Source organism: Kitasatospora sp. NPDC051853 (assembly GCF_044452665.1).
Taxonomy (GTDB): Bacteria; Actinomycetota; Actinomycetes; order Streptomycetales; family Streptomycetaceae; genus Kitasatospora.
Genome location: NZ_JBITBY010000001.1, coordinates 862560 through 917733, shown reverse-complemented (window position 1 = coordinate 917733; position 55174 = coordinate 862560). Strand labels below are relative to the sequence as shown.

The following is a 55174-nucleotide window of genomic DNA, read 5'->3' as shown; positions in this document are numbered from 1 at the left end:
CAACCCGTGGGGCGCCACCGCCGACAACACCCGGATGGTGCTGTGGTCCTGCGGTTCGGGCAGCCCGAACCAGCAGTGGCGCCTGCAGGCCAACAAGTCGCTGGTCAACGGCCAGTCCGGCAAGTGCCTCGACGCCAACCTCGGCGGCACCATCTGGACCTGCTGGGGCGGCTCCTGGCAGATCTGGGACCTCCAGACCAACGGCACCAGCTACACCCTGACCGACATCGACGGCAGCGCCACCACCTTCGCCCGGCAGGCCGGCACCGCGAACTACCAGGTGTCCGGCGAGCTCGGCCCGGACGGCGCCTCCACCACCCGCTACCTCTACGACAGCACCGACGGCCGCGCACTCCCCACCCGCGTCATCCCGCCGGTGGAGCCCGGGGTCGACGACCTCAACCACTGCACCGTCGCCCCGCTGCCGCGCGGCTGCGAGGTCATGGAGTACGACTACGCGACCACCACCACGGCCGTCGCCGGCACCGCCGGTGACTTCACCGACCGGGTCCGCTCGGTGAAGGTCTGGTCCTGGAACCCGGCCACCTCCAAGCAGGAGGCCGTCGAGGTCGTGCACTACCTGTACGACGAGCAGGGCCGCCTCGCCCAGACCTGGGACCCGCGGCAGACCACCCCGCTGAAGGCGGCGTACACCTACGACGCCAACGGCCGGGCCACCCGGATCGCTCCCCCGGGCCAGCTGGCCTGGGACCTGGACTACGGTCAGGCCGGCGCCGACCAGGACCCGGGCCACCTGCTCCGGGTGCGCCGCGGCGCACTGGTCGCCGGCACCAAGAACCAGGTGAGCGGCGAGACCACCAGCCGCGTGGTGTACGGCGTTCCGCTGACCCGTGCCGCGGGCGGTCCGTACGACATGGCCGGTGCCGACGTCGCCCAGTGGGCGCAGACCGACGCACCGACCGACGCCACCGCCGTGTTCGGCCCCGAGGACGACCCGGGCACGCACACCGCCTCGGCCGCCGGCCCGGGCCCCGACGGCTACAAGCCCGCCGGGGTGCACTACCTCAACGCCTCCGGCAACGAGGTCAACACCGCCCTGCCCTCGGTCACGGCCAAGGGCGACATCTCCACCAAGGAGTACGACCGCTTCGGCCACGTGGTGCGGGCACTCGACGCCGCCAACCGGGCCGTGGCGCTGGGCACCCACCCGGACGCCACCCGTTTCACGGCCGAGCTCGGCCTGCCCACCGCCTCGGCGGACCGGGCGCGGCTGCTCGACACCCGCACCACCTACACCGCTGACGGCCAGGACGTCGCCGAGACGCTCGGCCCGCTCTACCGGGCGACCCTCGCCGAGACCATGGCGGGCCAGACCAACCCGGTCGCCGTCACCTCGGAGGCGGAGACGCTGCCCCAGCTGGGCGCCAACTACCCGCTGAAGATGGACGCCAACTGCTGCGGCCTGACCTGGTCGGGCGGCGCGCAGCTGAGCCTGCGCGGCACGGCCGTCGGTGCCGAGGACACGGTGCGGGTGAGCGTTCCCGAGGAGGGCGACTACGTCCTCAGCGGGCAGCTCACCAAGTACAACGACCACGGCATCGTGCAGCTGTCGATCGACGGCACCAACCTCGGTTCCCCGATCGACGAGTACGCCGCCACCCCGGCGGTGGCCCCCTTCACCACCGGGACGCCGATCCACCTGGCCCGCGGTGACCACTCGCTCAAGATGCTGGTGACCGGCACCAACGCCGCCTCCACCGGCGAGCGGTTCCACGCCGGGTTCGACACCTTCACCCTGACCAAGACCACCGTCAACCCGACGCTCCCGATGGGTACTTCGGTGCTCGCCCGGGACCACACGGCCAACACCTTCGACGAGGGCAAGCCCGACGGGCGCGCCTACCACCTGCCCACCACCATCGCCGACGGCGCCCGGATCGAGGGCTACGCCACCGACGCCGAGCTCCGCGTCACCAAGAACGGCTACGACGCCCCGATCGGCGGCACCGCCGGCTGGACGCTCAAGCGCCCGACCTCGGTGACCACCGACGCGGCGGGGACGGCGCTGACCACCTCCACCAAGTACGACGCCCAGGGCCGGACGGAGGAGGTCCGCTCGCCGGGCTCCGCCACCGCCGACGCGAGCACCGTGCGGAACGTCTTCTACACCGCCGGTGCCAACGCGGCCGACGCGGCCTGCGGCGGTCGCCCCGAGTGGGCCGGCCTCCAGTGCACCAGCGGCCCCGGCGCCGCGGTGACCGGTGCGGACCCGGCACGGATGCCGACCACGCTCCCGGTCAAGCGGATCACCGGCTACTCGCGGCTGGCCGACGCGGAGGTCGTCACCGAGACCAACGCGGGCAAGACCCGCTCCACCACGACCGTGCACGACGCGGTCGGGCGGATCACCTCGGTCGAGGTGACCGGCGGCGAGGGTCAGGCGGTGCCGAAGAAGACCACCGAGTACGACCCGGCCAACGGCGTCGCGTTCCGGACCACCACCGGCAGCACCTCGGTCACCAAGCAGATCGACGCGCTGGGCCGGGTGTACTCCTACACCGACGGAGCCGGCGGCACCACCACGACCGACTTCGACAAGTACGGCAAGCCGGTCAAGGTCACCGACCCCACCGGCTCCACCACCTACACCTACGACCGGGCCAAGGAGCCCCGGGGCATGGTCACCTCGGTGACCGACAGCGTGGCCGGCGAGTTCACCGCCACGTACGGTCCGGACGGCCAGCCGGCCGAGCAGACCTACCCCGGCGGCATCGTCCGCAAGGACACCCGCAACGCCTCCGGCCGGACGGTCGCCCGCAGCTACACCCGGGCCTCCGACGGCGCGGTGGTCTGGTCCCAGTCCCAGGAGCTCTCGACCCAGGCGCAGGTGGCCAGGAACACCACCTCCACCTCCACCCGCTCCTACACCTACGACCGGCTGGGCCGCCTGACCAAGGCCGAGCAGAGCACCGCCGCCGCCGGCTGCACGACCCGCACCTACACCTACGACAACCACTTCAACCGGACCACCCGGTCCACCTCGGCCCCCGCCGCCGGCGGAGCCTGCTCCAGCGCCGCCCCGGTCACCGAGACCCACACCTACGACAGCGCGGACCGGATCACCGACGCCGGTTTCCAGTACGACGCCTTCGGCCGGACCACCCGGACCGCGAGCGGGACGGTCATCGGGTACACCGCGACCGACCTGGTCGCCTCGCAGGAGACCGCCGACTCCCGGCAGACCTGGACCATCGACCCGGCGGGCCGCCTGTCCGGCTCGGTGACGTCCAAGAAGCAGGGTGACGGTTCCTGGGCGCAGACCGGCTCGAAGCTCAACCACTTCGGCGACGACACCGACTCCCCGCGTTGGACGGTGGAGGACACCACCGCCGGCACCTGGAGCCGCAACGTCTCCGGCCCCGACGGCGGCCTCGCGGCGCTCGTCACCAACACCGGCGCCGGCTCGACCCGACTGCAGCTGACCGACCTGTTCGGCAGCGTGGTGGTCACCACCGACACCGCCCTGACCGCCCCGGTCGCGCTCGAGTTCGACGAGTTCGGCATCCCGGCCGCGGGCCAGACCCAGTCCCGCTACGGCTGGCTCGGCGGCAAGCAGCGCTCCGCCGAGGCGCTCGACGGCGTCGTCCTGATGGGCGTGCGTCTGTACAGCACGGTGCTCGGCCGCTTCCTGTCCACCGACCCGGTGGCCGGGGGCAACGCCAACGCGTACGAGTACGTCAACGGCGACCCGCTCGGCAACTACGACCTCGACGGCCGGGTCTGCTGGAGCTGCAAGTGGAACTCGGCCAAGTCCGCCGTCAGCAAGAAGGCGAACGACATGATCGAGGACTGGGGCGCCAACTGGAAGCACAAGCTGGTGAACATGGGCGTCACGGCCGTCACGGCCACGGCGGTCGCCTTCTGCGTGGCCAGTGTGGTCTGCGGCGGTGCGGCGGTCGTGGTCGGCGGAGCGGCCATCTTCGCCGGTGGCCTGGCCGCGCACTACGCCGTCTCCACCCCGGAGGAGCGGCACGAGGGCATGGGCAAGTGGATCCCGTCCACCGCCGCCGCGATGGGCAAGGGCGCGATCTGCGGCCGTCTCTTCGGCCGGGGCTGCGGCACCGGTTTCGCCTTCGGCCCCTCGAAGGGCGCGGCCGCCCGGGCCGACTTCCGAGGTGGCAGGCCGCCCGTCCTGAGCGGTACGGCGTCGAGGTCGGAATGGGCCGGTGCGATCATCGAGTACGTCAACCAGACCATCTCCCGCATCCTGCGGTTCCTCTTCTAGTGCCCGGAAGGCAGGTCACGTGTCGGACAAGGAGAAGTGCGGAACGCGCGCGCACGTGTTCCTCGGCAACGGTGAGGAGGAAGGACCGGCCGGCTGGCCGGCCGTGCTGCGGGAGGCGTCCATCGGGATGCTCGTGATGGCGGGGCTGGCCGTGGTGCTCGCCCTGCTCGTCCGCCCCGGACCGGGGATCGCGGTGGTCGCGATCACCGTCGGCATCGTCCTCCTGGTGTCCGCCGGCTTCCTGGCGGCCGGGCACCGGGTGTCGTGCGCCGCGAAGAAGGGGTTGGTCGCCGTGTTCCGTTCCTGGGAGTTCGTCTTCTAGCAGCGGGGCCGGGGAGCCGACCTGACGGCCCGTGGGGTCCGTGATTCGTCACGGACCCCACGGGTCTTTTCGCTGCCCGCTCACGCCCCCTGAGCGATGATCCGCTCCGTCAGCTGCCGCAGGCCGGGCAGCGCCGCGAGGGTGGCCTTGCGGCGGGCCAGCAGCTCGCCGGTGGTGTTGATGCCGAGGTCGGCGACGGCGGCGGTGAAGTGCGGGGTGAGGCGTTCGTGGGTGTCCGGGGCGTCGACGGCCAGGACGGTGTGGCAGCGGGCGAAGGTGGCCACCGTCCAGAACATCGCCTCGCGGTGGTCGCCGCGCGCGACCAGGTGGTGGGCGGCGTCGATGGCGATCGGGCGGGCCTGCGGGGAGATGTCGGTGCTGAACGGGAACGGCGTGCGGGCCACCGCCACCGTCTCGTCGAAGGTGACGGCCAGGGTGTCGAGGTGGTGACGGACCTGACCCGGGGTCAGCTCCTCGGCGCCGAGCAGGCGCAGCAGCTCCGGGTAGTGCACGGAGAGGCCGTGCTCGGCGAGCACCTCGCGGGCGCGCAGGTAGCGCAGCCGCACGGTCGGGTTCCGCAGCGCGGCGACCAGCACCAGGTGGGTGGTGGCGCCGGTGGGGAAGAGCCAGCCGGTCACCTGCCGGTGCCAGGGCAGCTCCGGGTCGTGCTGCTCCAACCCTCCGGTGATCCTCTCGTGGACGCTGCGGCAGCGGGCCCGCACCAGGTCCGGTTCGGCGAACCGTGCCACCACCTCGGCCTGGAGCCCCGCCAGGGCGCCGCCCGGGTCGTCCACCACGGTGCCGTGCCGCAGGCCGGGGGCGAGGTGGTGGTCCGTCAGCACCCGTTCGGCGGGGTGCAGCAGGTCCCAGGGCAGGTGCGTCACCTCCAGCAGCACGCCCTGGTGGTCGAACTTGCCGGGCTTGAACCCCTCCGGTTCCTCCCGCGTGACGAGCACGACGTCCAGGTCCGAGCCCACCGGGAGTTCCGCCCCGTCCGGCAGGGTGGTGGTCGAACCGGTCAGGTACGCACCGAGGTAGCCGGGGTGGGCACGGCCCTCGGTGGAGATCCAGTGGCGGGCGGCGGCCCGTGCGGTGTCGAGTCTCACGAGCGCCATTCTGGCCGGACGCCCGGCCCGGGACGCCCTGCCGCCGCCGCACGGCGTGGCGCCCGCGGGGCCCGGCGGTCCGTCCGCGCGGAGCGGCGCTGCGCTGCGGGTCCGGCGGTCCGTCCGCGCGGAGCGATGATCCACTAGCCGCTCCGGCGGCCCGCCCGCAAGCGGATCGGCGAATTCCCTCGCCCCGGGCCCCGGTTCCGTCGACTCCGCCCCGGGGCCGGTCGCCGCCCGCCTAGGGTGCGTACCCATGGAACACGACCTGATACGGGAGTCGGCGCGGGCGGGGCGGGTGGTGCTCTGGGAGGAGTCGGCCCGGGACGGCGCGCAGGCCAAAACACTGATGTCGGCCGGCTTCAGGGTCCGGCTGGCGCGGGAGCAGGGCCGGATGTTCGGCGCCGACGGCCCCCGGCACGTGGTGTTCGCGGCCGGGTTCCCGGCCGTCTGCGGCGAGGAGTACGAGGCGGTGCGCCGGGTCGCGGCGGAGGCCGAGGGGGCGGTGAGCGTCGCGGCCGTCTGCCGCGGCCGGGCGGCGGACGTGCGGCAGGCGGTCGCCTCGGTGCGGGGCAGCGCGCACGCCCGGGTGATGGTGGTGGTGCCGGCCTCCGAGGCGATGGCGCACGCGATGGCCCGTCAACCCGCCCGCACCGCCCTGGAGTCGGCGGTCTCCCTGGTCAAGGAGGCCCGTGACCTGGACGCGTCGGTCGCCGTCGACCTCTGCTTCGCGGACGCCTCCCGGGCCGACCACGCACTGATGGCCGCGTACGCGGGCGAGTCGACCTCGGCGGGCGCGGGCACGGTGATCCTGGCCGACACCGTCGGATGCCAACTGCCCACCGAGGCCTCGGAGATGTTCACCCGGGTCACCGCCGCGGCGGGCGATGACGTGGTGCTCGCCACCCACCTGCACAACGACCTCGGCCTCGGCCTGGCCAACACCGTCGAAGCCCTGCGCACCGGCGTCCGGGTGGTCTCCGCCTCCTGGCTGGGCCTCGCCGAACGCAGCGGCCTGCCCGCCACCGAGCAGCTGCTCCTGCTGCTGGCCCACGACCCGGACCGCGCCGCCACCCTGCTGGGCACCGACGCCCCCGTCTGGTGGACCGCCCCCGACCTCACCGCCCTCCCCCGCCTCGCCGGGGCGGTCGCCGGGCACACCGGCCACCCCCTCACCGTCACCATGCCGGTGGTCGGCACCGGGGTGGGCACCATCTCCACCGGCACGCCGTTCGTCGATCCGCAGCTCTTCCAGCCGTACGACCACGAGCGGGTGCTCGGCACCGCCCCGCACGTCGTGCTCACCCACCTCGCCAACGCCCGCGTCGTCCGGGCCGTCGCCGCCCGCCTCGGCCACCACCTCGACGAACCCCGGGCCCGGACGGCGATGGCCTGGGCCAAGGCCAGGGTGTACCGTACCGGCCGCGCCGTGGTGGAGGACGAGGCCTTCGCCGCCTACCTCGACGGCCTCCAGGAGGCAGCGAAGTGACCACCCCTCAGACTCCCGAGGCGGTCCGCGCGGCCCTGCACCGGGGCACCGCCGTGGTCCTCCCCAACCCCGCCCCGCTCACCCACGTGGTGGCCGGCACCGACCCCCGGGCCGTCAACTCCGCCAAGGGCCGCCCCGCCGACCAGGCCGTCGCCCTCTGGGCCCACCACCCCCGGACCCTCACCGCCCTGGACGGTGTGCTCCCCCTCACCCCCGGCGTCCGCCGGCTGCTCGCCGAGGAGCGCGTCACCCTCCTCCTCCCCGTCCTCGCCGCGGCCCCCGCCTGGCTGGTCCCGGCCACCCGGGACGGCTGGACCATGCTCTTCGGCGCCCGCTGGGAGCCCGTCCTCCCCCTGCTCGACGACCACCCCGTCCTCTACGTCAGCAGCGCCAACCGCACCGGCCACCTCCCGGCCGCCACCACCGCCGAGGCCGTGGCGATGTTCCCGCCCGAGGTCCCCGTCCTCGCCTCCACCCCCACCCCCGGCCCCCGCGCGGCCACCACCACCCTGCGCCTCCACCCCGACGGCCGCCTCGACCTGCACCGCCACGGCGCCCAGGACCACCCCTTCCCGGACGCCGCCGCCTACCTCTCCCACGTCCGCACCACCTACCTGGACGGCGGCCCCGCCTGACGGCCGGGGCCGCCACCGCAGGTGCTCAGAACGCGGGCCCGTCGTTCAGCTCGAAGATCCGAAGGTCCGTCAGACGCACCGTGTACCAGACGTCCTGGTCCGACTGCTCGCCCCAGACCTCGGTCAGCCGCACCGAGGCGTACCCGTACTCCTGCTTCTCCTCGTGCACCCGCCACTCCCCCGGCACGTTCTGCGCCCGGAACACCGGATCCGCCTCGTTCTGCGCCGCCCAGGCGTCCAGCCGGACGTTCAGGTGCGGCGACAGGTACCGCTCCCGCACCGCCCCCGGGTCCTCCCCGCTCTCCCCCAGCACCGCCGCCCGGTACTCCTCGAAGAACGTCAGCACCCGCTGCGCCGCCGGCGTCCCCGCCCGCACCTCACTCCCGACCCCGACGGTCGCCACCGCCACGGCCTGCACCGGCACCGCCGCCAGACACCCGCCCACCACCAGGGCAGCCGCCAGCACTCTTCGCATCGCACTCGAACGGTTCATGCCCGAAGTCCACCACCGCCCCCACCCCGAACCCAGCACCGACAAGGGTGAATTCCCGGTCGTACAAACCGACTCCAACCCTTCCGCCGCCCGATGGCCAACAGGTGCACGCGGACCACGACCGGCCCCGGCCACGCGTCGGCGGACCGTGCGGCCGCCGGCGCCGCCACACCACCTCGCACGGGCCGATGGTCCTCCGTCCGGCCCAGCGTCCCGGGTACCGGAGGGGACCTTGGTCCCGTCCGTGGACCGCCCCGGGCTTGTCATCGTGGAGGTGGAGGCGTCGTCGCGTGACGGGACCGCGGCCCTGCTGCTCGGAGAGCGGCAGCCTTCCCCACCAGGGGCGCCCGGACAGGATCACTCCCGTGACCAGCCGCACCACCGCTCCCGGCCACGACACCACCACCCCCGGGGCCCGCCGGGCCGTGCCCCGCCGCACCCGTCCGAAGGCCGCGCTCTGGTCCTGCCTGGGCCTGGCCGCCGTCCTGGCCGCCTCCGGTTCCCTGCTGGCCGTGGCCCACCGTGAGGACGCCTCCACCGCCTCGGAGCAGCTCGACTCCCGGCTGCTGCCCACCCGCCGCCTGCTCAACGACTTCGTCGTCACGGTCCACCTCGGCGAGGCCGCGCACCGCGACCACCGGATCACCGGGGAGCCCGTGCTGCTGCGGCACCGCACCGTCCAGGCCGAACAGGCCCGCCGCCTGGCCGGCACCCTGGTCCGCCTCAACGAGGGGACGGCGCTGGCGGCCCGGGCCGCCCGGCTGGCCGAGGAGACCGACCGGTGGCGCGGCGCGGCACCCGCGTCCGGCGCGGACCGGGTGCTGGACGAGGCCCGGCTCCTCTCCGGGGACCTCCGCCGGGACAGCGACCGGGCCCATTCCGAGGCCGCCGTCGGCCGCGACCGGATACTGCTCGGCCTGTCCGCCTGTGCCGCCGCCCTCTTCGTCCTGCTGGGCTCCGTCCTGACCCTGGTCTGGCGTCGGATGCTGGTGCCGCTCGGCGAGTTGGAGCGCTACCTGCACCGCTCGGCGAGCGACGGCGGCGGCGGCAGCAACGGCGGCAACAGCGGCGGCGAACAGCTCCACCGGACGCCGCGGCGGCACACCGGCTGGATCGCCGACGCCTGGCTCGGCGCCGAGGGGGTCCGGCAGCGGCAGCGCGAGTCCGACCGGGCCGTCCGCCGGGTCCGCGAGGCCCTGGAGCGGGACGCGGTCACCTCCCTGGGGCTGCGTCAGATCCTGGTCTCCACCGAACGGCCGGGGCCCGGTGTGCGGGCGCACGGCGACATCGTGGCCGCCGAGGGTCTGATCGCCGGTGACTGGCTCGGTGTGCTCCCGCTGCCGGGCGGGGCCACCGCCGTCTTCCTCGGCGACGTCTCCGGCCACGGCATCGAGGCCGGCCTGCTGGCCGTCCGGCTCAAGACCGTGGTCGAGGTGGGCCTTCGGCTGGGCCGGGACCTGGACAGCACGGTACGGGCGGCCTGGCAGGCGCTCAGCGGCGAGGACGAGCGCTTCTCCACCCTCGCGCTGGCCGTGCTCGACCCCGCCTCCTCCACCCTGAGCTGGGTGAACGCGGGCCACGAGGAACCCTTCCTGCTCCGCGCCGACGGCACCGTGGAACGGCTGGCCGCCACGGGCCCGCTGATCCACCCGCTGCTGGAACCCGCCCCGGGGACCTGGGAGACCGCCACCACCGAGCTGCGCCCGGGCGATCTGCTCGCCCTGTGCACCGACGGCCTCACCGAGGGCCGCCGAGCGGACGGCGAGGAGTTCGGCGAGGCCCGGGTGGCCGCCCTCCTCACGGACCTCCCCGTCCACGGGCGCGAGCCCGTCGCCGTCACCCGGGCCCTCCACCGAGCGGCGGAGAGCTTCGGCGTCGACTGGGAGCGGGACGACATCAGCCTCCTGATCGCCACCCGCGCCACCACTCCCACCGCTCGTACCGCCTGACGACGGCTCAGCGGCGCGGCCGCTCCCACCTCAGGGCCGGGGCCGGCCCCGGCGCGCTCAGTCCCCGACCCGGCCCGCCTCGATCCGGCGGCCCTCGGTGGTGGTGACGACCACCGGGACGCCGTCCGGCACCTCGCCCTCCAGGGCCGCGAGCAGGCGGTCCAGCGGCGGGAGCGGGGCGGGGGTGCGGACGGTGACGTAGAGCGTGCGCCAGTGGGCCTGGGTGTCCACCACCTGCGCCTGCGGGGTGTCCGCGAGCCAGTCGGCCGCGGCGTCCGCGGTACGGGCGGTCCACAGGTGCACCAGGACCGTCCCGGCGGTGCTGGCCGCCAGCAGCAGTCCGACCGCCGCGAACAGCGCACCCACCGTCAGGTAGCCGCGTCGGCGCGGCCCTTCGCCCGCCTCCGCCCTGCCCAGGGCGGCGAAGACCACCATCCCGGCGAAGACCAGGGCCAGCAGGTTGGAGAGGAAGAGCACCAGCGCACCGAGCGAGAGCCACCAGGCCCCCTGCCCGGCGCACACCCCGACCACCACCAGCGGCGGCACCAGGGAGATCGCAATGGCGACCCCTGGCAGCACGGCGGCCACGTCCTTGCGGGCCAGTGCGACCGCCCCGGCGAAGCCGGTGGCCAGGGCCGCCATCAGGTCCAGCAGCCCGGGCGAGGTGCGGCCGGCCACCTGACTGTCCGACAGCAGGTCGTAGGAGGCGGGCACCACCAGCGAGGCCAGCGCCCCGACCGCCACCACCAGCACCACCCCGCCGAGCACGAACCTCCCGGCCGCCCCGCCCCGTCGGCGCACCGCGCCGAGCGCGATGCCCATGATCGGGGTGGAGAGCGGGGCGATGATCATCGCCCCGATCACGGTGGCCGTCGAGTCGGTGAGTACCCCTCCGGCGGCGATCACGGCCGAGAGCAGCAGCATGGTCCAGAACGCCGAGCGCTTGGCCGCCACGTCGCCGAAGGAGAGGTCGAGGTCGTCCGCCAGGTCGTCCAGCGACCGGCGTTGGTGCGTGGGCAGCACCAGGCTGCGCAGTCCGTCGAGCATCCGTCATACATGCGCCGCCACGCGCCCCTCCCAGCCCGTTTCGCGCGAACGCCACCCGTCCGGAGCCGCTCCCCCACGCCGACCCGTCCCGCCCTCGACGCCGGTTCGCCGAACGCGAAACCGTGCACGTCCGCAGCCGGCACGGGCAGGCTCCGGGCATGACGCGCATCGAGGTCGTCCTCGGAGACATCACCGTGCAGGACACGGAGGCCGTGGTCACGGCCGCCAACGAGTCGCTGATGGGCGGTGGCGGGGTGGACGGGGCGATCCACCGGGCGGCCGGGCCGCGGTTGGCGGAGGCGGGGGCGGCGATCGGGCCGTGCGATCCGGGGGACGCGATGGCGACGCCGGGGTTCGAACTGCCGCCGCCCGTGCGGTACGTGATCCACACGGTGGGGCCGGTCTGGGAGGGCGGGGAGGAGGGCGAGGCCGAGGTGCTGGCCTCCTGCTACCGCCGGTGCCTGGAGGTCGCGGACGCCCTCGGTGTCACCAGCGTCGCCTTCCCGGCCATCGCCACCGGCGTCTACGGCTACCCGGCCGAGGACGCGGCGCGGATCGCCGTGGCGGTGCTCGGCTCGGCGGCGACCTCGGTGGAGCTGGTCCGGCTGGTCGCGTTCGACGAGGAGGCGGCGGAGCACCTGCTGGCCGCCCTGGCTGCGGGCACGCGCTGACGCACCGCCCGACGCACCGCCCGACGCGCTGACGCGCCGCCCCCCGACGGACCGTCAGGAGCGCAGCGGCACCGGCGGTTCGACCGCCTCGACGGCGGCGACCAGGGGGGCCAGCTCGGGATTGCGGGCCGCCTCCTCCAGGACCTCGCGGAGGGCGCGCTCATTGGTCGGCCGGGCCTCCTCCAGGAGCTTGAGGCCCTCCTCGCTGACGTTGGTGTAGATGCCCCGGCGGTCGGTGGGGCAGAGGTAGCGGGCGAGCAGGCCGCGGTCCTCCAGCCTGGTCACCAGGCGGGTGGTGGCGCTCTGGCTGAGGACGACCGCGTCGGCCACCTGCTTCATCTGGAGGTGCCCGCCCTCCCCGTCGTGCTGGCGGCTGAGCACGTCGAGCAGGGAGTACTCGCGCACGCTCAGCTCGTGCTCGGCCTGGAGGGCGCGCTCGACGTGCGCCTCGATCCGGCCGTAGAGCACGTAGAGGGCGCCCCACCCGTTGGCGAGGGCGGTCAGCGCGGGGTCGGTGGCGGTCATCGGCCGCTCTCCTTCCGTCGGTGGCGGCGACGGCCTCCAGGATACGGCCCGGAGGGGACTACCGGCCCGAGCCGGTAGGAAGCCCCCGCAAGCACTTGCCCACCCCCAGCGCGATGCCCGCATTTGCCGATAGCCCGCGTCTGCAACTATTGTCGAAGCACGTAAGGCGCACACGCAACAACCGTACGGAGGGCAGCCATGCCTCTCGCGCTCCTCGCCCTGGCCATCGGGGCATTCGGCATCGGGACCACCGAGTTCGTGATCATGGGCCTGCTGCCCCGGATCGCCGCCGACTACGGCGTCACCATCCCCAGTGCCGGCCTGCTCGTCACCGGCTACGCGCTCGGCGTCGTGATCGGCGCCCCGCTGATGACCGCGCTCGGCACCCGGATCAGCCGCAAGACCATGCTGATGCTGCTGATGGGCCTGTTCGTGGTGGGCAACCTGCTCTCCGCCGCCGCCCCGTCCTTCCCGCTGATGCTGGCCGGACGGATCGTCACCTCGCTCGCCCACGGCGCGTTCTTCGGCATCGGCTCGGTGGTCGCCGCCGAACTGGTCGCCCCCGAGAAGAAGGCCGGGGCCATCGCCACCATGTTCACCGGCCTGACGGTGGCCAACATCGTCGGCGTCCCGCTCGGCACCTTCGTCGGCCAGGCCGTCGGCTGGCGGGCCACCTTCGCCGGGGTCGCGGTGCTCGGCGCGGTCGGACTGCTCGGCATCGCCCGCCTGGTCCCCGCCCTGCCCCGCCCCGAGGGCGCCCACCTGCGGCGCGAGCTGACCGCCTTCCGCAACCCCCAGGTGCTGCTGGCGATGGCGATGACCGTGCTCGGTTTCGGCGGCGTCTTCGCCGCGATCACCTACATCGCCCCCATGATGACCAACGTGGCCGGGTACTCCGAGGGCGCCGTCACCTGGCTGCTGGTCCTGTTCGGCGTCGGCATGTTCCTCGGGAACCTGCTCGGCGGCCGGTACGCCGACCGCAGGCTGATGCCCCTGCTGTACGCCACCCTCGGCGGCCTCGCCGTGGTGCTCGCCCTCTTCACCCTCACCGCGCACAGCAAGGTCCTGGCCGCCGTCACCGTCCTGCTGGTCGGCGCCCTCGGCTTCGCCACCGTCCCCCCGCTGCAGAAGCGCGTCCTGGACCAGGCCCACGGTGCCCCCACCCTGGCCTCCGCCGTCAACATCGGCGCCTTCAACCTCGGCAACGCCCTGGCCGCCTGGCTCGGCGGCACGGTGATCTCGGCCGGCCTCGGCTACACCGCCCCCAACTGGGTCGGCGCCGTGCTCGCCGCCGCCGCGCTGGTGCTGGCCCTCTGGTCGGCCGCCCTGGAGCGCCGCGCCCCGAGCGCACCGGCCACCGTGCCCGCCCGCGTCCCCGTCCACCACTGACGAACCGCCGCACGAACCGCTGAACGAACCGCCGCGCAAACCACCGACGAACCGTCACCCCCGCACCGAAGGAAGCACCACCATGAGCACCACCACCGTGACCCCGCTGAGCACCGCCGACGCCGAGGCCCTGGTCTCCGCCGCCCGGGCCGCCGCCGAGGCCGCCGGAGTCACCGTCAGCATCACCGTCCTGGACGCGGGCGGGCACCTGCTCGCCTTCCGCCGCGACGACCGCGCGGTCCTGATATCCGGCGAGACCAGCACCCGCAAGGCGTACACCGCCCTGCAGCTGAACGCCCCGACCGCCGACCTGGTCGACCTGGTCAAGCCCGAGGGCCCGTTCCACTCCCTCACCACCGCGCTCGACCGGCCGCTGCTCTTCATCGCCGGCGGCGTCCCGGTCCACGACCGCAACGGCCGCCTGATCGGTGCCCTCGGCGTGGGCGGCGGCGCCCCCGAGCAGGACCACTCCTTCGCCACCGCGGCCGTCGCCACCGTCGCCACCGGCCCCTTCCCGGAGCAGTCCAACTGACACCCGCTCAGCTGCCGCCCGGCCCCTCGGGGGCCGGGCGGCAGCCTCGCTAGACTGAGTCGATGATCATTTCATCCACCGACGATCCGATCGAGCTCGTCATCTTCGACTGCGACGGTGTCCTGCTGGACAGCGAGCGCCTGGCCGTGCGGGTCGACGCGGTCGTACTTGCGGCCCTCGGCTGGGAGTTGACCGAGGAGGAGATCGTCCACCGGTTCGTGGGGCGGTCGCACCGGGACGTCACCGCGCAGATCGAGGCCCACCTCGGCCGCACGCTGCCGGAGGACTGGGACGCGGAGTTCAAGCCCCTCTACGACCAGGCCTTCGCCGACGAACTGACGCCCGTGGACGGCATCGAGGAGGCCCTCGACGCGATCACGCTGCCGACCTGCGTGGCCTCCAGCAGCAGCCACCGGCGTCTGCGCAGCACCCTCGGCCAGGTCGGGCTGTACCCCCGCTTCGAGGGCCGGGTCTTCAGCGCGAGCGAGGTGGCGAACGGCAAGCCCGCCCCCGACCTCTTCCTGCACGCCGCCGCCACCCTCGGTGTCGAACCCGCCCGCTGCCTGGTGGTGGAGGACAGCCGCTTCGGCGTCGCCGCCGCCCGCGCGGCCGGAATGCGCTCCCTCGGCTTCGCCGGCGGCCTCACCCCGCCCGCCTGGCTGGAGGGCCCGGGCACGACGGTCTTCACCGACATGCGGGAACTCCCCGCCCTGGTCGCGTCGGCCGGCTGAACCGACCGCGCACGGCAGAGCATCCGAACGGCAGGGCACCCGAACGGCGGAGCGCCCGAACGGCGGCGAACGACATCGAGGGGCGGCACCGGAGGACTCCGGTACCGCCCCTGCCGACCCGGCCGGCCCCGTCAGAGGTCGAACTCGTCCGGGGTGACGGCCAGCGCGAAGCAGGCTTCGCGGACGACTGCCTGCTCGGTCTTGTCGAAGTCACCGTCGGCGCCGCCGATGACGATGCCGATCTGGATGACGGCACGCGCCTCGACGGGCTTCTTGGCGACCTTGCCGATCACCTGGAGCAGCGTCACCTTGCCGAGCTCGAAGTCCGAGGTGACGGTGGTCAGGTAGTCGTCGAAGCGTCGGTGCAGGTCCGCGGAGTCGAAGTTCTGCAGCACCGGGTTGGTGGCGATCAGCGCCGCCACCCGCTGACGCTCGGACGGGTCGACCGAACCGTCCGCGGCGGCGACCAGGGCGCACATCGCCATGGCGGCGTCGCGGAAGCCACCGCTCTTCAACTCGTGCTTCTTGCTCTCGAGTTGACTCTGCATGGTCTGGGCGGACTGCTTGAGGCGGTCCCACAGGGCCATCGGGGTTCTCTCCCTTACGGGTGGTGCTGACGTGCGTGCTACAGGTGGGGGGCGATGGCCGGCATCAGGTCCTGGAAGGTGCGGCCGCGGGCGGGCTCGCCGATCGCGGAGAACTTCCAACCGCCGCCCTCGCGGCGGACCTTGGCCATGATCTGGGCCGTGTGCGGTCCGCCGCCGGTGAGGGTGTAGCGGGCCAGCTCCACCCCGGTGGACTCGTCCACCAGGCGGCAGAAGGCGTCCTGCACCTGCTCGAAGGTCTGCCCGGTGAAGGAGTTCACCGTGAAGACGATCTGCTCGACCGTCGCGGGCACCCGGGCCAGGTCGACCACGATGCTCTCGTCGTCACCGCCCGCGCCGGCACCGCCGACCAGGTTGTCCCCGCTGTGCCGGACGGAGCCGTCCCGGCTGGTGAGCTGCTGGAAGAAGACCACCTCCACCAGCCCGCCGCCCTTGTTGTAGAGGACGGCGGAGGCGTCCAGGTCGATGGGCCGGGAGGTGAGCTTGGCGAAGAAGCCCTTGGCCGCGGCGGCCCGCCAGCCGAGGCCCATCCGGACCACGCCGAGCGCGCCGCCGTCGGCCTTGGCCAGGCTGATCCCCTGGCCCTTCGTCAGGTTGATGCTCATGCTGCTGCCCCTTCTCGCCGGGTGTGGCGCCCGGTCAGATCGCGACGCCGAAGTCCTGAGCGATTCCCGCCAGACCGGAGGCGTAACCCTGCCCGATGGCGCGGAACTTCCACTCGGCGCCGTTGCGGTACAGCTCGCCGAAGACCATCGCGGTCTCGGTGGAGGCGTCCTCGGAGAGGTCGTAGCGGGCGATCTCGGCGCCGCCGGCCTGGTTCACCACCCGGATGAAGGCGTTGCGGACCTGGCCGAAGTTCTGGCCGCGGCCGGAGCCGTCGTAGATCGAGACGGGGAAGGTGATGCGCTGCACGTCGGCGGGGACGGCGGCCAGGTTGACCTTGATCTGCTCGTCGTCGCCGTCGCCCTCGCCCGTGCGGTTGTCGCCGGTGTGCTCGACCGAGCCGTCGCCGCTCTTGAGGTTGTTGAAGAAGACGAAGTCGCCGGTGGAGCGGACCTTGCCGTCCTCGCCGAGCAGCAGCGCGCTGGCGTCCAGGTCGAACTCCGTGCCGGTGGTGGAGCGCACGTCCCAGCCCAGGCCGATGACGACGGCGGTCAGGCCGGGCGCCTCCTTGGTGAGCGAGACGTTTCCACCCTTGCTGAGGCTGACGCCCATGAACGGTCTCCTTCGAGTCGTGGTGCCGTCGGCGGAGCTGACGGTGTTTTAAATCTACAGCAATGTAGAAGTAAAGAGACCGTAAGATCCCCTGCGGGGAGGCCGTTCGGGGCGGCCTCGCTACGATGAACGGCCGACACCGCCGCGACGTGCCCGAGGAGGACCGATGGTGCGAGACACCGATCCCGAGCCCGAGCCCGGCCACGGCCGGGACCGCGGCTCCCGCCCGCGGCGGCGCGGGCAGGGTGAGCTGGAGGCGCAGATCCTGCACGTGCTGCACCGCGCCGGGCGGCCCGCCTCGGCCGCCTGGGTGCAGGAGCACTTCGACGGCGAGCTCGCCTACTCCACCGTGATCACCATCCTGACCCGGCTGCACGAGAAGCAGGCCGTCACCCGGGTCCGGGACGGCCGCGCCTACCTCTTCACCCCCGCCGCCGACGGGGCCGGGCTGGCCGCCCTGCGGATGCGCCGGATGCTGGACGCCGAGAGCGACCGGCAGGCCGTCCTGGCCAGCTTCGTCACCGCCCTCTCGGCCGACGACGAGCAGCTGATCCGCGCCCTGCTCGGCTCCGACGCCCCTCCCCCGAACGGGAGTTGAGCGCTCCGTGGGCGTCTTCGTCTTCCTCCCCCTGATCCTGCCGCTGACCGCGCTGCCGATCGCGCGCCTCGCCGAGCAGCACCTGCACCCGCGCACCACCACCCGGCTGCTCAGCTGGATCAGCGGCGTCCTGGCCCTCTGCTCCACCCTCTGCCTCGGCCTGCTCGGCGTGGTCGGCACCGCCCAGATCCCCGGCAACCCGCTGCCCGACGCCTGGGCCGACCCGGAGGTCCGGGCCGCCGTCCCCTGGGACGAGGCGGTCGGCACCGGCTCGATCGTCGCCCTGGCCGTGGTCGTGGTGACCGCCGCCGTGACCCTCGGCCGCCACCTGCGCGGCCGCCTCCGGGCCCGCTGGGCACTGGCCCCGCTGGGCAGCAGCGCCTCCGGTTTCGATTCCGGCTCCGGGGTGGCGGTGCTGGACGACGAAGCCCCCTACGCCTACGCCGTCCCCGGCCGCCGGGGGCGGATCGTGGTCTCCACCGCGATGCTGGCCCACCTCGACGAGGACGAGCAGCGCGCCCTGTACGCCCACGAGCGCGCCCACCTGACCGGCCGTCACCACCGCCACCTGCTGGTGGTCCGGCTGGCCGCCGCGGTCAACCCCTTCCTCGCCCCGCTGCGCGACGCCGTGGTCTTCGCCGCCGAACGCTGGGCCGACGAGGAGGCCGCCGAGGCCGTCGGCGACCGCCGCCTGGTGGCCCGCGCGGTCGGCCGCGCCTCGCTCGCCCTCCCCCGGCCCCCGGCCACCACCGCCCTGGCCCAGTTCGCCGCACCCGGCCCCGTCCCCCGCCGGGTCGCCGCCCTGCTGGCCCCCGGCCCGGCCGTCCGCCACTGGCCCCCGGCCGCCAGCCCGGCCGGCCTGGCCGCCCTGGTCGCGGCGGCGGGCACCACCGTCTCGGCGATGTCCTGCCTCAACGCCTCGGCGGCCCTGCTGCTGATCCTGCACACCGCGACCGCCAGCCACGGGATCGGCCCGGGCTGACCGGGCGTCAGCGCCGTGTGCCAGAGTCTGCGCATGCTGGAGATCACGGTACGAACAGAGGGCGGGGACCGGCTGGTCCGGCCGACCGCCGAGGAGCTGGCCGCGCTGGTGGCGCGGATCGGCGCGGACGAGGACAACTTCCTGGTCCTGCAACGGGTACCGGACCTGCCCGACGTCTTCGCGCAGGTCTGGCACCGGACGGGTGACGTCTACGCGGTGGAGCACCGCGACGGCACGGTGGACCGGCACTTCGGGACGTTGTTCGACACCCCGGAGGCGGTGACCGCCGCCCTGACCGGCTGGGCCCGGCAGGAGACCGGCTGGGACGCGGGGCGGGCGTGGGAGCGGCTGGAGTTCGCCCCCTCCCCCGAGGTTCCGCCGCTCGACCTGAGCGAGCCGGACCGCGCCGTGCTGGAGGACCGGCTGCGGCTCGAACTGGCCGCCGGCTACACCGACTTGGACCGGCTCGCCGAGCTCGCCGAGGACCACCTGATCACCGCCGAACGCCGTCCCGTCTCCCCCGGGCAGGCCAAGGCCCTGGCCCGACGGCTCTGGCTGGAGCGCGTCGGGCAGCAGTCCGCCTGGCAGGGCGAGACCGATCCGGAGCGGCTGACCCGGGCCTTCGCCGCCCTGGAGCGCGGCGGCATCACCGCCCGCGAGAACTTCGCCTGCTGCGGCAGCTGCGGCCATGCCGAGATCGGCGGCGTGGCCCCCGCCGAAGCGCGCGGCTTCGTCTACTTCCACGCCCAGAGCACCGAGCACGCCGCCGCCGGACACGGCCTGACGCTGCACTACGGCGCCTTCGAGGACTCGGACACGACCACCCTCGGCGTCGGCCACGAGGTGGTGGCCGCCCTCGATGCGGTCGGCCTCCGCACCGACTGGGACGGCACCCGGGACCGCGCCCTCACCGTCACACCGCTCGACTGGCGCCGCCGCCTGGTGGGTTAGGGGCCGGCCCCATGGTGGGAACCGGACGGGCCGGCGGGGCGTCCTCGCTCACGGCGAGAAGGGGGATGATCACGATGCGACGACGGAAGCTGCTCGGCATCGGCGCCGGGCTGGCGGTGCTGCCCGCCGTCTGGGCGGTACGGCTCGCGGTGGCCGAGGACGCGCCCGGCTGGCACACCGAGACCGCCCCGCTGGAGCGGGTCTTCCCGGAACTCGGCCCGCTCACCGACGCACGGTGGGTCAGCAGCCGGGACGACGACGACCGCGGCGTCCCCTCCCCCGAACTGGTCGTCTCGGGCTACGCCCGGCTGGCGCCCGGCAAGCTGGACGCCCTGACGGCGGCTCACCCCTTCGCCCCCGGCACCCCTCCGGCGGGCACCTCCTGGTTCGAGAAGCCCCTGCAGCAGGGTGCCGGACCGAAGGACCCGGACTGGGTGCGCTCGGACTCCCTCGACCGGGACGGGAGCGGGGCGAGGGTCACGTTCTGGTTCGACCGCCGCACCGGCACCGTCCGGTTCTGGGCGCTCAACCCGCACGCCTGAGGCCTGAAGCCCTAGAACGCCGGGTCCTCGCCGGTGAGGCCGTCGACCGACTCCCGGATCAGGTCGGCATGGCCGACGTGGCGGGCGTACTCCTCGACCAGGTCGAGGAGGATGCGGCGGAGGTTGGGGCGCTCGCCGTTGCGGGCGGTGTAGGCACCGAGCTGCTCCAGGCCGCCCTCGGCGAGGGCCGCGTCGACGACGGCCCGGGAACGGGCGGCCGCCCCCTGCCAGAGCGCGTACAGCTCCTCGGGCGTGTCCTCGGCGGCGGAGCGGTGGTCCCAGTCGGGGGTGGCCTCCCAGTCGACGGCGTCCCAGGGCGCGCCGACGGGTTCGCCGAGCCAGAGGCGGGCGAAGTGGCTGTCCTCGATGTGCGCCAGGTGCTTGAGAAGCCCGCCGAGGGTGACGCCGGACGCGCCGACCGTGGCCCGCAGTCCGGCCGCGTCCAGCCCCGAGGTCTTCCAGGCCAGCGTCGCCCGCTGACGTTCCAGGGCGCCCACGACCGCCGCCGCCTCGGTGCCGGCGAGCGGGGGCTCCGGCCAGGTCTCCGCAGTGAACTCGATCATGGCGATGACCCTAGCCACTCGTCCGGACCGGCCGTTCGATAGGCCTACTGCCGCGCCTCGGCCCGGGCCTCCCGCCGGGCGGACGGGACCAGGCCGGGGGCGGCGCGGAAGGAGAAGGCCTCCAGGAGGGGGCGGCGCTTGGTGTTCTGGAAGGCGGCGACCCGCCAGCGGCCGCCCGACTCCCGGACCAGGGTGTAGGTCTGAACCTTCGTCAGCCTGCCCTTCGGGGAGGAGCCCTTGTAGGTGTCGCCACGCGAGGTGACCACGGCGAGGCCGGGGGCGGGGAAGCGGACGTCCAGGAGTTCGTCGGCCAGGCGGGTGCCCTTGAGGAAGCCGGCGAACAGGACGCGGTGGCTCGCCACGATGTCGCTGCGGCCCCGGTAGTGGGTGCCGACGTAGGTGACGTAGCCGGCGTCCTCGGTGAACTCGGCACCGTAGGCGTCGGCGTCGTGGCGGGCCCAGGCATCGGCCAGGCGGGCGAGGACCTCGGTGACGGCCTGGCGGTCGGTGCTGTGCGTGGTCATGGCGGCCCCTTCCGGGATAGGGTGGGATAGCTGCACAGATGCAATATCTGCGCGCATGCAGATAAATGTAAGGGGACCACCGCGCCATGGCAACCGACCGGCCCGCACCGGGCGACGAGCACGAGACCTTCCGCGCCTACCTCGACGCGGTCGGGCTCAACGCGATGGCCGCCGCCGCGGCGGTCGGCCTCCAGCCCTCGGAGTGGTACGCCTTCAGCCAACTGGCCCTGGCCGGCAGCCTCACCTCGGGCGAACTCTCCACCCTCACCGGCCTCACCACCGGCGCCACCACCCGCCTGATCGACCGCCTCGAACGGGCCGGCTTCGTCCGCCGCACCCCCGACCCGGCCGACCGCCGCAAGGTCGTCGTCGCACCCGTCCCCGAAGCCCTCCCCCGCATCCTCGCGGCGGTCACCCCCACCCGCCACCACCTGGCCCGGGTCCTGGACCGCTACACCCCCGAGCAACGCGCCGTCCTCTTCGACTACTTCACCCACGCCGCCCCCGCCTTCCGCGAGGCCACCGAGGAGCTCCGCCGGGCCGCGCCGGACAGCACCGCGCCCCGGTGACCGGTCGGGACCGGTGCACCGGGGCGCGGGGAGCCGACCGGACGTCGGCCGGAGCTCAGCGGGGTGGGATCAACGGCCCTGCAGGGCCTTGACGTTGTCGCCGAAGGACCAGCCCTTGGAGCCGTCCCAGTTGATGGACCAGGTCATCAGGCCCTTGAGCTGGCCGCCGAAGGAGCCGTAGGCCTGGCTGACCAGGCTGGGGGCCATGTAGCCGCCGCCGGCACCGGGCTGGGCCGGGAGGCCGGGGACCTGCTTGTCGTAGGGAACCTTGATGGTGGTGCCCTGGATGGTGAGGCCGTTGTTCAGGCACTGGGTCTGCTTGGTGAAGCCCTCGACCGTGCCGGCCTGGTAGGAGTCACCGGCGCAGCCGTACATGCTGCCGTTGTAGTACTGCATGTTGAGCCACCACAGGCGGCCGTTGTCGACGTACTTCTTGATGATCGGCAGGTAGGAGCCCCAAATCGAGCCGTAGGTGACGCTGCCGCCGGTGACGTACGCGGTCTCGGGGGCCATCGTCAGGCCGAAGCCGGCCGGCATCTGGGCGAGCACGCCGTCGATGATGCGGATCAGGTTGGACTGGGAGGCGGAGAGCGAGGTGATGCTGCCGCTGCCGGAGAGGCCGGTCTCGATGTCGATGTCGATGCCGTCGAAGTTGTACTTCTTCAGGATCGGCACCACCGTGGCCACGAACTTGTCGGCCACCGTGCTGGAGCTCAGGTCGATGCCCGCGGCGGCGCCGCCGATCGACATCAGGAGCGTCGCGCCGGCCGCCTTGGCCTGGCACATCTCGGCGGGGGTGGAGACCTTGACGCCCGCGTCCATGCCGTCCTGCCACAGGACGGTGCCGTCGGAGAGGATCACCGGGAAGGCCGCGTTGATGACGTTGTAGCCGTGGGCGGCGATCCGACTGTCCGTGATCGGCACCCACCCCATGCCCGGGTGGACGCCGTTGGCGGCACCGTCCCAGTTCTCCCAGTAGCCCTGGAGGACCTTGCCGGTGGGCTTGGGCTTGGTCGGGCAGGTGTCACCGGTACCGCTCGGCGAGGGGCTGGTCGACGGGCTCGTGGAGGGGCTGGTCGACGGGCTGGTGGAGGGGCTCGTCGAGGGCGAGGCGCTGGTGGACGGGCTCGTCGACGGGGACGGGCTGGTGGACGGCGAGGGGCTGGAGCCACCGGGGCCGGTGAGCGTGAAGTCGTCGGCGTAGTAGGCGGGTTGGCCGTACCAGCCGTGCACCCAGATGGTCACCGAGGTGGTGCTCGCGCCGGTGCCGAAGTTGACGCTGAGCTGGCCGTAGGAGGCGCTGCTCGGGGTCCAGGTGGAGGTGGTGCCGGTCAGGCCGTTGCCGGTGGCGCCGAGGTAGACGTAGCTGCCCTGGACCCAGGCGCTCAGCGAGTACTGGGAGTTGGGCTGCACGCTGATGGTCTGGCTGCACTGGCCGCTGTCCTGGCCGCTGGGCGCGGCCTTGAGCGCCGAACTGCCGCCGTGCACCGGGCTGGTGACCACCACGCCGGAACCGGCCGTACAGGTCCAGCCGGAGAGTCCGCTCTCGAAGCCGGGGTTGGCCACCAGGTTGGGGGCCGCCGCCCCGGCGGTGACCGAGCCGGCCACCACGAGACCGGCGCCGACCACGGCGGCGGCACTGACACCCGCGAGGGTGCGCCGGGCGAGGTTCGGCGTGGCCTGGGCGTGGCTGGTCCGGGTGGGCCGCGGCGCGCGCTCCACCTCGGGGCGGTGGCCGCCCGACGGACGCGGAGTACGGGACCTCCGACGGAACATGGTGTGCTCCCTTCCCGCCGGGGCGTCGTGGAGGTGTCGACGCGTGGGGGCGCGACGCCCGGCCGTGGGTGAGGTGGGGGACATGTGGGGATGTGCCGGACCGGATCGTAGGAGCGCCGGAAAGGGCACGTCAATAGGTCTGGACCAATCGGACGGTACGGGCACCCGCCGAGCTCGGACGATCCGCCGGGATCGACCCCGGGGAGGAGTGGTACTCCGTCAGGAGGGGTGGGGCCGAAGGGGGTTGGGAGGAGCACGGGCCCGGGGTGGCGGGAGCCGGGTCCTCGGGCGGCCGGGCGATGTGCCGGTGCGGGGGCGGTTCCTAGGGTCGGTGGACGTGACCGGAGCTTGCCGGCACGCATCCCTCCGCCCCTCCCCGAGGAGTCCGTCCATGACCGACCGTCAGTCCCGCCGACTGCGTCCGCTCGCCGTCCTGCTGGTGGCCGCGGCCGCACTCGGCGTCGCCTCCACCCTGCCCGCCTCGGCGGCCCCGTCCGAGACGGGCCGGCGCGACGCCGTCCGGTCCGGGCTGGAACTGCTGGTGCAGCAGGACCGCTACCCCGCCGCCCTGGCCGCCACCACCGACGGGCGCGGCCGCACCCGCGACCTCACCGCCGGGGTGGGCGACCTGCGCACCGGCTCCCGGGTACCGGTGGACGGGCGGGTGCGGGCGGGCAGCAACACCAAGACCTACACCGCCGTCGTGGTGCTCCAACTGGTCGGCGAGGGCAAGGTCGAGCTGGACGCCCCGATCGAGCGCCACCTGCCCGGTCTGGTGCGCGGCGAGGGCATCGACGGCCGTGCGATCACGGTCCGCCAGCTGCTCCAGCACACCAGTGGCCTGCCCAACTACACCGACTACATCGCCGCCGAGGTCTTCGGCAACCACCACCGCTACTACCAGCCGCGGGAGTTGCTCGACATCGCGCTCGCCCACAAGGCGACCTCCGCACCCGGCACCGCGTGGGCCTACAGCAACACCAACTACGTGCTGGCCGGTCTGCTGATCGAGAAGGTCACCGGCCGACCGTACGCGGAGCAGATCACCCGGCGGGTGATCGATCGCCTCGGGCTGCGGAACACCTACTTCCCGGCCGTCGGCGAGGAGACCATCCGCGGGGCCCACCCGCAGGGGTACCACGTCGCGGAGCCGGGCGCGAAGCCGGTGGACGTCACCGAGCTGGACCCCTCCTGGGGCTGGGCGGCCGGTCAACTGGTCTCCACGCCGAGCGACTTGAACCGCTTCTTCGCCGGCCTGCTGAACGGGCGGCTGCTGAAGCCGGAGCAGCTCGCCCAGATGCGCACCACCGTCCCGATGCCGACCGGCCCCGGCGGCGTGGCGGGCGAGCGGTACGGCCTCGGCCTGATCAGCACCCCGCTCAGCTGCGGCAAGGTGGCCTGGGGCCACGGCGGCGCGACCCCCGGCTCCTACACCGTCCCGGGCGTGACCGAGGACGGCCGGGCCGCCACCATCGCCGTCACCGCCAACCTCGCCCCCACCCGCCAGGGCCCCGAGCACGTCGCGGCGCTGCTCGACTCGGCACTCTGCGCCGGGTAGCCCCCGCACGCACCGCTGCCCTCCGACCGGGATCCGGTCGGAGGGCAGCGGTCTGTGCGCTGGCACGGAGTCAGCCCTTCAGCCCGAGGGCGGTGCGCAGTTCGCGGTTGGCGGGCCCGAAGTCGAGGCCCGCCAGGCCCTCGGCGGCGGCCCGGGCCGCCTCGGACTTCGGGTCGGCGCGCAGGGCCTCGGCCCAGCGGGCCTCCTGTTCCACCTCGGCCCGGTACTTGGCGACGGCGGGCCGCAGGTGCTCGCTCCAGGTCGTCCGGTCGAGCGCCAGCCGGGCGGTGTCGGTGGCGTCGACCAGCCGGCGGGCCCATGCGCGGTAGGTCTCCGGCGCCTCGCCCGGCTGCTTCTCCGGTGCCAGGGTCAGCACCTGTTCGACGCCGCGGGTGGCGGCGAAGTAGGCGTTCTGCTCGGCCGTGAAGGACGTCGGGTCCTGGCGGACCGAACCGGTCCTGAGGTCCTCGGACTGGACCAGGCAGAGCGCCTGCATGTGGTTCACCGGGCCGACGTACCCGGCCTCCGCCCCCTCGGGCAGGGCCGCCTGGTCCAGCACGTAGTCGTAGTGGGCGGCGAGGCAGTGCCGCTGGACCACCGCGTCCTCGGGGTACGCGGCCCCCGGCAGGTTGGCCAGCCCGGTCACCTCGGTGCGGTGCGGCCGGTCGCAGGGCACCACGCTGACGGTCGGGGGGACCGGTCCGCTCAGGCCGAGCTCGACCACGCACTGACCGGTGGTCAGCTGGCTGACCAGCACCTTGCCGTTGCCCTTGGCGATGCCCAGCACGTCCGGGACGACCAGTGACAGCACCAGGATCCAGAAGCCGGAGAGGCAGAGCCCGAGGATCGCCCGGCTCCGGCCCAGCCAGGGGTTGTTGCCGATGGCACGCAGCGCGAGCACCCCGAGGACGACGCCCGCCACCGCCCCGATCCCGGTGAAGCCGAGGGCACCGGCGGCCAGGGAGGCCGTGGCCCTCCGGTCCTTCCCCGGCGCCGGCGGGCGCTCCCCGGCGGGCGCTTCGGTGGTGGGGGCGGACTGCTGGTCGTGGACCTGTGACAACGCCGGGGCTCCTCGTGGGCAGGGATCCGCTGGTACGCGGCCCCGCGACGATAGCCGGACGCACCGTCACCCCGCCGCTGATTAACCCCTGCCGCTGATCAACCCCCCGCCGCTGATCACCCCCCACCGCCCGGCCGGGCGGTGACCAGACCGGACTCGTACGCGGCGATCACCGCCTGGGCGCGGTCCCGGACGTCGAGCTTGCCGAAGATGCTGGTGATGTAGTTCTTCACGGTGGACTGGCTGATCTCCAGCGCCTGCGCGATGGCCGCGTTGTCGAGGCCCCCGGCGATCAGGCGCCAGACCTCCACCTCACGGGGCGTCAGGTCCCCCGCCGCCCCTCCCTCCACCGCGGCGGCCGGGACCGGGGCGGCGGCGGGCGAGATCCGGACGTGACTGGAGATCAGCCGGGTGAGCAGCCGGGGGGCGACCACCGCGTCGCCCGCGTGGACGGTGCGGATGGCGGCGGCCAGGTCCTCCGGGGAGACGTCCTTGGGCAGGAAGCCGTACGCGCCCGCGCGCAGCGCGGCCACCACGTACTCGTCCATGTCGAAGGTGCTGAGGGCCAGCACCCGGGCCCCGGGCAGCACGGCCGCCAGCCGCTCGGTGGCGCCGACGCCGTCCAGCACCGGCATGCGGATGTCCATCACCACCACGTCGGGGCGCAGCTCCACCGCGCGGGCGACGGCCTGTTCGCCGTCCTCGGCCTCGCCGACCACCTGGAAGGACGGGTCGGGCGAGAGGATCAGCGAGAGGCCCCGCCGCACCAGCGGCTGGTCGTCCGCGATCAGGACCCTGATCACCTGCTGCTGGTCGGTCATCGGTTCTCGTCCCCGTTCTGGACGGCGGCCTCGGCGCTCTCGGCCGGGCTCAGCGGTAGGTCGGCGAGGACGGCGAAGCCGCCCTCCGGCAGTGGACCGGCCGTCAGGGTGCCGCCGTGCAGGGTGACCCGCTCCCGCATCCCGACCAGCCCGTACCCGCCGGGGCCGGCCTCCGGCGACGGCCCGGCGCCGTCGTCGCGGACCTCCACCGCGACCGACTCCGGACGGTACGTCAGCCGCACCTCGGCGCGGGCCGGTCCGGCGTGCTTGCGGGCGTTGGTCAGCGCCTCCTGGGCGATCCGGTACACCGTCAGGCCGACGGTCGGCGGCAGCGGCCGCCGCGCGCCGTCGACGGTGAGCACGGCCGGCAGTCCGGCCCGCTCGGACTCGGCCACCAGCCGGTCGAGGTCCTCCACGCCGGGCTGGGGCGCGGCGGGGGCGTCGTCGGGCTCGTCGCCGGTGCGCAGGACGTCGAGCAGCTGCCGCATCTCGCGCAGCGCCAGCCGTCCGGAGGCCTCCAGGGTGACCAGGGCCTCCCGGGCCACCTCGGGGTTGGCGAGGTTGGCCCGGGCGCCACCGGCCATCAGCTGCATGGTGGTGATGTGGTGGGCCACGATGTCGTGCAACTCCCGGGCGATCCGGCGGCGTTCGTCGGCCACCGCACGGTCGGCGAGCAGCTGCCGGTTGGCCGCCACCTCGCGCTGCCAGCGGTTCACCGCCAGGCCGCCGCCGACCACGAACAGGACCGAGAGCAGCGGGCTGATGCTCTCCTGCCAGGTGACGGCGCGGTCGTACGTCTGGCTCCAGGAGAGCAGTGCCGCCGTCGCCACGGCCGCCACCGCCGTCACCCTGGGCGGGCAGGCCCGGGCCACCGAGAACACGCCGACGATCAGGGTCGCGCCGAAGTGGGTGGGCAGCCGCAGCAGCAGGGTGGCCAGCACGTCCAGCAGCACCACGGCGGCCAGCACCGGCAGCGGACGGCTCCGGCGGAAGAGCAGTGGCAGGGCGGCCGCCGCGACCAGCAGCAGGCCGACCACGCTGACCCGGTGCTCGCCGGTGGGGTCGCCGAAGAACACGTAGCTGAGCACGTTGAGCGTGCACGCCCCCGCCGCCACCAGGGCGTCGGTGTGCGTCCAGGGCACCCCCTCGGCCTCCGGCCCCCGCCCGGGATGTGCTCGCCCGCCCATGTCCGTCCTTCCGCATCCGCCTCACCGCGCTGATCAGCGCCGATGCCCTCATTCTGTCAGCGCCCCGGGGCGGCGGGCATGGTCCCCACGGCCGATCACCGGGCCGCCGGACCAGGACCACGGTCCCGGGTGCGGACCGCCCCGGGGAGCTGAGGCCCCGTCACGGATCGTCCGCTGCCACGACGCCCGGGGCCATCCCGGCTGATGAGCTGTGAACAGGCCGGGAACCCCCGGTCGCACCGCTCGAACCGGACCGCCGCCCGCGGTCCGCCGGAGGAACACGTGATCCGCGCACTGACCGGGTACTCGACCAGGAATCCCTGGCGAGTGATCGTCTTCTGGGTGGTCCTGGGCATCGCCCTCGGCGTCCTCAGCCCGATGCTGCTCTCCCGCGTCACCCAGTCCAGCACCGGGGACTTCCTGCCCCGCAGCTACGACTCCGCCGCCGCGCTGCGGATCGCCGAGGAGCACTTCGGGGTGCGGCCCGACGCCACCACCGTGACCGTGCTGGTCGCCCGGGCCGACGCCAAGCCGCTGACCGCCGCCGACCGGCAGCGGATCACGGCCCGTTCGGCCGAGCTGGCCGCGCACCGGGTGGAGATGCCGCGCAAGGAGGAGGAGCCCGCGTTCCTGGTCCCGGACCGCTCGCAGACCCCCCGGGTCGCCCCGGCCGTCCAGGCCCCCGACGGCTCCTTCGACCTGCTCACCGTCGAACTGACGGGCAACCAGACCGACGAGGGCGTCCAGAAGGTCTTCCGCGCCTTCCGCGACGACGCCCGCGCCCGCTTCGCCGCCGACGGGCTGCGCAGCGGCTACACCGGCGCGCTCGCCGAGATCTCCGACACCGCCGAGGCCAACCGGACCGCGACCGTCGTGGGCGGCGCCCTGGTGGTCGCGCTGATCGTGCTGCTCAACGTGCTGGTCTTCCGCAGCGTCCTGGCCGCCGTACTGCCGCTGCTCGCGGTGACCTTCATCGGGGGCGTGGCCAACGGGGCGGTGGCCGGGATGGCCACCCTGACGGGCCTCCGGCTGGACGCGAGCACCCCCGGCCTGATCTCGGTGGTCCTGCTCGGCATCGGCGTGGACTACCTGCTCTTCCTGCTCTTCCGCTTCCGCGAGCAGCTGCGCTCCCGGCCCGGGCAGCCCGCCCGGGAGGCGGCCGCCGAGGTCTCCGGCCGGGTCGGCACCGCCATCACCTCCGCCGCGCTCACCATCGTGGCCGCCTTCGCCACCCTCGGCGTGGCGAGCTTCGGGCAGTTCCGCTCGCTCGGCCCGGCGATCGCCGTCGCGGTGCTGGTGATGCTGCTCGGCAGCCTCACCCTGATGCCGGCCCTGCTGGCCGCCTGCGGACGGAAGATGTTCTGGCCCTCGCGCACCCTGCGCCACCACCCCGCCCCCGGCTCCACCGCCGAGCGCTTCGGCCTGCTGGTGGCCCGCCGTCCGCTGGCCGTACTGCTCGGCTCGGTCGCCCTGCTCACCGCGCTCGCCGCGGGCATGGCCGGCATCCGGATGGACTACGGCCAGGGCGGCGCCGCCTCCACCACCCCGGCCGCCGCCACCGCCGCCGAGATCGCCCGCGCCCTCCCGGCCGGCGTCTCCGACCCCACCAGCGTCTACCTCACCGGCAGCTCCCTCGCCCCGGCCCGGCTCGACGGTCTGTCAAAGGCCCTGTCCGGTACGGAGGGCGTCGGCCAGGTCACCCCGGCGGTGCTCTCCCCCGACGGCCGGGCCGCCCGGATCGACCTCTACCTGACCGCCGACGCGCAGAGCGCCCGCGCCCGCGAGCTGGCCTCCGGCCCGGTCCGCGCCACCGTCGCCGCCCACACCCCGGCGGGCACCGAAGCCCACGTGGGCGGCACCGCGGCGGTCTTCGCCGACGTCTCCGACGCCGTCGACCGCGACCTGCGGCTGGTCTTCCCGGTCGCGGCCGCCCTGATCGGCCTGATCCTGCTCCTCCTGCTGCGCAGCCTGCTCGCCCCGGTGGTCCTGATGCTCGCGGTCGGCCTCGGCTTCGCGGCCACCCTGGGCGCCTCCACCCTGCTCTTCCAGCACGGCCTGGGCGAACCGGGCGTCTCCTTCACCCTCCCGCTCGTCCTCTTCCTCTTCGTGGTGGCCCTCGGCACCGACTACAACATCCTCATCACCGACCGGATCCGCGAGGAGATGCGCCGGCCCGGCCCCGCCCGCAGCGCGGTGGCCCGCGCCGTCCGCCACACCACCCCCGCCATCGCCACCGCGGGCCTCGTCCTGGCCGGCTCCTTCGCCTCCCTCGCCACCACCCCCGGCAGCGCCCAGGTCGCCTTCGCCCTGACCCTCGGCATCCTGCTCTCCGCCTTCGTCCTCTCCCTCGCCCTCGTCCCCGCCCTCGCCGCCCTCCTCGGCCGCTACCTCTGGTGGCCCCTGCGCCGCCCCGAGCCCGCCCCTCCCGCACAGACCCGGGAGGCGGCCCCGGCCGCCGAGTACGCACCCCGTCACTGATCCCGGCCTCCGGCCGGCCGGTCCAACCGGCCGGCCACAGGCCTGTTTCTGAAGTGATCTTCAAAGCCGCTCATTGACAGCTGCGACGAGCGGGCCCGTCCCGCCACGGCGCACCCGTACGGGTCCACCGTCTTCCTGTCCACCGGCAACAAGGGCTCCAGCCTGGCCCCCTGCGCGTTCGTCAGATCTCCCCGCCGCACCTGAGGATCAGCTCAGGCCGTGATCTACTTCCACTCATCGTGCTGATCAACGAGAAGTCGAGGCCATGACCGACCACTGCTGCGAGGCGATGACGAGCCGGGCGAACTGGCACTGCGACCGGCACGACGACCCCTTCACCTGCCCCGACGCACTGATTCGATTCAGCGTCAAGTTCCAGGAGTACGGGCTGATCATCCATGACGGCGGCACATCGAGCATCGAAATCGACTTCTGCCCTTGGTGCGGACGGCGTCTCCCCGAGTCCCAGCGGGATCGATGGTTCGACGAACTGGAGCGCCGCGGGATCGATCCGTGGGAAGACGAGATCCCCACCGAGTTCCAGGACGGAAGCTGGCTCGCTTCGCTGCATCAGGAGTGACGAAGCAGCCTTTGATCCACTTCTGTAACAGGCCCTATCCGCAGTTGTCCGGCAGGAGCGAGTGGACCTTGCCGAGGGTGGGCGAGGTGCGCCGGACGACCTGGGCGCGGACGAGCCGGACCGCGGGCGGGATCGCGACGGGGACGGGGCTCCGGCTCCATCGCAGCCAGAGGGCCAGGTGACCGAGCTCGGCGGCCTCGGCGAGCTTGTCGAGGGACCAGAGCTTGGTGCTGCGGTCCACCTCGATGCTGATCGGCCGCCCCTTTCCCGAGCGGTGGTGGAGCTGGAGGTCGAGCCGCCCGGCGCGGCCGCCGGCTCCGCCGCGCCGGGCCGAGGGCAGGTCGACCTCCCGGTGGACCCGGTAGCCGAGCCCCGAGCCCCAGTCCGCCACCGTGTCCGTGAGGAACGCGGTCACCTCGGCGGTGGACAGGTCGGTGAAACTCCGACGGTTGAGCCAGGCCCGGAGGGAGCGGGCCGCCGCGTCGACTCCGGCTTCGGTCATGGGCCGAGTATCAGGGGTGCCGCTGACACTTCGTCACTCGCCCGCTGGCGGAGCCAGTGGCACCGCGTACACCGGCTCCTGGCCGTACCCCGTAAAGCCGGCCCTGCGCAGGATCGGACCGGAGGTAGCCGGATTGGCCTTCACCAGCGCCATCCGCGCCCCGTGCTCCGCTGCGTACCCGAGCCGGGCCGCCAGCAGGGCCCGGTAGACCCCCTTGCGCTGCCAGGCCGGGGCCACCACACCGCCCGTCAACCGCGCTACGCCGCCGACCAGTTCGACCCCGCTGGTCCCGGCGGGCTCGCCGTTGACGTACGCGACCAGCGTGCCGCCCTCCCCCGCCGCGACCGTCCGCGCGTTCCGCAGCGCCGCCGCCTCGATCCGTTCCCGGGGCGGCAGTTCGCCGCCGAAGCCGGTCACCGCCACCTCGGCCCCGTCCCGCGAGGAGGCCGCGTCGGTCGCCCACCGCAGCTCCACCTCGACCTCCGGTTCCCGGAGCCGCGGCGCCCCCTTGCCCAGGTCCGCCGCCAGGACCTCCAGCTCCAGCTTCACCCGTCCACCGCGGGCCACCAGTTCCTCCGCCAGCCCGGCCGGGTGCCCGATCAGCACCTGCCAGTCCAGTACCGGTACCCGGAACTCCCGCGCCCGCTGCACCACCGCGTCAACTGCCGCTCCCAGCGGCCCGTTCGGCGTGAACGACACCACCGAGAGGTCGAAGTCGTAGTACTCGGGCAGCCGCACCATCCGGTACCCGTCCGTCCCGACCACCTCGGCGTTCTCCGGTTCCCACACCCAGGCGGCACTCGCGGCGGCGACATCAGCAACAGAAAGTCCCATGCCCAGGACCCTAGAAGATCACCACCGGGAACTCCGTGGACGACCGCTCCGCTGTTGCAGAACCAGGACACCCCGGTGACGGTCCGCCGAGGTGCCCCACGGAACCCCCCGACCGCCGGCGGGCCTCAGGAGACGAACCCCACCACGCCGAACCCGGGCTGCGCCTGCGCCCGGCGCAGCCAGCCGATCACGTCCATCACGGCCTCGACCACCTCCGGCTCCAGCGGCGGGGCGTGGCCGTCGCGCTTGGTCTGCTCGAACTGCTCCAGCGCCGCCAGGCACTCCTCATGCGTCCACTCGCCGCAGCGCGGCAGCTCGTAGTGCGGGATCGGCTTCGGCAGGCCGTCGTAGTAGCCGAGTTCGGCCACCGAGACCGCCGTGATCCGCAGCGCCCGCAGCCCCTCGTCGACCATCTCCAGCCAGGAGCCCCGGAACGGCGAGAAGGAGGAGTTGTCGAGGAAGCTGCCGGTCAGCGCGCACAGCCGCTTGTAGGCGTAGCCGTACTGGAACGCGTACTGCGCCGGCGCCGCGAACGGCCCGCCGTGCACCACCGCCCGCAACGCCTCGAACGCCGTCGGCGCACCGTTCGCGATCTCCGACGAGAACCACTCGTCGTCCGCGGCCAACTCCTGCCCGAAACCGCCGCGAACGGCCTCCAACAGCCCCTCGTCACCGGACCCGACGAGCTTGCGGGTGGCCTCGATGTCGAGCAGGTACACACTCAGCGAAGAACTCATGATCCCTAAGCTATCGGTGCCCACCGACACCCCTCCCGTTCGGAGCCCCGAAGTGCTGCCACCCCTCACCCCTCCCAGCGAGTACACCGCGGTCGTCCTCCGCACCGACTTCGGCGACGAGGCGGCCTGGCGGGCCGTCAAGGCGGCGTGCTCCGAACTCTGGGGCGAGGCCGCTGTCCACTTCGTCGACGATCCCGCCTGGACCGGTGCCACTCCGGAGGCGGTGATCGCCGCAGCGTCGGCCGACGAGGACCTCTGCGTGGTCTTCCTCGCCGACCACCTCACCATGCGGGACCCCGAGCACACCCTCCTCGCCGTGGCCGTCCTGACCCGCGACGAGTGCGACAGCGACGAGGAGTTCGAGGAGCACGGCGGATCCGTCCGCACCGTCCCGGCCCGCCTCCACGACATCCACGCGAACCTGTCGATCGCCAACCTGGACTTCGGCGACGTCCGCGCCGCCGTCGGCACCGACGGCGTCTTGCGGTCCTTCTAGTCAGCCACCGGTGCCCGCCGAGGGTTCGGCCTGCCAGGCCGAAAGGCGGTGGTGGGCCGGGCCGCTGACGGTGCGGGCGCCGGCGGTGCAGGCGGCCCAGCGGAGGTCGTCGGCGGCGAAGGCGTCCTCGCCGTGGGCATCGACCCAGAGGGAGAGGGTGCCGGGGGCGGCGTGGGTGACGTCCCACCAGGTCCAGGTGCGGAAGGGGCAGTCGAGCTCGAAGCGCCAGAGCCAGTTCTCCAGGGACCAGCCGCTCCCGTGGCCGGCCGCGGTGTAGCGGGCGGCTCCGGCGCGCGCGAAGCCGGGCACGGGCCCGTCCTCCGCGCAGACGGCGGCGAACCAGGCCGGCACCGGCCGCGGGACGACCCGGGAGTCGACCCGGCCCTCGACCACCGAGCGGTCGAGGGCGGCGCCCAGCACGGCACGCAGCCGCGCCGCGTACTCCCCCACCGGTCCGTCGGCCTCCACCAGGAAACGGCTCAACCCGGGCGGGCCGCCCTCCGGACGGGAGCCGACCCGGTCCCGTTCGTCGAGGAGCGCCTCTTCCTCCTCGTCCAGGAACTCATCGCTCACTCGGCCCAGCCCGCGAGGTTCGAGTACGACTCGAAGGAGTACCGGGTGTCCCGGGTCCACTCCTCCCCGGTGACCCGCTCGTACGCGCGGTCCGGTACGTAGAGCAGGCTCTCCGCCCAGACGTACCCGTCGGCGAAGGGGGCGAAGGCCCCGGGGTCGTGGAGGACGCGCTCGAAGACCTGCCGCCCGGCGGCCACCACCGCCGCGCGGGTGTAGAGGAAGGCGTCCCCGGAGAGCTCCCGGCCGTACTCGCGGCGGTCCAGGCGGTACAGCGCCCAGGAGAGTTGTTCGGCGAAGCCCTCGACCCGGTCCACCGGGGACCGGGCCAGCTGCTCGGTCAGGATGTCGGCGAGCAGCTCGGCGTCGTGGTCCGTGTCGGGGCCCGGCGGCGTGCAGTCCGCGATCAGTTGCCAGAAGGTGTCCTCGTCCATGGCCGAAGAGCCTGCCGCACGAATGTGACAGTCCGGGAACGGTTCGGGCCCGATCGGCGTCCTGGGAGGCATGGACATGCGCAACACGCTTCAGGGACCGAGTCGGCGTCAGATGATCGGCGGGGCCGCCGCGATGGGGGTCGCCGTGCTGCTACCCGCCGGGAGAGCCTCCGCCGCGCAGGGCGGCAACGGCGTGACGGAGCGGCTGCGCGCACTGGAGCAGCAGCACGGCGCCCGGCTCGGTGTGTACGCGCACGCCGCCGACTCCGGCCGCACGGTCCGCCATCGGGCCGACGAACTGTTCCCGCTCTGCTCGACCTTCAAGACCCTTGCCGTGGCCGCCGTCCTGCGGGACCTGGACGGCCCGTTGGACCGTGTCATCCACTACACCGCGCAGGAGGCCTCGGACTCCGGCCACGCGCCGGTCACCGGCGACCCGAAGAACGTGGCGTCCGGTCTGACGATCGAGCAGCTCTGCGACGCCACCATCCGGTTCAGCGACAACTGCGCCGCCAACCTGCTCCTGCGCGAGCTCGGCGGGCCGGAGGCCGTCACCCGCCTCTGCCGCTCGCTCGGCGACCGGGTGACCCGGCTGGACCGGTGGGAGCCCGCGCTCAACTCGGCCGAGCCGGGCCGGGTCACCGACACCACCAGCCCGCGCGCCCTGGCCCGGACCAACGCGAAGCTGGTCACCGGCCGCGCGCTGGACCGGGCCGACCGGGAGCGGCTGACCGCCTGGCTGCTCGGCAACACCACCGGCGACGAGCGCCTGCGGGCCGGCCTGCCGAAGGACTGGCGGGTGGCGGAGAAGACCGGCACCGGGGCCTACGGCACGGCCAACGACGCCGGGGTGGCCTGGCCCCCCGGCCGGGGGCCGGTCGCCATCACCGTCCTGACCACCCATCAGGACCCGAAGGCCACCGCCGACGCACCGCTGATCGCGGCGGCCGCCGCGATCGTCGCGGAGGCGCTCGCCTGACGACGGGAGCCAGCACACCGTGACCGCCGCCACCGCCGCGAGAACCGCGGGCCGGTGGCGGCGGCGCGTTCGGGAGCGGTGGTGGGACGCGGCTCACACCGGCGGGTGTCACAGGACGGGGCGCTGTCCCGTCACGGGTGGCAGGAGAACACGACATCCACCAAGAACCCGGCCGACCGGATCGACGTCCTGACCCGCCGGCCGGCCGGGAACCACCGGGTGGGACAGTTCCACTGAGCAGCCGTCAGGACACCGGAGGGGGAGCCCGTATGAGCAAGGTCGAGGAGTTCGAGGAGCTGCGGCCGCTGCTGTTCTCGATCGCCTACCGGATCCTGGGCAGCGTGAGCGAGGCCGAGGACGTCGTCCAGGAGGCCTGGCTGCGGTACGACGCCTCGGCGACCCGGCCGGATTCGGTCAAGTCCTTCCTGTCGGCGACGGTGACCAGGCTGTCGATCGACGTGCTTCGCTCGGCGCGGGTTCGGCGGGAGGCGTACGTCGGGCCGTGGTTCCCGGAGCCGCTGCTCAGCGATCCGTACCAGGACCCGGAGCGTGCCGCCGAGTTGGCGGACTCGGTGTCGATGGCGGCGCTCCTGCTGCTGGAGCGGCTCGGCCCGCTGGAGCGGGCGGTGTTCCTGCTCCGGGAGGTGTTCGGCTTCGGCTACGACGAGATCGCGGAGGCGGTCGGCCGCTCCGAGGCGGCCTGCCGCCAGCTGCTGGTGCGGGCCCGGCGGCACATGGCCGAGGGGCGGCCGCGGTTCGCGGCGGACCGTACGGAGCGGGACCGGCTGGCGGCCCGGTTCTTCGAGGCGATGGCGGGCGGCGACATGGAGGGGCTCCAGCAACTGCTGGCCGCCGACGTGCAGTTCGTCGGGGACGGGGGCGGCAGGGCGCCGCAGCTGGCCCGTGCCGTCAGCGGGGCCCGGAACGTGGCCCGGCTGCTCGCCTCGGTCTTCCCGGTCCTGCTGCGGATCGACGTCACCCTGGAGGCCCGGGAGGTCAACGGCCAGCCCGGCGCCGTCTTCCGGGACCGGGACGGGGCGGTGCTCCAGGCCCTGGCGCTGGACGTGCTGGACGGCCGGGTGCAGGCCGTGCGGGTCGTCCTCAACCCGGACAAGCTGCGCCACCTCGGCCCGGTGGCGGACGCCTGGGCGGTCAGCGAGGAGGTGCGACGGGCCCGCCGCACCCCCTCCTCCTGATCCGCCGTCAGCCGTCAGCCGTCAGCCGATGGTGATGCGGAAGATCTTGTCGGCGCCGTCGGCCGCGCCGCCGTTGTTGTCGGCGTTGGTGGTGGTCAGCCAGAGCTGGTCCGCGCCGGGCACCTTGGTGACGGTGCGCAGGCGGCCGTAGGTGCCGACGTAGTAGGAGGTGGCGCCGCCGACCGTCTCGGTGTCGCCGTTGATCGGGATGCGGTACATCCGGGTGCCCTTGAGGGCGGCCATGTAGATGACGTTGCGGACGATGGTGATGCCGCTCGGGGAGGCCACGTTGACCGCCCAGGTGGCCTTGGGGTTGGTCATCCCGGCGGTGGAGCAGGTGCCCTCGCAGGTCGGCCAGCCGTAGTTGGCGCCGGGCTTGATGAGGTTGAGCTCGTCGTACTTGGAGTCGCCGAACTCGGCCTCCCACAGCCGCCCGTTGCGGTCGAAGGCCAGGCCCTGCGGGTTGCGGTGGCCGAGGCTGTAGACGTAGTTGCCGAAGGGGTTGCCGGGGGCCGGCTTGCCGGCCGTGGTCAGGCGCAGGATCTTGCCGTTGAGCGAGTTCTTGTCCTGGGCCAGGGCCTGGGTCTGGGCGTCGCCGGTGGTGGCGTAGAGATAGCCGTCGGGGCCGAAGGCCAGCCGGCCGCCGTTGTGGTAGCGGTTCTTCTTGATGCCCTGGAGCAGCACGGTGTAGCCGCTCAGCGCGCTGCCGTTGTAGGTCATCCGGACGATCCGGTTGCCCTCGGAGGCGGTGTGCATGAAGTAGACGTACTTGTTGGCCGACCAGTCGGGGTCGATCGCCACGCCGAGCAGTCCGCCCTCGCCGTCGGTGGTCACCGCGTTGGGCACCGTGCCGACCAGGGTCTTGGAGCCGTCCTTGCCCTGCCGGAAGACCTTGAACGAATCCCGTTCGGTGACCAGGGCGGTGGAGCCGTCGGGCAGCCAGCCGATGCCCCAGGGGACGGTCCAGCCGGAGGAGAGGGTGACCGGGGAGCCGGGCACGCCGCCGTCGGCGGTGCAGGCACCGGTGGTGAAGGTGACGGGCGCGGAGGCCGGGGAGTACCCGCCGGCGGTGTCCCTGGCCACCACGGTGAGGGCGAACGGGGCGTCACAGGCCAGGCCGGTCACGGTGGTCGTGGTGGCCGGCGGGGTGCCGGTGACGGTGGCCAGCACCGCGCTGCCGCTGCGCACCTCGTACGCCAGCACGCCCTTGTCGTCGCTGGAGGCTCCCCAACTCAGCGTCGCGGAGCTGGCCTTGACGTCGGAGACGGTGGGCGTGCCGGGCGCGGTGGGCAGCGGGTCGGTGCTCGCGGTGGTGGTGCAGTCCACGGCCGGGGAGGCCGGGGAGGCGTTGCCGGCCGCGTCGCGGGCGATCACGGTGAGGTTGTAGGTGGTGCTGGGGGCCAGCCCGGTGAGCACCTTGGCGGTGGCGTCGCCCGGAGCCTCGGAGAGCTTGTTGCCGTGCTCGTAGACGTCGTACGCGCTGACGCCGACGTTGTCGGTGGCGGCGGCCCAGCCCAGGGTCAGGCCGTTCGGGCCGATGCCGGAGCAGACGCCCTGGCCGGGGCGGGTCGGCGGCACGGTGTCGGCGGTGACGCCGACGGTGATCCGGTCCAGGTTGGGCCCGCCGCCCGCGGTGGTGGCGGTGGCCCGGACGGTGTTGGCCCCGGCGCGCAGCGGCACGTTCAGGGTCCTGACGGCCCAGGTGTCCCAGTTCGTGGTGGCCGGGAAGGAGACCCCGGCGGCCACCACCGCGCCGTTCACCACCAGGTCCATCGGGCGGTCGGCGGTGGTGCCGTTGGCGTACCGCAGGGCCAGCGGGGCCGTCCCGGCGGTGGCGGCGCTGACGGTGAACTCGACGTACGAGCCGACCGCGTTGACGTAGTCCACGAAGCCGGTGCCGGTGAAGCCGGTGTGGTTGGTGGCCACCGCGGCCTGGCCGAGGGCGGCGTCCTCGGCCTGGTAGTCGCTGCTCGGCGCGGTGACCTCCACCTCCAGGTAATCGAGGTTGGGCAGGCCGTCGGCACTGCTGGAGGTGAGGCGGACCTTGTTGGCCCCGGCGGCGAGCTGCGCCGTCACGGTGGCGGTGGTCCAGGTGTCCCAGGTCCCGGTGGAGGGGAAGGACCGCGCGGCGGCCACCTGGGCCCCGTTGACGGTGATGTCGGCGGGCCGGTCGACGGTGGTGCCGTTGGCGTAGCGGACGGACAGCACGCCGGTGCCGGCGGTGGCCGCGTCGACCGTGAACTCGACCCAACTGCCCACCACGTTGTCGCCGTTGACGAATCCGGCCCCCGAGTATCCGGTGTGGTTGGACTCCACCGCACCCTTGGTCACGGTCGCGTTCTCCGCCTCGTAGCGGGCGGCCGCGGCCGGCGCCGGGGGCACCGCCACCGTGCCGAGCACCAGGGCGGCGAGGGCCCCGCCGGTGGCCGCGAGGTTCCTGACTCTCATCCGATTCTCCTTGCAGGTCGGGGAGTTCGCCGCCGACTCCGGGGCGTGGACGCGAAGTCCCCTGCCGGGCGGGCCCGTTCAGAATCCCGGCCCGGGCAGGCACGGTCAAGGGTATGGTTAGGAAACTTTCCGAACCACCACGGCCCGGTGGATTCAGGCCAGTTCCCGTGCCTCGCCCGCGAAGACCACCCGGCCCCGGTGCAGCACGTACGCGAGGGCCTGCGGCGCCAGCGCCTCGGGCACCCGCTGCGCGGCGATCACCACCGTGGCGCCGGCGGCGGCGCGGTGCAGCAGTTCGCGGTGCAGCCAGGCGGCCCGGGACGGGGCGAGGCCGCGCTCCGGCTCGTCCAGCAGGAGCAGCCGGGGCGAGCGGGCCAGCGCGGTCACCAGGGCCAGCAACTGCTGCTGACCGCCCGAGAGTTGCCCGGCCCGGCGGTCCGGCGGAAGGGCGGACGCCACCTCCTCCGGCACCGCGCCGTCCGCCCGCCCCGCCGCCCGCCCCGCCGCCCGCCCTGCCGCCCGCAGGTGCTCGGCGACGGAGAGCGAGGGGAAGACCGCGCGCTCCGCCGGGACCAGCACCAGCCCCCGCCGGGCCCGGTGGTACGGGGTCAGCCGGCCGATCTCCCGCCCCCGCCAGTACACCTGACCCCCCGTCGGACGGCAGAGCCCGGCCAGCACGTGCAGCGCCGTGGTCCGCCCCGCCCCGTTCTCCCCCAGCAGCAGGGTGACCCGGCCCGCGGCGAAGGCCAGGTCCACGCCGTGCAGCGCCTCCAGCGGCCCGTACCCGGCGCGCACCGCCCGCAGCCGCGCCTCCGTGCTCACCACTCCCCCACCTCGCGCACCGTCCCCCGGGCGGCGATCCGGCCGGCCCGCATCAGGTGGACCACCGGGGCCAGCCGCGCCACCAGGGCCGGGTCGTGCTCGACCAGCAACAGCGCCTCCCCGTCGTCCGCGAGCGCCCGCAGCACCACCGCCAGCCGCTCGGTCTCCGCCGCGTCCAGCCCGGCGGCCGGCTCGTCCAGCAGCAGCACCCCGGGCGCCCCGGCCAGCGCCCGGGCCAGCTCGACCAGGCGCAGCGTGCCCGTCGGCAGACCGTCCAGCGCCCGCCCGCGCAGGCCGGTCAGGCCGAACAGGCGCAGCGCCCGCTCGGCGGAGCCGGTGTCGCCCCGGGCCTGTTCGGCCCCCAGCAGGGCGTGCTGACCGACCGTCAGGCCGGGGAAGACGGCGATCCGCTGGAAGGTGCGGGCCAGGCCGAGCCGGGCCCGGGCCGGGGCGGGCAGCCGGGTGACGTCCCGGCCGTCCAGCAGCACCCGGCCCGCGTCGGGGCGCACCGCGCCGGCCAGGCAGTCCAGCAGGGTGCTCTTCCCGGCGCCGTTCGGGCCGACCAGGGCGGTGATCCGGCCGGGCGGCACGGCCAGGTCCACCCCGTCCACGGCCGTGATCCCGCCGAAGCGGCACACCAGTCCACGCACCGTCAGCCGTGAGCCCGCCGGGCGCGGACCCGCCGCCGTCACCCCCATCGCGCCACCGCCCTCGGCAGCACCGCCGCCAGCCCTCCCGGCAGCCGGCCGAGCCCCGCCGCCAGCACCCCGACCACCAGCGCCGAGGCCCCCGGCCCCAGCGCCGCGTCCAGCGCCACCAGCGCACCCGCCGCGAGCACGGCCGCCACCGCGCTGTCCGCCCCCGCCACCAGGACCGCGGCGGACCAGACCAGCCCGCGCACCGGATCGAACTCCGCACCGTCGAAGGCCCGCCCGGCCATCCCGAGCAGCCCGCCGCCCAGCGCCGCCAGGCCCGCCCCCGCCGTGAACGCCAGCAGCTTCAGCCGGGCCACCCGCACCCCGGCGGCGGCCGCCGCCCCCTGGTCGTCCCGCAGCGCCGCCACCGCCCGCCCGAGCCTGCCCCGCCGGAACAGGTCCGCCACCAGCAGCCCGGCCCCCAGCAGCACCAGCTCGGCCGCGTAGAACGCGCGGTCCGGCTCCAGCCAGGACGGCCGGGCGAGCACCAGGCCGGCGGTGGCGTACGGCTGCTGGAACACGAAGCGGCTCAGCGCGGTGGCCACGGCGAAGGTCACCAGCGCCAGCGCCAGCCCGCTGCGCCGGATCGCCGGCCACCCGGTGAGCAGCCCGAACGGAAGCGCCGCCAGGACCGCCAGCAGCAGCGCCCACCCCGGCGCCAGCGGGGGCAGGCCGGGCAGCCGGCCCGTCGTCAGCAGCGCCGTGCCGAGCGCCCCGAGGCCCGCGTACCCGGCCTGCCCCAGCGAGAGCTGCCCGCCCCGGCCGGTCACCACCGTGACCGAAAGCAGCACCAGTGCCAGGGCCGGCAGCTGCACCGCCCAGCGCAGCTGCTCCTCCCCCAGCGCCAGCGGCGCCACCAGCACGGCGGCGGCGAGCACCCGGCCGCCCGGAGCACCGCGGCCCCCGCCCGGCAGCGGCGGGACGGGACGGCCCCGGCCGCCGAGCAGCAGGGTGGCGGCCAGCAGGGCCACCACGAAGAGGTTCGCCTGCACCGCCTGAGTGAGCGTCAGCAGCGCTCCGGGCGGCCGCAGCAGGGTCAGCTCGCTCTGCGCGACGCCGATCACCAGCCCGCCGGCCACCGCGACCGGCAGGCTGCGCAGCCGGGCCGCGACCGCCACGGCCACCGTCTCCAGCACCAGCAGCGGCAGGCCGTACGGATCGAGCAGCAGGTTCGGCGCCAGGACCACGCCGACCAGCCCCGCGGTGAACGAGCCGAAGGCCCAGCCGACGGAGGCGACCCGGTCGGCGGGCAGGCCGGAGAGCTCGGCCAGCCGGCGGTCGTCCACCACGGCGCGCAACGTCGTGCCGAACGGGGTCCAGCGGGTCACGGCCGCCGTCCCGAGCGCCAGCAGCACCACCAGGGCCAGCTGGACGGCGGTGTCCAGCCGCAGCGCCCGTCCACCGGGGAGCGCCAGCGGCGTGGCCGGCACCAGGCGCGGGGCGTCGGTGTACGGCGTGGCGCCCCAGACCACCACCGCCAGGCCGATCAGCAGCACGAAGACGCCGACCCCCGCGACGGCGGCCTCCGCCGGGCCGGCGCCCCGGCGGTGCAGCGGCCGGAAGACCAGCAGGTCCAGCAGCAGGCCGAGCCCGGGGGCGGCGAGCAGCAGGCAGCAGGCGGCGGCGAGCGGGAGCGGCCAGTGCCGCACCACCACCAACTCGCGCAGCAGGAACGCGACGACCATCGCCTGCGCCCCCTGCGCCAGGTTGAGCACCCCCGTCGCCCGGTACCCCGCGACCAGCCCCACCCCACCGAGCGCCGCCGCACTCCCCACCCCCAACCCGGCCAGCGCCAGGTCCCCCACCAACCCGTCACCCACCACCGGCCCCGCCCCGCGGCGGCCCGTCGGGCCCCGCTTCGGAACCACCCACCCCCGGCCCGTCGACCCCACCCCGGGGCGGCCCGTCAGGCCCGGGCCCAGGCCCGGGTTCGGGTTCGGGTTCGGGTTCGGGTTCGGGTTCGGGTTCGGCGGGAAGCGCAGCACCTCGCCCTGGCCCCGAGTCCCCCAACGGCGACGCGACACGGCCCGAACCGCCGTCGGACACCGACCCGGAACCACCCCCGTCGACCAGCGCCTCCCCCGGCACCACCCCGCCCCGCGGCGGCGTGCCGGGGGCGGCCGGGCCGCCGTCGCCGGGGTCCGGGAGGAGCGGGGGTGCGCAGATCGGGCAGGCCGTCAGCTGCCGCTCCCGGACGGCCTCCGGGGGGAGCCGGAGTGCGTCGGCCTTCCCCGCGACCAGCGGGCAGTCCGCCCGGTGGCTGAGGGTGCCGGCCGGGACGGCCCACCAGCCGGGGCCGGAGGGCGGGGCGTCGGGGAGCGGTTCCTGACGGTCCGTCGGCGCCGCCGGGCGTCCACCGCGCGCGGCGGCCAGCACCGCCCCCGCGACGATCAGCGCCGCCCCCGGCACGGTGGCCGAGGCCAGGTACGGGAGCTGGCGTGCCGCGAACTCCTCGCCCGAGACGCCGAACCACCCGAGCACGCAGAGGAGCACTCCGGCCACGGCCACGCACCACCCGAGCCGCCCGGTTGCGCCGCGCCCGGGTTCGTATTGCAATCCGCCCATGTATCCGCCTTGATGGAGATACCGGAGACGTTGGCAGCTGGTACCTGGAGCAGGCTCCAGGACACACCGGTCGGGGCCTGGCAGTTCCCGCGGATCAGCCGAGCACCCCACCCGACCGAAGACCTGACCGATTTCCCAGCCGAACCGGCCGGAGCCGGACCGACCGCGGGGCGGCCCGCACCGGCCGGGAGAGCACGGTGAGAGAGCATGAACGTCACCTCACGCCCCGGCACCCGCACGGCCGCCCTGCTGCTCGCCGCCCTGCTGGCCGCCGGGGCCGGTCTGACCGCCTGCGGCGACGACACGGACAAGACCACCCCGCCCGGCAAGGGCGAGACCACCACCAGCGCACCGGCCACCGGCGCCACCACCACCGCCACCGGTGCCGCCACCGCGCCGGCGGACGAGGCGGCGGCCAGGGCCCAGGTCAAGCAGAACTTCGAGAAGTTCTTCTCCCCCTCCACCGACCTGACCGCCAAGGCCGCCCTGCTCCAGAACGGCGAGCAGATGCTCCCCGTCCTCCAGGGCTTCGCGCAGGACCCGAGGGTCGGCCAGGTGCAGGCCGCCGTCGACAAGGTCGCCTTCACCTCCCCCACCGCCGCCGACGTCACCTACGCCCTCTCCCTCCAGGGCACCGTGGTCGCCCCCGACGCCGCCGGGAAGGCCGTGCTGGAGAACGGCACCTGGAAGGTCTCCACCGCGACCCTCTGCGGCCTGCTCGCCCAGAGCGGCGCCACCGCCGTCCCCGGATGCGGCTGACCCGCCTCCCCGCAGCAGCTGCGGCCCTGCTGCTGGTCCTGGCCACCGCCTGCGGCAGTCGCCTGCCGCAGGCCCGCTTCGGCCCGGCCGGCAACGGGGTGACGGGCAGTGAGATCCGCATCGGCCTGCTCGCCTCGCTGTCCGGCCCGACCGGCGCCGAGACCTTCGCCGGCCCCCGGTTCGGCGCGCGGGCCTTCTTCGAGGAGCTCAACGCTCGCGGCGGCGTGGGCGGCCGCACCGTCCGGCTGGTCGAGTGCGACGACGGCGCCACCGGGGCCGGCAACCAGGACTGCGCGCACCGCCTGATCGACCGGGAGCACGTCTTCGCCCTGGTCGCCACCACCGTGCTCGACTACGCGGGCGCCCCGTACGTGAGCGCGAGCGGCGTGCCGGACGTGGGCGGCCAGCCCGTCGGCACCGCGTACGAGCGCTGGCCGCACCTGTACTCCGTCTACGGCAGCTCCGCGCCACGGGACGGCCGGTCGGTCGGCTGGGACGGCACGCTGTACCAGGGCACCGAGGCCTTCCGGTACTTCCGCGAGCGGCTCGGCGCCCGCAGCGCGGTGGTGGTCGGGTACAACCAGGCGGACTCGGCCCGGTACGCCGGGCAGTTGGTGGACGGGCTGGCCGCGGAGGGGTACCGGGTGGAGCGGCACACGGTGGACTTCGCGCTGCCGGACTTCCCCTCGGTGGCCGCCGCCGTGAAGGCCCGGGGTCTGGAGCTGGTGCTCGACGCGCTGGACCAGCGCGGGAACGTGGCGCTCTGCCAGGCCCTGGAGGGCGCCGGGGTGCGGCCGCTCGCCAAGGTGACCACCGTGCAGGGCTGGTCGGAGACGGCCCGCGAGCTGTACCGCGCCACCCCCGGCTGCCGCCGGGCGCTCTGGGTCACCGCCTCCTCCCGCGCCTACACCGACACCTCCCACCCGGAGGTGCGCGACTTCCGCGCGGCGATGGCGCGTTGGTACCCGGAGCGGGAGGGGCGGCTCTCCGGCTGGGAGCTGGAGGGCTGGGCCGCGGCGCGGTGGCTGGCCGACGCGATGGCCTCCTGCGGCGAGCAGCTGACCAGGGCCTGCACCGAACGCTTCGTCAACCGGCCCCAGCCGTACGACGCGCACGGCCTGTTGCTGCCGGCCTCCTTCGTGGTGACGCCGCCGCCGGTCGGGCCCGGGCGGGCCTGCCTGTCGGTGGCGCGCTGGCAGGACGCGGCGGAGGGGGGCCGGGGCGGCTGGGTGGGCGAGGGTCCGCCGTTCGGTTCGCTCTGCTATCCGGACGTCCTCCGTCTGCCGTACCGTCCCTGACGGTCCGTCGGGTCCGCCCGCCGTCCGGCGCACCGGGCCCGGGAGTGGGCCTCGCCACACCTCGGAGGCTCCTCGACACGCCCGCGCCCCACCGCCGCCAAGCTGTTACCGGACTGTTGACGAGGAGTCAACTGTGCCGTGGCGCACACCGATATGGTCTACGCGCGCAACCGTTCGCCGACCGGCCAGGACGCGGCAGGTACCCGGAAGTGTCCGGATTCTGTCACGACCCGCGCCCGTACGGCGGTCACGGGCGGGCGCCGGAGCGGTGATCAGTGCGATACTCGGACAGTTCCGACGGATGGATGACGCGTCAAGAGGCGCGTACACCCGGGGGGACGAGTACGGGACGGAACGAGGGAGGCGCGGCATGGGAGCACTTCGCGACGAGCACCACAACGGGTGGCTGATGCCCTCCGGCCACTACCCGGCTGCCGTGTACGAGGATCAGTGGCCGACCCAGGAGAATGCCGTGGCGGTCCCCGCCCCGGCGAAGATCGTCTCCCTGAAGCCGACCGGCTTCGAGGCCGCGCGCGCCGTCGGCGAGCACATCCGTTCGGGCACCCCGGTGGTCATGGACGTGACGGAGATGTCGGACGCCGAGGCCAAGCGGATGGTGGACTTCGCCTCCGGCCTGGTCTTCGGCACGATGGGCGGCATCGAGCGGATCGCCCGCCGGGTCTTCCTGCTCACCCCGGCCGACGTCGAGGTGATGGTCATCGACCGCCCCCTCGACGAGACCGGCTTCTACAACCAGAGCTGACGCCGCACCGGCCGTGAGAGGCCCGGAGCCCCCTCCCGGGGCCCGGGCCTCTCCGTCGTCCCGGCCGCCGCCCGCGCGTCGCCCCGTTCCCGGGCCACCGGCCCGCACGGGGGCCGATAGGGTCGCCGGTATGACTGACCGTTCGATCGCCTCCCCCGCCGAGCCCGTGGCCGAAGGGGTGCGGCCGGCCTCCAAGCAGCAGCACGACGAGGCCGTGCCGCCGCTGGAGCGGGCGGCCCGGGCCGGCGAGCCGGGTGCGGCCGGGGCGCTGGCCGAACTGCTGGTCTCGCAGGGGCGGTTCGACCAGGCGGTGCCCTGGCTGGAGCGGGCCGCCGGGGAGGGCGACGCCGGGGCCGCGCGGCGGCGGGCGGTCCTCGCCAAGGACCGGGGCGACTGGGAGGAGGCCGAGCGGTGGTACCGCTCCGCCGCCGGACGGGACGGTGACTGCGCGTTCGGCCTGGCCGAGCTGCTGCGGGCCGGGGGCGACGAGGCCGCCGCGCTGGAGTGGTACGACCGGGGCGCCGGGCTCGGCAGCCTGGCCTGTCTCACCAACGGCGCGGTGCTCCGGCTGCGGCGGGACGGCGACCGGGCGGCCGCCGAGGAGCGCTTGCACCGCGCCTCCGCGGCGGGCGACCACGTCGCGGACGAGGCCCTGGACGCCATCGGGCGGGCCTGGGGCTTCGCGGCCGCCGTCGAGGAGGCGCTCGCCCGCCCGGACGACCCGAAGGAGGTGCTCGACGCCTTCCCCGGCCGGGACGCCTTCGCCGCCTACCCGCACCTGGTCGACCTCGCCGAACCCCTGTACCGCCGGGCCGCCGGGCTGGGCGTCGAGGGCGCCGTCCACGCGCACGCCTCAACCCTGGACGCGGCCGGGCACTTCGACCGGGCCCGTCAGCTGCTGGCGGCCGCCCACGCCGACGGCGACGTCGAGGCCGCCTACCGCCTGGGCCTGCTGCACGACCACCGCGCCCGGCTCGACGAGGCCGAGCACTGGTACGGGCTGGCCGCCGGGCAGGGCCACGAGGACGCCTGCTGGAACCTCAGCCAACTGCTGTTCCGCCAGCGCCGCCTGGACGAGGCCGCCCACTGGTTCGGGCGGTTCACCACCGACGACTTCGCCGCCCGCCTGGGCGCCGTCGAGGAGCTCCGCCTGGCGCCGGACAACCTGCTGGACCCGGCCGACGAGCAGCGCCTGCCCGGGCTGCGCGGCCGGGCCGAGGCGGGTGACCCGGAGGCCGCGCTGGAGCTGGCCCGCCTGCTCGACCACCGCCGCGACCAGCCGGAGGCCGTCCGCCACTACCGCCGCGCCTTCGAGGGCGGCCGCCCCGAGGCCGGGCTCGCCCTGGGCCGGATGCTCACCCGGCGCACCGACACCGCGCCCGCCCACGTGCTCGACCTCTACCGCCCGGCCGCCGACGCGGGGGACCCGGAGGCGCTGGAGGAGCTCGCCCGACTCCAGCTCCGCCTGGAGGACATGGCGGGCGCCGAGCGCAGCCTGCGGCGCGCCGCGAAGCTTGGCGTGGCGAAGGCCGCCTGGTGGTGCGGCAGCAAGTCCGACGAGTACGGCGACCGGCAGGAGGCCGTCCGGCTGTGGCGGATCGCCGGCGAGGCCGGGGAGGCCCTCCCGGCGTTCGAGGCCGGGCGGGCGATGGTGGCCGACGGCGACGCCGCCGCGGCCGAGCCGCTGCTCCGGCTGGCGCGCGAGTCCGGGCAGGAGCGCCGGGCCGCCTACTGGTTCGCCCGCGCGCTGCTCGCCCAGGAGGGCAGGCTGGAGGAGGCCGTCGACGCCCTGCGGGTCGCCCTGACGGTCTTCCGGGAGGCCGGCGGCCGCGGCCCCGGCCCGTTCGGCCGCGGGCCGGAGGACCCCCGGCTGGAGCTCGCCGAGGCCCTGCTCCGGCTCGACCGGCTCGACGAGTGCGGCACCCTCCTGACCGCCGTCCTCGACCAGTACCCGGGCCACCGCGACGCCCCGGCGGTCGCGGCCCGCCTCGCCGCCCGCCAGGGCGACCAGGAGGCCCTCGCCCGGCACCTGGAGACCCTCGCCCGGAACGGGGACGCGAACCGTCCCGGCCTGACCGAACGTGAGATCACCGAGCTCCTGCGGCAGGTGACGCACCAGCACCCCTGACGGGGCCCCGGGCGGCGGAGAAGTGCAGCACGAACGGCACACCGGCGGCCCGCGGCGTCCACCCCCGGGCCAGCGCGGCGCGGATCCCGGCCGCGACCTCGGCGGGCAGCACGAGCTCGGCCGGGTCGAGCACCGGGGCCGGCCCGTCCGGCCGGCCGGTCTCCACCACCAGGGTCGTCCCCGGCTCGTCGGCGTCCTCGACCGCGTAGGCCAGGGTGCCGCCGTCCATGTCGCAGCACCAGTGCTTCCTGCTCATCCGCCAGCGGTACTCGACGCCGCCGACCGTGATGCGCCGGGAGCCCTTCCTCACCAGTGCCACGTCCTGCCCTCCCCGTCCCGGCGTGCCTGCTCCCGGTGGTCTCCCGGCCGGGTCAGTGGAAGACGATCGCGTGGCCCTCGGCGAGGCCAGCCAGGCACGCGCGGTGCAGCTGGTGCCAAGCGTAGCGCTCGGCCTCGAACCACCCCTCGGTGTCCGAGGGTTCGTCGGTGGCGTAGCCGGCCGCGTCCACGGCGATGCCCAAGGCCGGTGCGATGCCGAGGAGTTCGCGCAGCAGCCGCTGGGTGGATCCGACCATGCCGCCGCCCGCGACGCCCGCGGCGGCGGGCAGGAACAGCGGGTCGGCGAAGTCCACCGGCACGTAGTAACCGGCGTTGTCCGCATGGCAGATGAGGTGCGAGGCGAACATCGAGGCCTCGTCCTGGACCAGCTCGCAGGCGGCCTCCCACTCGGCCCCGTCCTCCGCCACCGGCCCGACCGGCTCACCGCGGCCGGCCAGCACCAGCACCCGGCGCAGCCGGGTCAGGTACCGGTAGGGGAAACCGCCGGAGAAGCCCGGGTCACCGGCCGGCCCGTCGAGCGGGGGCTCCTGCCAGTCGATGCCCTCGGCCGTGAGCGCCGCGGCGAGCCGGTCGAAGGCGCGCCGGTGGTACTCCAGGCCCTCCGCGTCGTTGCGCGCCTGGTCGTGCAGCATCCCCACCGAAATCGAAAGTCCCATGCCGCGCAGCCTAGGCAACGGCGCCGACACCGGGCCGGACCCGTGATCCTTCGTCTCAGATGATCCTCCGAAGACAAGAATGAGACATCAATGTCTCATCTGCTCTACACTCGACCCATGGCCACAGACCGCGACTCCGTCCTCGAAGCCGCCGTCGGCGTGCTCTCCCGCCGCCCGACCGCCCACCTCGACGAGATCGCCCGCGCCGCCGGGATCAGCCGTGCCACGCTGCACCGCACCTTCCCCGGCCGCGAGGCGCTGATCCGCGAGGTCGGCGCGCTCGGCCTGCGCAAGTTCGCCGCGGCGCTGGACCACGCGGAGATCGAGAGCGGCAGTCCGGAGGCCGCCCTGCGCCGCCTGGTGGACGCCGTCGTCCCCGACGCCGCGCTCTGCGCCTTCCTGGCCGGGGAGAACCAGCTCTTCGACGACCAGGAGATCAACGACCTCTGGGAGGTCCAGGACGCCCGGGTCCGCGCGCTCTTCCTCCGCGGCCAGCAGGAGGGCGTGTTCCGCGTCGAGCTCTCCGCCGGCTGGCTCAGCGAGGCCTTCTTCGACCTGGTGGCCGGCATCGGCTGGGCCGTCCAGGACGGACGCCTCGCCCCCCGTGACAGTGCCTACTCGCTCGCCGAGCTCTTCCTCGGCGGTGCCCTCAGGAGCCCTGAACAGAAATGAGCACCACCCACGCCGCCCGTTCCCGCTGGCTCGGCCTCGGCGTCCTGGTACTGGCGGTGACCCTGGTCGCGCTCGACGCGACCGTGCTCTCCCTCGCCCTGCCCTCGATCAGCGAGACCCTGCACCCCAGCGGCACCCAGCTGCTCTGGATCGGTGACGCCTACTCCTTCGTGCTGGCCGGCCTGCTGGTCAGCATGGGCGCGCTCAGCGACCGGATCGGCCGCAAGAAGCTGCTGCTGATCGGCTCCACCGCGTTCGGCGCGGCCTCGCTGCTGGCCGCCTACTCCCCGAGCCCCGGCTGGCTGATCCTGGCCCGCGCGCTGCTCGGCATCGCCGGCGCCACCATCATGCCCTCCACCCTCTCGCTGATCCGCAGCCTCTTCCCGGACGCCCGGGAGCGGGCCACCGCGATCGGCATCTGGGGCGCGGGCGCCACCGCCGGCGCCGCGCTCGGCCCGGTGGTCGGCGGCGTGCTCCTGGAGCACTTCTGGTGGGGCTCGGTCTTCCTGCTCAACCTCCCGGTGCTGGCCCTGCTGCTGGTGCTCGGCGGCTGGCTGCTGCCCGAGTCCAGGGACCCGAAGCCGGGCCGCTGGGACGTGCTCAGCGTGCTGCTCTCGATGGCCGGTGTGATCGGCGTGGTCTACGCGGTCAAGGAGGCCACGGCCGACGGGCTCGGCCACTGGCCGATCCCGGTGACCTTCGCGCTCGGCGCCACCGCGCTCACCGTCTTCGTCCGCCGCCAGCTCCGGCTGGAGTCCCCGCTGCTGGACGTCCGGCTCTTCGTCAACCCGCGCTTCACGGCCGCCGTGCTGAGCTCGCTGGCCTCGCTGATCGGGCTCTCCGGCGTGATCTTCTTCATGTCGCAGTACCTCCAACTGGTGCGCGGGTACTCCCCGCTGACGGCCGGTCTGGCCGAGCTGCCGGCCTTCGTCGGCGCCGTGGTCGGCGGTCTGCTGACCGCCCAGCTGGCCCGCCGGGCCGGTGTCCGGGCCACCCTGGCCGGCGGTCTGCTGGCGATGGGCGCGGGCGTCGCGGTGCTCGGCTGGGTGCACCAGGGCAGCCCGTACCTGCTGCTCGGCGCGGCCTTCCTGGCCGCCGGCGCGGCCGAGGGCGTCGTCTACACCCTCTCCGCCGACCTGGTGCTCACCGCCGCGCCGCCGGAGAAGGCCGGTGCCGCCTCCGCCGTCTCGGAGACCGCCTACGAGCTGGGCACCGCCCTCGGCATCGCCCTGCTGGGCTCGGTGGTCACCGCGATCTACGCCGGCTCCCTGGTGATGCCGGCCGGCACCGAGGCCCTGGCCGGCGAGGCCGGGCAGTCGATCGGCAACGCGGTGCAGGCCGCCTCGGCCCTGCCCGCCGAGCTGGGCGGGCAGCTCACCGCCGCCGCCCGGACCGCCTTCGTGCACGGCATGAACGTGGCCGCGATCGCGGCGGGCGCCCTGCTGCTGGCCGCCTCGCTGTTCGCCTGGTGGAAGCTGCGCGGCCAGGACGACCCGGCGGCGGCCGAGCGCCCCGCCGACCACCTGGTGCACTGAGCCACGCCGAAGGGCCCCTGACACCACGTCAGGGGCCCTTCGGCGTCAGCGGTAGCGGTAGTCCAGCTCCAGCTCGGCCCAGACCACCTTGCCGTCCTTGGTCTGTCGGGTGCCCCAGCGGTGCGCCAGCTCGCTCACCAGGTGCATGCCCCGGCCGCCCTCGTCCTGCTCGGCGGCGGTCCGCAGCCGCGGCGCCTGCCCGCCCGAGTCGGCCACCTCCACCGTCAGCGTCCGGTCCCGGAACAGCCGCAGCCGGCGCGGCGCCTCCGCGTGCAGCAGCGCGTTGGTGACCAGCTCACTGACCATCAGCTCGGCGAAGTCCGTCAGCTGGGCCAGCCCCCAGGCCCGCAGGGTGTCCCGGGTGAACTTCCGGGCCCGGCTGGGGGCCGGGCCGTCGCCGTCCAGGTGGAGGGTGGCGATCCGGTCGGAGGGGATCGGCAGCGCCCGGGCCATGATCATGGCGATGTCGTCCTCGGTGCCGTCGCTCACCAGCGCGGCCAGCGCCGCGTCGCAGCTGGCCTCCAGGGTGCGGCCGCGGCCGGAGAGCACCTGGGCCAGCAGGCCGATGCCGTGGTCGATGTCCTCACCCCGGCGCTCCACCAGCCCGTCGGTGTACAGCGCCAGCAGGCTGCCCTCGGTCAGGGTGAACTCGGTGGACTGGAAGGCCACCCCGCCCACCCCGAGCGGCACGCCGGGCGGCAGCTCGACCGCCCGGGAGACCCCGTCGGGGCTGACCTTGACCGGCGGCAGGTGCCCGGCCGAGGCGATCGTGCAGGTGCCCTCCACCGGGTCGTAGACGGCGCAGATGCAGGTGGCGAACTGGCCCTCGCCGATGCCCATCGCGGTCTCGTCCAGCCTGGTCAGCACCTGCTCGGGCGGCATGTCCAGGGTGGCCAGGGTCCGTGCCACGGTGCGCAGCTGACCCATCGTCGCGGCCGCCCGGATGCCGTGGCCCATCACGTCGCCGACCACCAGCGCGACCCGGCCGCAGGAGAGCGGCACCACGTCGAACCAGTCGCCGCCGACCTCGCTGACCAGGCTGCTGGGCAGGTAGCGGTAGGCGATCTCCAGGCCGAGCGTGCGGTGGATCTCCTGCGGCAGCAGGCTGCGCTGGAGGGTGAGCGCGGTCTCCCGCTCGCGGCGGTAGAGCCGGGCGTTGTCCAGTGCGATGGCGGTGCGGGCCACCAGTTCCTCGGCCAGCGCCACGTCCGCCGCCGAGAACGGCTCGGGGTTGCGCATCCGGACGAACTCGGAGCCCCCGAGCACCATCCCGCGGGCCATGATCGGCACCATCAGGTAGGAGTGGATGCCGGCCCGCACCCCCGGGGCGACCCGGTTCGGCTCGGCCACCAGGGCGGCCAGCACCTGCTCGTCCACGTGCGGGCGCAGCAGCGGCCGGCCGCTGCGCAGGCACTCGGTGTAGGTGCGCTTGGAGTCGTACTCGGAGGTGGTGCCGACGGCGTCGGCGGCGCTGGTCATGCCGGCCTCGTACGCCTCGCCGACCGCCACCGCGCGGAGCTTGACGCCCCGGTCGGGCTCCAGCTGTGACGGTTCCTCACCCCGCAGCACCGGCTCCAGCAGGTCGACGGTGGCGAAGTCGGCGAACCGCGGGATGACGGCCTCGACCAGCTCCTCGGCGGTGCGCTGGAGGTCCAGGGTGGTGCCGATCCTGGCGGTGGCCTCGGCCAGCAGGGCGAGCCGCTCCTGGGCCCGGGAGGCGCGGGCCTCGGCCTGGAAGCGCTCGGTCACGTCGATGATCGAGGAGGAGACGCCCAGCACCTGCCCGGTGGAGTCCTCCAGCCGGAAGTACGAGGCCGACCAGGCCCGGTCCCGGCGCGGGTCGCCGGGGGTGCGGCCGTGCGAGCGGGCGTCCACCACCGGCCGTCCGGTGGCCAGGACCTGACGCATCACCGCCTCGATCTCCGAGGAGTTGATGCCGGGCAGCACGGCGTTGATCCGGCGGCCGAGGTGCTCCTCGACGGGGAGACCGTTGATCCGGGCCAGCGCGTCGTTGAGGCGGACGTAGCGCAGCTCGGTGTCGTAGACGGCCATCCCGATGGGCGACTGCGCGAAGATGCCGTCCAGCACCGCGAGGTCGCCCTCCACCTGGCGCAGCGCGCCGAGGTCGGAGGCGGTGGCCAGCAGCAGCCGCTCGCCGCCCGGGCCGGTGATCGGGTAGGTGCGGAACTCCAGCTCGACCCGGTGGCCGTCGCGGTGCCGCACCGCGTACACCCCGGACCAGCCCTTGCCGGCCATGATCTGACGGAACAGCTCCTGGGCGGGCTCGAACTCGGTGTCCGGGATCAGCAGCCGCCCGGCGTAGGCACCGACGGCCTGGTCAGCGGTGTAGCCGGTGAGCGCCTCGGCGTCGCCGCTCCAGTGCAGGATGCGGCCGTCGCCCTCGATCAGGGCGGTGGCCAACGGCACCAGCCGATGGCCCGTCAGGTCTGCCGGGGCGGCACCCGCCGCCGGGCCGGTGCCGTCCGGTGTGTTCCGCTCGCTGCCTTGCATGATCAGGGGATCACCTGTCAGGTACGTTCCCCGGCCGGGCCGGGCCGGATCGGCTCTCCACCAGACTGCACTTCCCCGGGTGCGGGTGCGACTGCTGGTCCGTCAGGTGGAGTACGTGGTGGGTGGTCAGGGTGCTGGCCGGGCCACAGGCTACGACAGTGGACGCCCGTTCGGACATGGTCGTGCAGGACCTTGGACGATCTGTGACCTGCCGGGCCACGGTCGTGTCACGGCCGGGGCCCGGCCTCAGCCGCTCCGGCTCCCGGTGAGCGCCGCGTCCAGGGTGCGGGCCCACTGCCGGACCACCCCGGCGCGGCGCTGGCCGTCGTCGGTGAGCAGGTTGGCCAGGCCCAGGCCACGGGCCAGGTCGAGGGTGGCCTGCACGGTCTCCCGCACACCCGGGTGGGCCTCGTCCGCGCCGAGGAACTCGACGGTGGCGCGGTGCGCCTCCCGGCCGATCTGGTTCTCCAGCGCGACCAGCCGCTCCCGCAGCGGCTCCTCGGTGGCGGCGGCCACCCACAGGTGCAGCGCGGCCCGGAACAGCGGCCCGGTGTAGAGGCGGACGATCAGCTCGACCACCGCCTCCGTCCGCCTCTCCTCCGGCGGCGCCAGGCCGTCCAGGTGGGCCCGCAGGTCCGCCAGCCGCTCGGCCGCGACGTGCTCCACGGCGGCGGTGAAGAGGTCCTCCCGGGTGCGGAAGTGGTGCTGGGCCGCGCCCCGGGTGACACCGGCCCGCTCGGCCACCACCGCGACGGTGCTGCCCTGCCAGCCGAGCTCGGCCAGGCACTCCACCGCGGCCTCCAGCAGGCGGCGGCGGGTCGCCCGGCTGCGGTCCTGCTGGGGCATCCGGGCGGCCGGGGTGGTGGCCGGGGTGGTGGTCATGGCGGCCTCTCTGCCAGGTCCGTGGTCCCCGCCGATCCTGCCAGACCGGCGGGGCGCCCCCGGGCCCGCCCCTCCTGAGCCGCCGTCAGTCCTGGCGCTCGCGCAGCTGCCGGCGCAGGATCTTGCCCGCCGCCGACTTGGGCACCGCCTCCACGAACTCCACCGCCCGCACCTTCTTGTACGGGGCCACCCGCTCGGCCACGTACGCG

The 55174-nt window shown here is 74.4% G+C and carries 53 protein-coding genes and 2 pseudogenes (2 of these 55 only partly in view); 26 read left to right on the top strand and 29 right to left on the bottom strand.

The annotated features are described in order from the left end of the window. A protein-coding gene (locus ACIA8O_RS04040) for a DNRLRE domain-containing protein (protein WP_396291935.1) crosses the window boundary here: on the top strand, positions 1-4246 show its 3' portion. The gene continues 3464 nt to the left of window position 1, outside the view; only the last 4246 of its 7710 coding nucleotides appear in the window; the start codon falls outside the window, past its left edge; its stop codon occupies positions 4244-4246. Between the two features lie 19 nt (positions 4247-4265). Next, a complete protein-coding gene (locus tag ACIA8O_RS04035; protein ID WP_396291934.1) occupies positions 4266-4568 on the top strand; it encodes a hypothetical protein in 303 nt (100 codons plus the stop codon). A gap of 80 nt (positions 4569-4648) precedes the next feature. Here the strand turns inward: ACIA8O_RS04035 and ACIA8O_RS04030 are convergent, their stop codons facing one another. Beyond that, on the bottom strand, positions 4649-5683 hold the full coding sequence (locus ACIA8O_RS04030) for a hypothetical protein (RefSeq protein ID WP_396291933.1): 1035 nt from the start codon (positions 5681-5683) through the stop codon (positions 4649-4651). Positions 5684-5930: 247 nt separating this feature from the next. Between ACIA8O_RS04030 and ACIA8O_RS04025 the strand changes: the two genes are divergently transcribed. Further along, positions 5931-7163: a 2-isopropylmalate synthase gene (locus tag ACIA8O_RS04025; RefSeq protein WP_396291932.1), complete on the top strand. Its 1233-nt coding sequence runs from the start codon at positions 5931-5933 to the stop codon at positions 7161-7163. Then, complete coding sequence (locus tag ACIA8O_RS04020; protein WP_396291931.1) at positions 7160-7798, top strand: hypothetical protein; 639 nt, start codon at positions 7160-7162, stop codon at positions 7796-7798. Before ACIA8O_RS04025 ends, ACIA8O_RS04020 begins: the two co-directional genes overlap by 4 nt. 25 nt (positions 7799-7823) lie before the next feature. Here ACIA8O_RS04020 and ACIA8O_RS04015 read toward each other — a convergent pair whose 3' ends face one another. After that, a complete protein-coding gene (locus tag ACIA8O_RS04015; RefSeq protein ID WP_396291930.1) occupies positions 7824-8291 on the bottom strand; it encodes a hypothetical protein in 468 nt (155 codons plus the stop codon). A 365-nt stretch (positions 8292-8656) separates the two neighbouring features. Here ACIA8O_RS04015 and ACIA8O_RS04010 point away from each other — a divergent pair, with 365 nt between their 5' ends. Continuing rightward, positions 8657-10240, top strand: a complete 1584-nt coding sequence (locus tag ACIA8O_RS04010; protein ID WP_396291929.1) for a PP2C family protein-serine/threonine phosphatase — start codon at positions 8657-8659, stop codon at positions 10238-10240. Positions 10241-10297: 57 nt separating this feature from the next. Here the strand turns inward: ACIA8O_RS04010 and ACIA8O_RS04005 are convergent, their stop codons facing one another. Beyond that, a complete protein-coding gene (locus tag ACIA8O_RS04005; protein WP_396291928.1) occupies positions 10298-11287 on the bottom strand; it encodes a DUF389 domain-containing protein in 990 nt (329 codons plus the stop codon). A 158-nt stretch (positions 11288-11445) separates the two neighbouring features. On the opposite strand from ACIA8O_RS04005, the gene ACIA8O_RS04000 reads away from it, so the two are divergent. Then, on the top strand, positions 11446-11958 hold the full coding sequence (locus ACIA8O_RS04000; RefSeq protein WP_396291927.1) for a macro domain-containing protein: 513 nt from the start codon (positions 11446-11448) through the stop codon (positions 11956-11958). A gap of 54 nt (positions 11959-12012) precedes the next feature. Here the strand turns inward: ACIA8O_RS04000 and ACIA8O_RS03995 are convergent, their stop codons facing one another. Further along, positions 12013-12483, bottom strand: a complete 471-nt coding sequence (locus ACIA8O_RS03995) for a MarR family winged helix-turn-helix transcriptional regulator (RefSeq protein WP_396291926.1) — start codon at positions 12481-12483, stop codon at positions 12013-12015. 198 nt (positions 12484-12681) lie between these two features. Between ACIA8O_RS03995 and ACIA8O_RS03990 the strand changes: the two genes are divergently transcribed. The 3 genes from ACIA8O_RS03990 (at position 12682) to ACIA8O_RS03980 (ending at position 15135) form a co-directional block, all read left to right on the top strand. After that, positions 12682-13872 carry an MFS transporter gene (locus ACIA8O_RS03990; RefSeq protein ID WP_396291925.1) on the top strand — a complete coding sequence of 397 codons (1191 nt, stop codon included), beginning with the start codon at positions 12682-12684 and terminating at the stop codon, positions 13870-13872. A gap of 82 nt (positions 13873-13954) precedes the next feature. After that, positions 13955-14404: a heme-binding protein gene (locus ACIA8O_RS03985; protein ID WP_396291924.1), complete on the top strand. Its 450-nt coding sequence runs from the start codon at positions 13955-13957 to the stop codon at positions 14402-14404. A 62-nt stretch (positions 14405-14466) separates the two neighbouring features. After that, positions 14467-15135, top strand: coding sequence for an HAD family hydrolase (locus tag ACIA8O_RS03980; RefSeq protein WP_396291923.1), 669 nt, complete (start codon positions 14467-14469; stop codon positions 15133-15135). A 131-nt stretch (positions 15136-15266) separates the two neighbouring features. Here the strand turns inward: ACIA8O_RS03980 and ACIA8O_RS03975 are convergent, their stop codons facing one another. The 3 genes from ACIA8O_RS03975 to ACIA8O_RS03965 are packed head-to-tail and all read right to left on the bottom strand — an operon-like array spanning position 15267 to position 16955. Continuing rightward, on the bottom strand, positions 15267-15722 hold the full coding sequence (locus ACIA8O_RS03975) for a tellurite resistance TerB family protein (protein WP_396291922.1): 456 nt from the start codon (positions 15720-15722) through the stop codon (positions 15267-15269). 38 nt (positions 15723-15760) lie between these two features. Next, positions 15761-16345, bottom strand: coding sequence for a TerD family protein (locus ACIA8O_RS03970; RefSeq protein ID WP_396291921.1), 585 nt, complete (start codon positions 16343-16345; stop codon positions 15761-15763). A gap of 34 nt (positions 16346-16379) precedes the next feature. Next, positions 16380-16955 (bottom strand): TerD family protein, encoded by a 576-nt coding sequence (locus ACIA8O_RS03965; RefSeq protein ID WP_396291920.1) that lies wholly within the window; start codon positions 16953-16955, stop codon positions 16380-16382. A gap of 166 nt (positions 16956-17121) precedes the next feature. On the opposite strand from ACIA8O_RS03965, the gene ACIA8O_RS03960 reads away from it, so the two are divergent. From ACIA8O_RS03960 to ACIA8O_RS03945, 4 genes are all read left to right on the top strand, one after another. Further along, positions 17122-17553, top strand: a complete 432-nt coding sequence (locus tag ACIA8O_RS03960) for a BlaI/MecI/CopY family transcriptional regulator (RefSeq protein ID WP_396291919.1) — start codon at positions 17122-17124, stop codon at positions 17551-17553. Between the two features lie 7 nt (positions 17554-17560). Beyond that, positions 17561-18535: a M56 family metallopeptidase gene (locus ACIA8O_RS03955; protein ID WP_396291918.1), complete on the top strand. Its 975-nt coding sequence runs from the start codon at positions 17561-17563 to the stop codon at positions 18533-18535. 33 nt (positions 18536-18568) lie between these two features. Continuing rightward, positions 18569-19486, top strand: coding sequence for a DUF6891 domain-containing protein (locus ACIA8O_RS03950; RefSeq protein ID WP_396291917.1), 918 nt, complete (start codon positions 18569-18571; stop codon positions 19484-19486). 74 nt (positions 19487-19560) lie between these two features. After that, the gene (locus ACIA8O_RS03945; protein ID WP_396291916.1) at positions 19561-20028 is read left to right on the top strand and encodes a hypothetical protein; all 468 of its coding nucleotides are present in this window, start codon (positions 19561-19563) and stop codon (positions 20026-20028) included. 11 nt (positions 20029-20039) lie between these two features. On the opposite strand, the gene ACIA8O_RS03940 is transcribed toward ACIA8O_RS03945, so the two are convergent. Both ACIA8O_RS03940 and ACIA8O_RS03935 read right to left on the bottom strand, forming a co-directional pair. Further along, the gene (locus ACIA8O_RS03940; RefSeq protein ID WP_396291915.1) at positions 20040-20591 is read right to left on the bottom strand and encodes a DUF664 domain-containing protein; all 552 of its coding nucleotides are present in this window, start codon (positions 20589-20591) and stop codon (positions 20040-20042) included. A 44-nt stretch (positions 20592-20635) separates the two neighbouring features. Next, positions 20636-21115 (bottom strand): SgcJ/EcaC family oxidoreductase, encoded by a 480-nt coding sequence (locus ACIA8O_RS03935; RefSeq protein ID WP_396291914.1) that lies wholly within the window; start codon positions 21113-21115, stop codon positions 20636-20638. 86 nt (positions 21116-21201) lie between these two features. On the opposite strand from ACIA8O_RS03935, the gene ACIA8O_RS03930 reads away from it, so the two are divergent. Further along, entirely contained in the window at positions 21202-21684 is a 483-nt protein-coding gene (locus ACIA8O_RS03930; RefSeq protein ID WP_396291913.1) for a MarR family winged helix-turn-helix transcriptional regulator, read from the top strand. A 69-nt stretch (positions 21685-21753) separates the two neighbouring features. On the opposite strand, the pseudogene ACIA8O_RS03925 reads toward ACIA8O_RS03930, so the two are convergent. Together ACIA8O_RS03925 and ACIA8O_RS03920 are read right to left on the bottom strand one after the other, a co-directional pair. Next, positions 21754-22713, bottom strand: a pseudogene (locus ACIA8O_RS03925) (chitinase); the annotation flags it as partial. Positions 22714-22917: 204 nt separating this feature from the next. Further along, a pseudogene (locus ACIA8O_RS03920) lies at positions 22918-23460 on the bottom strand (carbohydrate binding domain-containing protein); the annotation flags it as partial. A gap of 391 nt (positions 23461-23851) precedes the next feature. Here ACIA8O_RS03920 and ACIA8O_RS03915 point away from each other — a divergent pair. Beyond that, the gene (locus tag ACIA8O_RS03915) at positions 23852-25018 is read left to right on the top strand and encodes a serine hydrolase domain-containing protein (protein ID WP_396291912.1); all 1167 of its coding nucleotides are present in this window, start codon (positions 23852-23854) and stop codon (positions 25016-25018) included. A 70-nt stretch (positions 25019-25088) separates the two neighbouring features. On the opposite strand, the gene ACIA8O_RS03910 is transcribed toward ACIA8O_RS03915, so the two are convergent. The 3 genes from ACIA8O_RS03910 to ACIA8O_RS03900 form a co-directional block, all read right to left on the bottom strand. Further along, positions 25089-26078 carry a DUF4190 domain-containing protein gene (locus tag ACIA8O_RS03910; RefSeq protein ID WP_396291911.1) on the bottom strand — a complete coding sequence of 330 codons (990 nt, stop codon included), beginning with the start codon at positions 26076-26078 and terminating at the stop codon, positions 25089-25091. A gap of 116 nt (positions 26079-26194) precedes the next feature. Then, entirely contained in the window at positions 26195-26899 is a 705-nt protein-coding gene (locus ACIA8O_RS03905) for a response regulator (protein ID WP_396291910.1), read from the bottom strand. Beyond that, positions 26896-28041, bottom strand: coding sequence for a sensor histidine kinase (locus ACIA8O_RS03900; RefSeq protein ID WP_396291909.1), 1146 nt, complete (start codon positions 28039-28041; stop codon positions 26896-26898). The genes ACIA8O_RS03905 and ACIA8O_RS03900 overlap by 4 nt, the downstream gene beginning before the upstream one ends. Positions 28042-28368: 327 nt before the next feature. Between ACIA8O_RS03900 and ACIA8O_RS03895 the strand changes: the two genes are divergently transcribed. Then, the gene (locus tag ACIA8O_RS03895; protein WP_396291908.1) at positions 28369-30564 is read left to right on the top strand and encodes an MMPL family transporter; all 2196 of its coding nucleotides are present in this window, start codon (positions 28369-28371) and stop codon (positions 30562-30564) included. A gap of 265 nt (positions 30565-30829) precedes the next feature. Continuing rightward, positions 30830-31144 (top strand): DUF6980 family protein, encoded by a 315-nt coding sequence (locus tag ACIA8O_RS03890; protein WP_396291907.1) that lies wholly within the window; start codon positions 30830-30832, stop codon positions 31142-31144. 34 nt (positions 31145-31178) lie between these two features. On the opposite strand, the gene ACIA8O_RS03885 is transcribed toward ACIA8O_RS03890, so the two are convergent. The 3 genes from ACIA8O_RS03885 to ACIA8O_RS03875 form a co-directional block, all read right to left on the bottom strand. Continuing rightward, positions 31179-31646, bottom strand: a complete 468-nt coding sequence (locus ACIA8O_RS03885; RefSeq protein WP_396291906.1) for a hypothetical protein — start codon at positions 31644-31646, stop codon at positions 31179-31181. A gap of 33 nt (positions 31647-31679) precedes the next feature. Further along, positions 31680-32480 carry a GNAT family N-acetyltransferase gene (locus tag ACIA8O_RS03880; RefSeq protein ID WP_396291905.1) on the bottom strand — a complete coding sequence of 267 codons (801 nt, stop codon included), beginning with the start codon at positions 32478-32480 and terminating at the stop codon, positions 31680-31682. Positions 32481-32605: 125 nt separating this feature from the next. Beyond that, a complete protein-coding gene (locus ACIA8O_RS03875; RefSeq protein WP_396291904.1) occupies positions 32606-33217 on the bottom strand; it encodes a hypothetical protein in 612 nt (203 codons plus the stop codon). Positions 33218-33269: 52 nt separating this feature from the next. Here ACIA8O_RS03875 and ACIA8O_RS03870 point away from each other — a divergent pair, with 52 nt between their 5' ends. After that, positions 33270-33713, top strand: coding sequence for a DUF6924 domain-containing protein (locus ACIA8O_RS03870; RefSeq protein WP_396291903.1), 444 nt, complete (start codon positions 33270-33272; stop codon positions 33711-33713). Here ACIA8O_RS03870 and ACIA8O_RS03865 read toward each other — a convergent pair whose 3' ends face one another. Both ACIA8O_RS03865 and ACIA8O_RS03860 read right to left on the bottom strand, forming a co-directional pair. Further along, positions 33714-34286: a hypothetical protein gene (locus ACIA8O_RS03865; protein ID WP_396291902.1), complete on the bottom strand. Its 573-nt coding sequence runs from the start codon at positions 34284-34286 to the stop codon at positions 33714-33716. It abuts the gene before it with no gap. Continuing rightward, complete coding sequence (locus ACIA8O_RS03860) at positions 34283-34717, bottom strand: DUF4240 domain-containing protein (protein ID WP_396291901.1); 435 nt, start codon at positions 34715-34717, stop codon at positions 34283-34285. The genes ACIA8O_RS03865 and ACIA8O_RS03860 overlap by 4 nt, the downstream gene beginning before the upstream one ends. 76 nt (positions 34718-34793) lie before the next feature. On the opposite strand from ACIA8O_RS03860, the gene bla reads away from it, so the two are divergent. Both bla and ACIA8O_RS03850 read left to right on the top strand, forming a co-directional pair. Further along, on the top strand, positions 34794-35696 hold the full coding sequence (gene bla / locus ACIA8O_RS03855) for a class A beta-lactamase (protein ID WP_396291900.1): 903 nt from the start codon (positions 34794-34796) through the stop codon (positions 35694-35696). 269 nt (positions 35697-35965) lie between these two features. Then, on the top strand, positions 35966-36892 hold the full coding sequence (locus ACIA8O_RS03850) for an RNA polymerase sigma-70 factor (RefSeq protein WP_396291899.1): 927 nt from the start codon (positions 35966-35968) through the stop codon (positions 36890-36892). Between the two features lie 21 nt (positions 36893-36913). Here ACIA8O_RS03850 and ACIA8O_RS03845 read toward each other — a convergent pair whose 3' ends face one another. The 5 genes from ACIA8O_RS03845 to ACIA8O_RS03825 form a co-directional block, all read right to left on the bottom strand. Further along, positions 36914-39340 (bottom strand): PQQ-dependent sugar dehydrogenase, encoded by a 2427-nt coding sequence (locus tag ACIA8O_RS03845; protein ID WP_396291898.1) that lies wholly within the window; start codon positions 39338-39340, stop codon positions 36914-36916. Positions 39341-39493: 153 nt separating this feature from the next. Next, entirely contained in the window at positions 39494-40162 is a 669-nt protein-coding gene (locus tag ACIA8O_RS03840) for an ATP-binding cassette domain-containing protein (RefSeq protein ID WP_396291897.1), read from the bottom strand. Next, positions 40159-40773: an ABC transporter ATP-binding protein gene (locus ACIA8O_RS03835; protein ID WP_396291896.1), complete on the bottom strand. Its 615-nt coding sequence runs from the start codon at positions 40771-40773 to the stop codon at positions 40159-40161. The genes ACIA8O_RS03840 and ACIA8O_RS03835 overlap by 4 nt, the downstream gene beginning before the upstream one ends. A gap of 77 nt (positions 40774-40850) precedes the next feature. Then, on the bottom strand, positions 40851-42677 hold the full coding sequence (locus ACIA8O_RS03830; protein WP_396291895.1) for an ABC transporter permease: 1827 nt from the start codon (positions 42675-42677) through the stop codon (positions 40851-40853). Continuing rightward, positions 42670-43359: a hypothetical protein gene (locus tag ACIA8O_RS03825; RefSeq protein ID WP_396291894.1), complete on the bottom strand. Its 690-nt coding sequence runs from the start codon at positions 43357-43359 to the stop codon at positions 42670-42672. Before ACIA8O_RS03825 ends, ACIA8O_RS03830 begins: the two co-directional genes overlap by 8 nt. Positions 43360-43629: 270 nt before the next feature. Between ACIA8O_RS03825 and ACIA8O_RS03820 the strand changes: the two genes are divergently transcribed. The 4 genes from ACIA8O_RS03820 (at position 43630) to ACIA8O_RS03805 (ending at position 48370) form a co-directional block, all read left to right on the top strand. Next, positions 43630-44181 (top strand): hypothetical protein, encoded by a 552-nt coding sequence (locus ACIA8O_RS03820; RefSeq protein ID WP_396291893.1) that lies wholly within the window; start codon positions 43630-43632, stop codon positions 44179-44181. Next, positions 44172-45479, top strand: coding sequence for an ABC transporter substrate-binding protein (locus ACIA8O_RS03815; protein WP_396291892.1), 1308 nt, complete (start codon positions 44172-44174; stop codon positions 45477-45479). The genes ACIA8O_RS03820 and ACIA8O_RS03815 overlap by 10 nt, the downstream gene beginning before the upstream one ends. A gap of 370 nt (positions 45480-45849) precedes the next feature. Beyond that, positions 45850-46242 (top strand): cell division protein SepF, encoded by a 393-nt coding sequence (locus ACIA8O_RS03810; RefSeq protein ID WP_396291891.1) that lies wholly within the window; start codon positions 45850-45852, stop codon positions 46240-46242. A 130-nt stretch (positions 46243-46372) separates the two neighbouring features. Next, positions 46373-48370 (top strand): sel1 repeat family protein, encoded by a 1998-nt coding sequence (locus ACIA8O_RS03805; RefSeq protein ID WP_396291890.1) that lies wholly within the window; start codon positions 46373-46375, stop codon positions 48368-48370. On the opposite strand, the gene ACIA8O_RS03800 is transcribed toward ACIA8O_RS03805, so the two are convergent. Next, positions 48330-48689: a hypothetical protein gene (locus ACIA8O_RS03800; RefSeq protein ID WP_396291889.1), complete on the bottom strand. Its 360-nt coding sequence runs from the start codon at positions 48687-48689 to the stop codon at positions 48330-48332. The genes ACIA8O_RS03805 and ACIA8O_RS03800 overlap by 41 nt on opposite strands. A gap of 52 nt (positions 48690-48741) precedes the next feature. Continuing rightward, positions 48742-49365, bottom strand: coding sequence for a hypothetical protein (locus ACIA8O_RS03795; RefSeq protein ID WP_396291888.1), 624 nt, complete (start codon positions 49363-49365; stop codon positions 48742-48744). A 117-nt stretch (positions 49366-49482) separates the two neighbouring features. Between ACIA8O_RS03795 and ACIA8O_RS03790 the strand changes: the two genes are divergently transcribed. Both ACIA8O_RS03790 and ACIA8O_RS03785 read left to right on the top strand, forming a co-directional pair. Next, complete coding sequence (locus ACIA8O_RS03790; protein WP_396291887.1) at positions 49483-50037, top strand: TetR/AcrR family transcriptional regulator; 555 nt, start codon at positions 49483-49485, stop codon at positions 50035-50037. Continuing rightward, entirely contained in the window at positions 50034-51572 is a 1539-nt protein-coding gene (locus ACIA8O_RS03785; RefSeq protein ID WP_396291886.1) for an MFS transporter, read from the top strand. The genes ACIA8O_RS03790 and ACIA8O_RS03785 overlap by 4 nt, the downstream gene beginning before the upstream one ends. A 45-nt stretch (positions 51573-51617) precedes the next feature. Here the strand turns inward: ACIA8O_RS03785 and ACIA8O_RS03780 are convergent, their stop codons facing one another. The 3 genes from ACIA8O_RS03780 to ACIA8O_RS03770 form a co-directional block, all read right to left on the bottom strand. After that, a complete protein-coding gene (locus ACIA8O_RS03780; protein ID WP_396291885.1) occupies positions 51618-54083 on the bottom strand; it encodes a SpoIIE family protein phosphatase in 2466 nt (821 codons plus the stop codon). A gap of 246 nt (positions 54084-54329) precedes the next feature. Then, positions 54330-54965: a TetR/AcrR family transcriptional regulator gene (locus tag ACIA8O_RS03775; RefSeq protein ID WP_396291884.1), complete on the bottom strand. Its 636-nt coding sequence runs from the start codon at positions 54963-54965 to the stop codon at positions 54330-54332. 85 nt (positions 54966-55050) lie between these two features. Beyond that, a protein-coding gene (locus ACIA8O_RS03770; protein WP_396291883.1) for an AMP-binding protein crosses the window boundary here: on the bottom strand, positions 55051-55174 show its 3' portion. The gene runs 1457 nt beyond the window's last position; 124 of the gene's 1581 nt are visible here — the last part of the coding sequence; the start codon falls outside the window, past its right edge; the stop codon is at positions 55051-55053.

What these genes read in the sequence shown, in the direction of transcription:
- ACIA8O_RS03985 (WP_396291924.1), top strand. Translation starts at nt 13,955, where the DNA reads ATGAGCACCACCACCGTGACCCCGCTGAGCACCGCCGACGCCGAGGCC.
- ACIA8O_RS03970 (WP_396291921.1), bottom strand. Translation starts at nt 16,345, where the DNA reads ATGAGCATCAACCTGACGAAGGGCCAGGGGATCAGCCTGGCCAAGGCC.
- ACIA8O_RS03880 (WP_396291905.1), bottom strand. Translation starts at nt 32,480, where the DNA reads ATGGGACTTTCTGTTGCTGATGTCGCCGCCGCGAGTGCCGCCTGGGTG.
- ACIA8O_RS03790 (WP_396291887.1), top strand. Translation starts at nt 49,483, where the DNA reads ATGGCCACAGACCGCGACTCCGTCCTCGAAGCCGCCGTCGGCGTGCTC.
- ACIA8O_RS03845 (WP_396291898.1), bottom strand. Translation starts at nt 39,340, where the DNA reads ATGAGAGTCAGGAACCTCGCGGCCACCGGCGGGGCCCTCGCCGCCCTG.
- ACIA8O_RS03950 (WP_396291917.1), top strand. Translation starts at nt 18,569, where the DNA reads ATGCTGGAGATCACGGTACGAACAGAGGGCGGGGACCGGCTGGTCCGG.
- ACIA8O_RS04030 (WP_396291933.1), bottom strand. Translation starts at nt 5,683, where the DNA reads ATGGCGCTCGTGAGACTCGACACCGCACGGGCCGCCGCCCGCCACTGG.
- ACIA8O_RS03975 (WP_396291922.1), bottom strand. Translation starts at nt 15,722, where the DNA reads ATGGCCCTGTGGGACCGCCTCAAGCAGTCCGCCCAGACCATGCAGAGT.
- ACIA8O_RS03785 (WP_396291886.1), top strand. Translation starts at nt 50,034, where the DNA reads ATGAGCACCACCCACGCCGCCCGTTCCCGCTGGCTCGGCCTCGGCGTC.
- ACIA8O_RS03775 (WP_396291884.1), bottom strand. Translation starts at nt 54,965, where the DNA reads ATGACCACCACCCCGGCCACCACCCCGGCCGCCCGGATGCCCCAGCAG.
- ACIA8O_RS03905 (WP_396291910.1), bottom strand. Translation starts at nt 26,899, where the DNA reads ATGACCGACCAGCAGCAGGTGATCAGGGTCCTGATCGCGGACGACCAG.
- ACIA8O_RS03980 (WP_396291923.1), top strand. Translation starts at nt 14,467, where the DNA reads ATGATCATTTCATCCACCGACGATCCGATCGAGCTCGTCATCTTCGAC.
- ACIA8O_RS03820 (WP_396291893.1), top strand. Translation starts at nt 43,630, where the DNA reads ATGAACGTCACCTCACGCCCCGGCACCCGCACGGCCGCCCTGCTGCTC.
- ACIA8O_RS04025 (WP_396291932.1), top strand. Translation starts at nt 5,931, where the DNA reads ATGGAACACGACCTGATACGGGAGTCGGCGCGGGCGGGGCGGGTGGTG.
- ACIA8O_RS03940 (WP_396291915.1), bottom strand. Translation starts at nt 20,591, where the DNA reads ATGATCGAGTTCACTGCGGAGACCTGGCCGGAGCCCCCGCTCGCCGGC.
- ACIA8O_RS03795 (WP_396291888.1), bottom strand. Translation starts at nt 49,365, where the DNA reads ATGGGACTTTCGATTTCGGTGGGGATGCTGCACGACCAGGCGCGCAAC.
- ACIA8O_RS03960 (WP_396291919.1), top strand. Translation starts at nt 17,122, where the DNA reads ATGGTGCGAGACACCGATCCCGAGCCCGAGCCCGGCCACGGCCGGGAC.
- ACIA8O_RS03945 (WP_396291916.1), top strand. Translation starts at nt 19,561, where the DNA reads ATGCGACGACGGAAGCTGCTCGGCATCGGCGCCGGGCTGGCGGTGCTG.
- ACIA8O_RS03890 (WP_396291907.1), top strand. Translation starts at nt 30,830, where the DNA reads ATGACCGACCACTGCTGCGAGGCGATGACGAGCCGGGCGAACTGGCAC.
- ACIA8O_RS03810 (WP_396291891.1), top strand. Translation starts at nt 45,850, where the DNA reads ATGGGAGCACTTCGCGACGAGCACCACAACGGGTGGCTGATGCCCTCC.
- ACIA8O_RS03875 (WP_396291904.1), bottom strand. Translation starts at nt 33,217, where the DNA reads ATGAGTTCTTCGCTGAGTGTGTACCTGCTCGACATCGAGGCCACCCGC.
- ACIA8O_RS03930 (WP_396291913.1), top strand. Translation starts at nt 21,202, where the DNA reads ATGGCAACCGACCGGCCCGCACCGGGCGACGAGCACGAGACCTTCCGC.
- ACIA8O_RS03965 (WP_396291920.1), bottom strand. Translation starts at nt 16,955, where the DNA reads ATGGGCGTCAGCCTCAGCAAGGGTGGAAACGTCTCGCTCACCAAGGAG.
- ACIA8O_RS03805 (WP_396291890.1), top strand. Translation starts at nt 46,373, where the DNA reads ATGACTGACCGTTCGATCGCCTCCCCCGCCGAGCCCGTGGCCGAAGGG.
- ACIA8O_RS04015 (WP_396291930.1), bottom strand. Translation starts at nt 8,291, where the DNA reads ATGAACCGTTCGAGTGCGATGCGAAGAGTGCTGGCGGCTGCCCTGGTG.
- ACIA8O_RS03860 (WP_396291901.1), bottom strand. Translation starts at nt 34,717, where the DNA reads ATGGACGAGGACACCTTCTGGCAACTGATCGCGGACTGCACGCCGCCG.
- ACIA8O_RS03815 (WP_396291892.1), top strand. Translation starts at nt 44,172, where the DNA reads ATGCGGCTGACCCGCCTCCCCGCAGCAGCTGCGGCCCTGCTGCTGGTC.
- bla (WP_396291900.1), top strand. Translation starts at nt 34,794, where the DNA reads ATGCGCAACACGCTTCAGGGACCGAGTCGGCGTCAGATGATCGGCGGG.
- ACIA8O_RS03995 (WP_396291926.1), bottom strand. Translation starts at nt 12,483, where the DNA reads ATGACCGCCACCGACCCCGCGCTGACCGCCCTCGCCAACGGGTGGGGC.
- ACIA8O_RS04000 (WP_396291927.1), top strand. Translation starts at nt 11,446, where the DNA reads ATGACGCGCATCGAGGTCGTCCTCGGAGACATCACCGTGCAGGACACG.
- ACIA8O_RS03885 (WP_396291906.1), bottom strand. Translation starts at nt 31,646, where the DNA reads ATGACCGAAGCCGGAGTCGACGCGGCGGCCCGCTCCCTCCGGGCCTGG.
- ACIA8O_RS03990 (WP_396291925.1), top strand. Translation starts at nt 12,682, where the DNA reads ATGCCTCTCGCGCTCCTCGCCCTGGCCATCGGGGCATTCGGCATCGGG.
- ACIA8O_RS03850 (WP_396291899.1), top strand. Translation starts at nt 35,966, where the DNA reads ATGAGCAAGGTCGAGGAGTTCGAGGAGCTGCGGCCGCTGCTGTTCTCG.
- ACIA8O_RS04005 (WP_396291928.1), bottom strand. Translation starts at nt 11,287, where the DNA reads ATGCTCGACGGACTGCGCAGCCTGGTGCTGCCCACGCACCAACGCCGG.
- ACIA8O_RS03935 (WP_396291914.1), bottom strand. Translation starts at nt 21,115, where the DNA reads ATGACCACGCACAGCACCGACCGCCAGGCCGTCACCGAGGTCCTCGCC.
- ACIA8O_RS03915 (WP_396291912.1), top strand. Translation starts at nt 23,852, where the DNA reads ATGACCGACCGTCAGTCCCGCCGACTGCGTCCGCTCGCCGTCCTGCTG.
- ACIA8O_RS03780 (WP_396291885.1), bottom strand. Translation starts at nt 54,083, where the DNA reads ATGCAAGGCAGCGAGCGGAACACACCGGACGGCACCGGCCCGGCGGCG.